This is a genomic window from Anaerostipes caccae L1-92, from assembly GCF_014467075.1.
Taxonomy (GTDB): Bacteria; Bacillota; Clostridia; order Lachnospirales; family Lachnospiraceae; genus Anaerostipes; species Anaerostipes caccae.
Genome location: NZ_AP023027.1, coordinates 85001 through 142671, shown reverse-complemented (window position 1 = coordinate 142671; position 57671 = coordinate 85001). Strand labels below are relative to the sequence as shown.

Annotated in this window: 50 protein-coding genes, 7 tRNA genes, 3 rRNA genes, 2 pseudogenes and 1 riboswitch (1 of these 63 cut by a window edge); of the genes and pseudogenes, 19 read left to right on the top strand and 43 right to left on the bottom strand. The window is 44.5% G+C overall.

Annotated features, from left to right (window positions below; all coding sequences use genetic code 11):
• Positions 1 to 221 precede the first annotated feature (221 nt).
• The 3 genes from ANCC_RS17765 to ANCC_RS00715 all read right to left on the bottom strand — a co-directional run bounded on the left by ANCC_RS17765 (position 222) and on the right by ANCC_RS00715 (position 2796).
• Positions 222 to 356: a hypothetical protein gene (locus ANCC_RS17765; RefSeq protein WP_006567928.1), complete on the bottom strand. Its 135-nt coding sequence runs from the start codon at positions 354 to 356 to the stop codon at positions 222 to 224.
• Positions 357 to 440: 84 nt separating this feature from the next.
• Positions 441 to 1820, bottom strand: coding sequence for a 23S rRNA (uracil(1939)-C(5))-methyltransferase RlmD (rlmD, locus tag ANCC_RS00720; protein WP_006567929.1), 1380 nt, complete (start codon positions 1818 to 1820; stop codon positions 441 to 443).
• Between the two features lie 34 nt (positions 1821 to 1854).
• Positions 1855 to 2796, bottom strand: coding sequence for a 3'-5' exoribonuclease YhaM family protein (locus ANCC_RS00715; protein WP_006567930.1), 942 nt, complete (start codon positions 2794 to 2796; stop codon positions 1855 to 1857).
• Between the two features lie 199 nt (positions 2797 to 2995).
• Between ANCC_RS00715 and ANCC_RS00710 the strand changes: the two genes are divergently transcribed.
• From ANCC_RS00710 to ANCC_RS00695, 4 genes are all read left to right on the top strand, one after another.
• Positions 2996 to 5395, top strand: coding sequence for an endonuclease MutS2 (locus tag ANCC_RS00710; protein WP_006567931.1), 2400 nt, complete (start codon positions 2996 to 2998; stop codon positions 5393 to 5395).
• 210 nt (positions 5396 to 5605) lie between these two features.
• Positions 5606 to 6466 carry a BglG family transcription antiterminator LicT gene (gene licT, locus ANCC_RS00705; RefSeq protein WP_006567932.1) on the top strand — a complete coding sequence of 287 codons (861 nt, stop codon included), beginning with the start codon at positions 5606 to 5608 and terminating at the stop codon, positions 6464 to 6466.
• An 80-nt stretch (positions 6467 to 6546) separates the two neighbouring features.
• The gene (locus ANCC_RS00700; RefSeq protein ID WP_006567933.1) at positions 6547 to 8421 is read left to right on the top strand and encodes a beta-glucoside-specific PTS transporter subunit IIABC; all 1875 of its coding nucleotides are present in this window, start codon (positions 6547 to 6549) and stop codon (positions 8419 to 8421) included.
• Positions 8422 to 8431: 10 nt separating this feature from the next.
• A complete protein-coding gene (locus ANCC_RS00695) occupies positions 8432 to 9481 on the top strand; it encodes an alpha/beta hydrolase (protein ID WP_039946820.1) in 1050 nt (349 codons plus the stop codon).
• Positions 9482 to 9515: 34 nt separating this feature from the next.
• On the opposite strand, the gene ANCC_RS17945 is transcribed toward ANCC_RS00695, so the two are convergent.
• Positions 9516 to 9701, bottom strand: coding sequence for a hypothetical protein (locus ANCC_RS17945; protein ID WP_039946822.1), 186 nt, complete (start codon positions 9699 to 9701; stop codon positions 9516 to 9518).
• Positions 9702 to 9849: 148 nt separating this feature from the next.
• Between ANCC_RS17945 and ANCC_RS00685 the strand changes: the two are divergent.
• From ANCC_RS00685 to ANCC_RS00660, 6 genes and pseudogenes are all read left to right on the top strand, one after another.
• Positions 9850 to 10441, top strand: a pseudogene (locus ANCC_RS00685) (UbiD family decarboxylase); the annotation flags it as partial.
• Between the two features lie 3 nt (positions 10442 to 10444).
• A complete protein-coding gene (locus ANCC_RS00680) occupies positions 10445 to 11011 on the top strand; it encodes a UbiX family flavin prenyltransferase (protein ID WP_006567938.1) in 567 nt (188 codons plus the stop codon).
• A gap of 1 nt (position 11012) precedes the next feature.
• On the top strand, positions 11013 to 11336 hold the full coding sequence (lpdD, locus tag ANCC_RS00675) for a prenylated flavin chaperone LpdD (RefSeq protein ID WP_006567939.1): 324 nt from the start codon (positions 11013 to 11015) through the stop codon (positions 11334 to 11336).
• 113 nt (positions 11337 to 11449) lie between these two features.
• A complete protein-coding gene (locus ANCC_RS00670) occupies positions 11450 to 11818 on the top strand; it encodes a hypothetical protein (RefSeq protein ID WP_039946824.1) in 369 nt (122 codons plus the stop codon).
• Complete coding sequence (locus tag ANCC_RS00665) at positions 11808 to 12977, top strand: hypothetical protein (RefSeq protein ID WP_006567941.1); 1170 nt, start codon at positions 11808 to 11810, stop codon at positions 12975 to 12977. The genes ANCC_RS00670 and ANCC_RS00665 overlap by 11 nt, the downstream gene beginning before the upstream one ends.
• Positions 12978 to 12979: 2 nt before the next feature.
• Positions 12980 to 13828 (top strand): VanZ family protein, encoded by an 849-nt coding sequence (locus ANCC_RS00660; RefSeq protein WP_050754296.1) that lies wholly within the window; start codon positions 12980 to 12982, stop codon positions 13826 to 13828.
• Positions 13829 to 13896: 68 nt separating this feature from the next.
• On the opposite strand, the gene ANCC_RS00655 is transcribed toward ANCC_RS00660, so the two are convergent.
• The 3 genes from ANCC_RS00655 to ANCC_RS00645 are packed head-to-tail and all read right to left on the bottom strand — an operon-like array spanning position 13897 to position 17046.
• On the bottom strand, positions 13897 to 14940 hold the full coding sequence (locus ANCC_RS00655; RefSeq protein ID WP_006567943.1) for a sugar-binding transcriptional regulator: 1044 nt from the start codon (positions 14938 to 14940) through the stop codon (positions 13897 to 13899).
• Positions 14933 to 15769 (bottom strand): class II fructose-bisphosphate aldolase, encoded by an 837-nt coding sequence (locus ANCC_RS00650; RefSeq protein ID WP_006567944.1) that lies wholly within the window; start codon positions 15767 to 15769, stop codon positions 14933 to 14935. Before ANCC_RS00650 ends, ANCC_RS00655 begins: the two co-directional genes overlap by 8 nt.
• An 11-nt stretch (positions 15770 to 15780) precedes the next feature.
• Positions 15781 to 17046 (bottom strand): zinc-binding dehydrogenase, encoded by a 1266-nt coding sequence (locus ANCC_RS00645; protein WP_039946862.1) that lies wholly within the window; start codon positions 17044 to 17046, stop codon positions 15781 to 15783.
• 276 nt (positions 17047 to 17322) lie between these two features.
• On the opposite strand from ANCC_RS00645, the gene ANCC_RS00640 reads away from it, so the two are divergent.
• The 3 genes from ANCC_RS00640 to srlE are packed head-to-tail and all read left to right on the top strand — an operon-like array spanning position 17323 to position 19260.
• Positions 17323 to 17721, top strand: coding sequence for a transcriptional regulator GutM (locus ANCC_RS00640; RefSeq protein WP_006567947.1), 399 nt, complete (start codon positions 17323 to 17325; stop codon positions 17719 to 17721).
• Between the two features lie 13 nt (positions 17722 to 17734).
• The gene (gene srlA, locus ANCC_RS00635; RefSeq protein ID WP_006567948.1) at positions 17735 to 18268 is read left to right on the top strand and encodes a PTS glucitol/sorbitol transporter subunit IIC; all 534 of its coding nucleotides are present in this window, start codon (positions 17735 to 17737) and stop codon (positions 18266 to 18268) included.
• Positions 18265 to 19260 (top strand): PTS glucitol/sorbitol transporter subunit IIB, encoded by a 996-nt coding sequence (gene srlE, locus ANCC_RS00630; RefSeq protein ID WP_006567949.1) that lies wholly within the window; start codon positions 18265 to 18267, stop codon positions 19258 to 19260. The genes srlA and srlE overlap by 4 nt, the downstream gene beginning before the upstream one ends.
• Before the next feature lie 72 nt (positions 19261 to 19332).
• Here srlE and ANCC_RS00625 read toward each other — a convergent pair whose 3' ends face one another.
• The 7 genes from ANCC_RS00625 to ANCC_RS00595 form a co-directional block, all read right to left on the bottom strand.
• Positions 19333 to 20391, bottom strand: a complete 1059-nt coding sequence (locus ANCC_RS00625) for a helix-turn-helix domain-containing protein (protein ID WP_006567950.1) — start codon at positions 20389 to 20391, stop codon at positions 19333 to 19335.
• A 337-nt stretch (positions 20392 to 20728) separates the two neighbouring features.
• A tRNA-Gly gene (locus ANCC_RS00620) sits at positions 20729 to 20799 on the bottom strand.
• A gap of 65 nt (positions 20800 to 20864) precedes the next feature.
• Positions 20865 to 22094 carry an MFS transporter gene (locus ANCC_RS00615; protein ID WP_006567951.1) on the bottom strand — a complete coding sequence of 410 codons (1230 nt, stop codon included), beginning with the start codon at positions 22092 to 22094 and terminating at the stop codon, positions 20865 to 20867.
• The gene (locus ANCC_RS00610) at positions 22091 to 22879 is read right to left on the bottom strand and encodes an ABC transporter ATP-binding protein (protein WP_006567952.1); all 789 of its coding nucleotides are present in this window, start codon (positions 22877 to 22879) and stop codon (positions 22091 to 22093) included. The genes ANCC_RS00615 and ANCC_RS00610 overlap by 4 nt, the downstream gene beginning before the upstream one ends.
• A 9-nt stretch (positions 22880 to 22888) precedes the next feature.
• Entirely contained in the window at positions 22889 to 23896 is a 1008-nt protein-coding gene (locus tag ANCC_RS00605) for a FecCD family ABC transporter permease (RefSeq protein ID WP_006567953.1), read from the bottom strand.
• Entirely contained in the window at positions 23893 to 24876 is a 984-nt protein-coding gene (locus tag ANCC_RS00600; protein ID WP_006567954.1) for a FecCD family ABC transporter permease, read from the bottom strand. Before ANCC_RS00600 ends, ANCC_RS00605 begins: the two co-directional genes overlap by 4 nt.
• Entirely contained in the window at positions 24869 to 25831 is a 963-nt protein-coding gene (locus ANCC_RS00595) for an ABC transporter substrate-binding protein (protein ID WP_006567955.1), read from the bottom strand. Before ANCC_RS00595 ends, ANCC_RS00600 begins: the two co-directional genes overlap by 8 nt.
• Positions 25832 to 25998: 167 nt before the next feature.
• Between ANCC_RS00595 and ANCC_RS00590 the strand changes: the two genes are divergently transcribed.
• Positions 25999 to 27000, top strand: a complete 1002-nt coding sequence (locus ANCC_RS00590; protein WP_006567956.1) for a helix-turn-helix transcriptional regulator — start codon at positions 25999 to 26001, stop codon at positions 26998 to 27000.
• Between the two features lie 92 nt (positions 27001 to 27092).
• Positions 27093 to 27548, top strand: coding sequence for a DUF805 domain-containing protein (locus ANCC_RS18030; protein WP_083774654.1), 456 nt, complete (start codon positions 27093 to 27095; stop codon positions 27546 to 27548).
• Here ANCC_RS18030 and ANCC_RS00580 read toward each other — a convergent pair.
• The 11 genes and pseudogenes from ANCC_RS00580 to metG form a co-directional block, all read right to left on the bottom strand.
• A complete protein-coding gene (locus ANCC_RS00580) occupies positions 27464 to 28201 on the bottom strand; it encodes a MurR/RpiR family transcriptional regulator (RefSeq protein WP_006567957.1) in 738 nt (245 codons plus the stop codon). The two genes, ANCC_RS18030 and ANCC_RS00580, sit on opposite strands and share 85 nt — an antisense overlap.
• A gap of 80 nt (positions 28202 to 28281) precedes the next feature.
• A pseudogene (locus ANCC_RS00575) lies at positions 28282 to 28404 on the bottom strand (transaldolase family protein); the annotation flags it as partial.
• A gap of 15 nt (positions 28405 to 28419) precedes the next feature.
• Entirely contained in the window at positions 28420 to 29196 is a 777-nt protein-coding gene (locus ANCC_RS00570) for an SDR family NAD(P)-dependent oxidoreductase (RefSeq protein ID WP_006567959.1), read from the bottom strand.
• Positions 29197 to 29221: 25 nt separating this feature from the next.
• Positions 29222 to 29896 carry a transaldolase family protein gene (locus ANCC_RS00565; RefSeq protein WP_006567960.1) on the bottom strand — a complete coding sequence of 225 codons (675 nt, stop codon included), beginning with the start codon at positions 29894 to 29896 and terminating at the stop codon, positions 29222 to 29224.
• 298 nt (positions 29897 to 30194) lie between these two features.
• Positions 30195 to 31247 (bottom strand): zinc-dependent alcohol dehydrogenase, encoded by a 1053-nt coding sequence (locus ANCC_RS00560; RefSeq protein ID WP_006567961.1) that lies wholly within the window; start codon positions 31245 to 31247, stop codon positions 30195 to 30197.
• Positions 31248 to 31257: 10 nt separating this feature from the next.
• Positions 31258 to 32088, bottom strand: a complete 831-nt coding sequence (locus ANCC_RS00555; RefSeq protein ID WP_006567962.1) for a PTS system mannose/fructose/sorbose family transporter subunit IID — start codon at positions 32086 to 32088, stop codon at positions 31258 to 31260.
• 15 nt (positions 32089 to 32103) lie between these two features.
• Complete coding sequence (locus ANCC_RS00550) at positions 32104 to 32919, bottom strand: PTS mannose/fructose/sorbose/N-acetylgalactosamine transporter subunit IIC (protein WP_006567963.1); 816 nt, start codon at positions 32917 to 32919, stop codon at positions 32104 to 32106.
• Positions 32920 to 32986: 67 nt separating this feature from the next.
• Positions 32987 to 33463, bottom strand: coding sequence for a PTS sugar transporter subunit IIB (locus ANCC_RS00545; protein ID WP_006567964.1), 477 nt, complete (start codon positions 33461 to 33463; stop codon positions 32987 to 32989).
• Positions 33464 to 33474: 11 nt separating this feature from the next.
• Complete coding sequence (locus ANCC_RS00540; protein WP_006567965.1) at positions 33475 to 33906, bottom strand: PTS sugar transporter subunit IIA; 432 nt, start codon at positions 33904 to 33906, stop codon at positions 33475 to 33477.
• Between the two features lie 499 nt (positions 33907 to 34405).
• Positions 34406 to 35143: a MurR/RpiR family transcriptional regulator gene (locus tag ANCC_RS00535; RefSeq protein ID WP_006567967.1), complete on the bottom strand. Its 738-nt coding sequence runs from the start codon at positions 35141 to 35143 to the stop codon at positions 34406 to 34408.
• 399 nt (positions 35144 to 35542) lie between these two features.
• Positions 35543 to 37489: a methionine--tRNA ligase gene (gene metG, locus ANCC_RS00530; protein WP_006567969.1), complete on the bottom strand. Its 1947-nt coding sequence runs from the start codon at positions 37487 to 37489 to the stop codon at positions 35543 to 35545.
• Between the two features lie 124 nt (positions 37490 to 37613).
• Between metG and ANCC_RS00525 the strand changes: the two genes are divergently transcribed.
• The 3 genes from ANCC_RS00525 to ANCC_RS00515 are packed head-to-tail and all read left to right on the top strand — an operon-like array spanning position 37614 to position 41589.
• The gene (locus ANCC_RS00525) at positions 37614 to 39410 is read left to right on the top strand and encodes a DUF885 domain-containing protein (protein WP_156340639.1); all 1797 of its coding nucleotides are present in this window, start codon (positions 37614 to 37616) and stop codon (positions 39408 to 39410) included.
• Between the two features lie 53 nt (positions 39411 to 39463).
• On the top strand, positions 39464 to 41131 hold the full coding sequence (locus tag ANCC_RS00520) for a phosphoenolpyruvate carboxykinase (ATP) (RefSeq protein ID WP_006567971.1): 1668 nt from the start codon (positions 39464 to 39466) through the stop codon (positions 41129 to 41131).
• A 20-nt stretch (positions 41132 to 41151) separates the two neighbouring features.
• Complete coding sequence (locus tag ANCC_RS00515; RefSeq protein WP_006567972.1) at positions 41152 to 41589, top strand: MarR family winged helix-turn-helix transcriptional regulator; 438 nt, start codon at positions 41152 to 41154, stop codon at positions 41587 to 41589.
• A 35-nt stretch (positions 41590 to 41624) separates the two neighbouring features.
• Here ANCC_RS00515 and ANCC_RS00510 read toward each other — a convergent pair whose 3' ends face one another.
• From ANCC_RS00510 to ANCC_RS00500, 3 genes are all read right to left on the bottom strand, one after another.
• The gene (locus ANCC_RS00510; RefSeq protein WP_006567973.1) at positions 41625 to 42098 is read right to left on the bottom strand and encodes a nucleoside recognition domain-containing protein; all 474 of its coding nucleotides are present in this window, start codon (positions 42096 to 42098) and stop codon (positions 41625 to 41627) included.
• Between the two features lie 196 nt (positions 42099 to 42294).
• Positions 42295 to 46374 (bottom strand): MSCRAMM family protein, encoded by a 4080-nt coding sequence (locus tag ANCC_RS00505; RefSeq protein ID WP_039946827.1) that lies wholly within the window; start codon positions 46372 to 46374, stop codon positions 42295 to 42297.
• A gap of 81 nt (positions 46375 to 46455) precedes the next feature.
• A riboswitch (cyclic di-GMP riboswitch) is annotated at positions 46456 to 46548 on the bottom strand.
• A 48-nt stretch (positions 46549 to 46596) separates the two neighbouring features.
• On the bottom strand, positions 46597 to 47178 hold the full coding sequence (locus ANCC_RS00500) for a hypothetical protein (protein WP_006567975.1): 582 nt from the start codon (positions 47176 to 47178) through the stop codon (positions 46597 to 46599).
• A 141-nt stretch (positions 47179 to 47319) separates the two neighbouring features.
• Between ANCC_RS00500 and ANCC_RS00495 the strand changes: the two genes are divergently transcribed.
• Complete coding sequence (locus ANCC_RS00495; RefSeq protein ID WP_006567976.1) at positions 47320 to 47583, top strand: AbrB/MazE/SpoVT family DNA-binding domain-containing protein; 264 nt, start codon at positions 47320 to 47322, stop codon at positions 47581 to 47583.
• Between the two features lie 60 nt (positions 47584 to 47643).
• On the opposite strand, the gene rsmI is transcribed toward ANCC_RS00495, so the two are convergent.
• From rsmI to ANCC_RS00420, 15 genes are all read right to left on the bottom strand, one after another.
• Positions 47644 to 48492, bottom strand: a complete 849-nt coding sequence (gene rsmI, locus ANCC_RS00490) for a 16S rRNA (cytidine(1402)-2'-O)-methyltransferase (protein WP_006567977.1) — start codon at positions 48490 to 48492, stop codon at positions 47644 to 47646.
• Positions 48493 to 49245 carry a tRNA1(Val) (adenine(37)-N6)-methyltransferase gene (locus ANCC_RS00485; protein ID WP_006567978.1) on the bottom strand — a complete coding sequence of 251 codons (753 nt, stop codon included), beginning with the start codon at positions 49243 to 49245 and terminating at the stop codon, positions 48493 to 48495.
• Complete coding sequence (locus tag ANCC_RS00480) at positions 49235 to 50101, bottom strand: PSP1 domain-containing protein (RefSeq protein ID WP_182483065.1); 867 nt, start codon at positions 50099 to 50101, stop codon at positions 49235 to 49237. Before ANCC_RS00480 ends, ANCC_RS00485 begins: the two co-directional genes overlap by 11 nt.
• Positions 50095 to 51087: a DNA polymerase III subunit delta' gene (gene holB / locus ANCC_RS00475; protein ID WP_039946863.1), complete on the bottom strand. Its 993-nt coding sequence runs from the start codon at positions 51085 to 51087 to the stop codon at positions 50095 to 50097. The genes ANCC_RS00480 and holB overlap by 7 nt, the downstream gene beginning before the upstream one ends.
• Before the next feature lie 38 nt (positions 51088 to 51125).
• A complete protein-coding gene (gene tmk, locus ANCC_RS00470) occupies positions 51126 to 51761 on the bottom strand; it encodes a dTMP kinase (protein ID WP_022260685.1) in 636 nt (211 codons plus the stop codon).
• A gap of 1 nt (position 51762) precedes the next feature.
• Positions 51763 to 53142 (bottom strand): aminotransferase class I/II-fold pyridoxal phosphate-dependent enzyme, encoded by a 1380-nt coding sequence (locus ANCC_RS00465; protein WP_006567982.1) that lies wholly within the window; start codon positions 53140 to 53142, stop codon positions 51763 to 51765.
• Between the two features lie 130 nt (positions 53143 to 53272).
• Positions 53273 to 53345: transfer RNA gene (locus tag ANCC_RS00460), tRNA-Phe, on the bottom strand.
• 158 nt (positions 53346 to 53503) lie between these two features.
• Positions 53504 to 53577: transfer RNA gene (locus ANCC_RS00455), tRNA-Met, on the bottom strand.
• A 6-nt stretch (positions 53578 to 53583) separates the two neighbouring features.
• A tRNA-Tyr gene (locus tag ANCC_RS00450) sits at positions 53584 to 53665 on the bottom strand.
• Between the two features lie 72 nt (positions 53666 to 53737).
• Positions 53738 to 53810 (bottom strand) — tRNA-Thr (locus ANCC_RS00445).
• A 9-nt stretch (positions 53811 to 53819) separates the two neighbouring features.
• A tRNA-Val gene (locus ANCC_RS00440) sits at positions 53820 to 53892 on the bottom strand.
• Between the two features lie 36 nt (positions 53893 to 53928).
• Positions 53929 to 54002 (bottom strand) — tRNA-Asp (locus ANCC_RS00435).
• 77 nt (positions 54003 to 54079) lie between these two features.
• Positions 54080 to 56975, bottom strand: a 23S ribosomal RNA gene (locus tag ANCC_RS00430).
• A 375-nt stretch (positions 56976 to 57350) separates the two neighbouring features.
• Positions 57351 to 57468 (bottom strand): 5S ribosomal RNA (gene rrf, locus ANCC_RS00425).
• A gap of 96 nt (positions 57469 to 57564) precedes the next feature.
• Positions 57565 to 57671 (bottom strand): 16S ribosomal RNA (locus tag ANCC_RS00420) (it continues 1427 nt past the right edge of the window).
• The 16S, 23S and 5S rRNA genes sit together here with 6 tRNA genes alongside, the layout of an rRNA operon.

Genomic DNA, 57671 nt, shown 5'->3' with positions numbered 1-57671 from the left:
GAAATATGGTCTTTTAATTCAATAAAACCATTTTTTATATAAAAATTAAAAGCGGGAACAGTTCTCTCTGTCTGTAAAAAAATATGCGTTACCTGTTTGCTTTTGGCATATTGTTCAACGGCTTGTAAAAAGTCCGTACCAATGCATGATGCTTCCCATTGAAAGGCCAATGAGTTCATCATTTTTAAACAGACCCAATGTTAAAGAATTCCTGTTTCCTATTAAATCCATAATATATTCATGCAGTTGTGCCAAGTCACTCCAATCATCATTCCAGGGCTCCTTTGTAAAATCTCTGCAAATAATGATTTGATTTCTTCTATGCTTTTAATATTTAATTCTTTTAGTTCTTTCATAATAGATTTTCTTCTCCTCTAAAACACTGGATTTCCCAGGCATGTCTACCGTCCAATGACGAATCAATTTTCTGGTGGAAACCTCTACTGCCCTTTCCTCTTCAATAGTGCCACGGTCTCCACATGCCCCGTATGCCCAAACTGATCCACAACCGCCACTTTCCGAACTTCATATCCTTCTCCCCCCAGCACCTTCAAATCCCGAGCCAATGTCCCAGGATCACAGCTGACATACACAATCCTCTCCGGCCCCATCTTCACCATAGTATCGAGCAATGCCTTATCGCACCCTTTCCGGGGCGGGTCAACAACGATCACATCCGCATAAACCCCATTCTTCTCATACTCTCGTGGCAGTACTTCCTCCGCCTTCCCCACAAAGAACTTCACATTATCCATACGGTTCATCCTGGCATTCAATCTGGCATCTTCAATGGCTTCCTTTACAATCTCAACCCCATAGACCTGCTTTGCCTTCTGTGCCAGGAACAGAGAAATCGTTCCGATCCCACAGTAAAGATCCCACACAGTTTCATCCCCGCAGAGCCCGGCATACTCCAAGGCCTTCTCATACAGAACCTTCGTCTGCCTTGGATTCACCTGAAAGAATGACAGCGGCCCGATTTGATACTTCACATTCCCAATATAGTCATAAATATAAGCAGGTCCATAAACCTCTTCTACCTTACTTCCCATAATCCGGTTTGTCCTCTCCCGGTTGCTGTTGACACAAATGCTGGTCATACCCTCAACCTCTTTTAAAGACTCCACCAGTTCAGAAAGATTCGGAAGCTCCTTCTTCCTGCCGTTCACCACGAGACATACCATGATTTCCCCTGTGACAAACCCAACTCGGGTCATGATATGGCGCACCAATCCTCTATGATTTTTTTCGTCATAAGGCTCCACATGGTTCCTCTCCATGTAATCAAGAACCTTTTTAAGAATCTCCTCATTGACCGGATGCTGAATTGAACAGTGGGTACAGTCAATAATAGAATGAGTCCGTCCCGCATAAAACCCGGTGATCAGTTTTCCAGCCTTGTTCCGTCCCACAGGAAACTGGGCTTTGTTCCGATAATAATACGGCTCGTCCATTCCATAAATCGGTTCCATGAAAGAGCCTGCATTTTCAATCCCGCCGATTCGTTCCAGACAGTTTTTTACCTTATTAAATTTATACTCCAGCTGCTTTTCATAAGACAGATGCTGGAGAGTACATCCGCCGCACGGACGTGCGGAAGGACATCTGGGCTCCACACGGTCAGGAGACGGGACAAGCAGTTTTTCTACTCTTGCAAATCCATAATTTTTCTTTATCTTGATGATGCGGGCAAGGACTTTGTCCCCCGCGACGGCATCTTTTAAAAAGAGGGCATAGCCGTCTGCATGGCCGATGCCCTCTCCTTCATTGCCCATATCATCAATTTCCACTTCCACTAATTGATTCTTTTTAAATTCCATAGGCACCTCTTATTTCATCATCCATGAATGAAAATTAAATGGATGATTCTCTGATCTTTGTGTCAAACAAACGCTGGAAACCGGACCATTCCTGGCCTTCCTGCTTCTTCTCGATCACCTCTGCAAATGTCTCCATCTTAGCATCCAGATTATCAGCCTGGCTCAGTGCAAGTGCTTCTGCCAATGCAGGTTTTTTCGGTGAACCGAATTCCAGTTCCCCGTGATGGGACAGAATACAGTGTTTCACTTCGTTGGCAAGCTTTACAGGGAATCCCGGGATCTCATCCATGAGTTTGGAAAGCTTGATCGTTCCCATGACAATATGTCCCACTAACTGGCCTTCGTCTGTATAATCATTTTCAGGAAATGCTGAGAGCTCCTCTGCCTTTCCGATATCATGGAACAGTGCCGTTGTGACGAGCAGGTCTCTGTTTAACTGCGGATACAGAACTGCATACTGTTCACATAACTTTGCCACGCTGACAGAGTGCTCCAGCAGGCCGCCGATGTATCCGTGATGTACACTTTTTGCAGCAGAATGAATCTTAAACTTCTTTACAAACTCTTTATCTTCTACGAAAACCTTCATGGCAAGTTCTTTTAAATACGGGTTCTGAATTCTCTGGATCATTGTTAAAAGCTCATCAAACATTTCATCGATATCTTTTTTTGTGGATGGCATATAATCGGAAATCTGGTATTCTCCTTCATCTGCCTTCCGGATCATTTCAATATTCAGCTGATTATTTCCCTGGAAGTTTGTGACCTTCCCTTTCACCATGATATAATCCATGGCCTCAAAATGTCCGATGGCATTGTTAAGTTCCCATACTTTTCCGTCGATCATTCCGGTTTTGTCCTGGAGCGAAAGAGAATAATAGGTCTTTCCAAATTTTGATGTGCCGGATGTCTTTGTCTTGCACAAAAATACCTCCGAAACCATATCTCCTTCATGCAGCTCACTTATATATCTCATAATTTAACCTTTCTAGGGCCGCCTTAGAGCCCGCACCTCTTTTACTTTCCCTATTATTACATAAACTGCCCCGAAAATCCACTGGAAAATTGCCGTTTGGCTCGTTTACATGCCACATATTTTATGCTACACTTTTTCTAAATCTAAAAAAGAAAACCTTCTATAAATAATGGTTTTTGAATAATCTGAGGGAAAAAATATGAATCAAAAAGTTTTAAATACATTAGAATATGACAAGGTCATCGAAAGGCTTAAAGCGTATGCCACCACAGAACTTGGAAAAGCCGCCTGTGAAAAATTAGAGCCGATGACGGATGAACCGGAAATATCCCTGGCCCAGGAACAGACACAGGATGCCCTGACCAGACTTTATAAACAGGGAAGTATTTCATTTTTTGGAGTACATGATCTGGGGGCTTCTCTGAAACGCCTGAAAATGAAAGGGACTTTGAGTGCCGGAGAACTTCTGGAGATTGCCGGTCTTTTGGAGGCAGTAAAAAATGCACTGGCCTACGGTGCACAGCGGGATGATATGGCGGATGCCGATTCTCTGGATTCTGTATTTGAGTCTCTGGTACCGATGGACGGCCTGTTAAAGGATATCAGACACTGTATTATTTCACCGGAAGAGATCAGTGATGATGCCTCCTCCGCCTTAAAAGACATCCGCAGAAATATGAAACTGACCAATCAGAAGATCCACAGCCAGCTCACGGCTATGGTCAGTTCTTCCTCCAACAAAGACATGCTTCAGGATGCCCTTGTGACCATGAGAAACGGACGCTATTGTATTCCGGTAAAACAGGAGTACCGCGGACAGTTTAAAGGAATGATACATGACCAGTCTTCCAGCGGTTCTACTCTGTTTATCGAGCCGATGGCGGTGGTGACTCTGAACAATCAGTTAAAAGAGCTGGAGGGACAGGAACAGACAGAGATCGAGCGTATATTATCGCTTTTAAGCGAACAGGCTTCCTACGATATGGATGGTCTGGCACAGAACCAAAAGCTTCTGGTTCTGCTTGATTTTATTTTTGCAAAGGCTAAATATGCCAAAGACTATAACGGCAGCAAACCGATTTTCAGAGAAGACGGCGTGATCAATATCAAACAGGGGCGCCACCCTCTGCTTGACCCTAAAAAAGTGGTTCCGATTAACGTCTCTCTCGGCGATGCATTTTCTATGCTGGTCATTACCGGGCCAAATACAGGGGGTAAAACCGTTTCATTAAAGACCGTGGGCTTATTTACACTGATGGGGCAGGCAGGCCTTCATATTCCTGCATTCCAGGGTTCCAGTCTGGGAATTTATGAAGAGGTATTCGCGGATATCGGAGATGAACAGAGTATTGAACAGAACCTGAGTACTTTCTCCTCCCACATGACCAATATTGTCTCTATCATTCAGAATGCCCATCGTCACTCTCTGGTGCTGCTGGATGAGCTGTGCGGCGGAACCGATCCGGTGGAAGGCGCTGCCCTGGCTATATCCATTCTGACGGACCTGCATGACCGGGGCGTAAAAACTATGGCGACGACTCATTACAGCGAACTGAAAATGTTTGCGCTCTCAACGGACGGAGTTGAAAATGCTTCCTGTGAATTTGATGTAGAGACATTATCCCCGACCTATCGGCTGATGATCGGCATTCCCGGAAAAAGTAATGCATTTGCGATTTCACGGAAGCTGGGACTCGATAACCATATTATTGTGCATGCATCGGATCAGATTGATGAATCAGTAAAAGATTTTGAGACCATACTGGCTGATCTGGAAAAGAGCAAGCAGACGATTGAGCAGGAACAGGAAGAAATCTTTGAATACCGGAAAGAGATCGAAAACCTGAGAAAGAGTCTGAAGGAACGCCAGGAAAATATAAAAGAAAAGCGTGAGAAACTTCTCCGCGAGGCCCGTGAGGAAGCCTACCGGATTATTTCCGAGGCAAAGGAAACTGCCGATGAGACGATCAAGGAATATAACAATTTAAAGAAGCAGTCAGGCAAAGATGCAAACAGGAAAATGGAGCATATGCGAAGTGATCTTCGCGGCAAAATGTCCAGACTGGAAAAAGATATGGCATATCGTTCTAAAAACAGAGCGTCCAAAAAACATGAACCTGGAGATTTTCAGGTTGGAGATGAGGTTTATGTGACCAGCCTTTCCCTGAGCGGCACAGTCCAGACACTTCCCAACTCCAAAGGAGACTTGTATGTACAGATGGGAATGATGCGCTCCAAAGTCAATGTCAAAGACCTGGAGATCACTAAGAGTGTGAAACAGGTGAAACGGGAAAATGCAAGAAATGAAGCCAGAAACAGTGGGCGGACTGCGATCAATAAGTCTTCCAGTATCCGTCCTGAAATCAACGTCCTTGGTATGACAGTGGATGAAGCCGTCTCCCAGCTTGATAAGTTCATTGATGATGCCTGTCTGGCAAACCTTGGACAGATTACCGTCATTCACGGAAAGGGAACAGGGGCCCTGAGAAAAGGGATCCATAACTACTTAAAGACTCTGAAAAAACAAAAACGGATCTCTGGATACCGAGACGGAGAATTCGGTGAGGGAGATATGGGTGTTACGGTTATCATGTTGTAATATCTGACCAAAGTTTGATTTTGTTTTTATCACATTTATACAAATTCTCAACATCCAGTTGACAGTTCGCAGCGGCTGTGATAAATTTGTATCAACAATTCGATAGGGATCGTGACTATTATAGAATAGGCGAGACCTGAATTATAATAAGGCATGAGTTATGTCTTATTATAATTTAGGTCTCTTTTTATATTTGGGGGAGGGATAAAAATGGAGCAGGAGTGCTTTCATGTTAAAAAGGTCTTAAACAATAATGTCATATTTTCAAAAAACCAAGAGGGACAGGACATTATTCTCACAGGCCTTGGACTGGGTTTTCAGAAGAGAAAAGGGGATCCGGTGGAGGCAGAAAAAATTGAACGAATTTTTATACTGAAAGAAGAAGCTACAGGAAACAGACTTTCGGAGCTGTTAAAACAGATTCCTATTGACTACTTTTATCTGGCGGATCAGATTAAACAGCATGCAGAACAAAAGCTTTCTAAGGAATTAAATCAGAATATCTATGTGACTCTATGTGACCATATGTATTATGCAGTAGAACGTTTTAAACAAGGACTTTTGTTCCAAAATCAGTTGATGTGGGAAATCAAACGGTTCTACCCTAAGGAATATCAGATTGCGTTGGAAGCGATCAAACTGATGAATTCCACTCTCAATGTAAAGCTTCCGGAAGATGAAGCCAGTTTTGTTGCCCTGCATATTATTAATGCAGAACTTAACGGTCATGAAATCCAGTCAGTCATCGATATGACAAGGCTGATCAAAGGAATCTGCAGCATTGTACAATATGAGTTTAAAATAGACTTTGATGAAAATTCCTTAAACTATACAAGGTTCATACTGCATTTAAAATTCTTTTCCCAGCGGCTTATGATGAATGAGCCTCCGGCAGAAGAAGCATCCTTTTTATACCCTCAGGTTCAGGAAAACATGCCGGAAGCATTTCAATGTTCCCGGAAGATCGCTTTATATATACAAAAAAGCTATAACTACACCATTACGAAAAGTGAACAGGTCTATCTGACCATTCACATTGAACGGCTGCTGTCAGAGAGCAGAAAGCTGTAAATCATAAGTTACTAAGATTGTGACTGCTTCGGGCAGGCAAGACTTAAGATAAATTATTTCAATCTTAAGGAGGAAACAACATGACAAACAGACAAATGGCAGAAGAAATTCTGCAAAAAGTAGGCGGGAAGCGGAATGTGATTTCTTATTCCCATTGCTCCACAAGGCTTCGCCTTGACCTGAAAGATTCCGGCAAAATCGACCGGGATAGTCTTGATAAGCTGGATGGTATTCTATCTGTGATGGATGTGGCAGGACAGACCCAGATTGTACTCGGTCCCCAGGTCCAGTACATTTATGAAGAACTCCAGGGGATCTTTCCGCAGAGTTTTTCTGCTTCTTCGGAGGCCGGTAGTCAGAAAAAGAAAGGGTTTTTAGGGTCAGCTCTGGAGATCATCTCCAGCCTGTTTACTCCCCTCATTGACGTTCTGATCGGCGCTGGTATTTTAAAGGGACTTTTGAGCATCCTCACTGCATCCGGTATTTTGACGGACGCCAGCGGAACCTATCAGATTTTAAATGCAGCTGCGGACAGTCTGTATTATTTTCTTCCAGTGGTGCTGGCGATCACTTGCGCCAAACGCTTTAAAACAAATATGTTTGTGTCCGTAACAATTGCCGGAGCATTATTATATCCGAATCTGACGGCTCTTTATGATGCCGGAAAGGCTATCAGCTTTTTAGGTATTCCTGTACAGCTGACCACATTTAAGAGCAGCGTATTTCCAATTATATTTGCGATCTTACTGCTCTCATATGTAGAAAAAGGCCTCGCAAAACTGCTTCCTGAGAAGATCAGAAGCCGGATTGCTCCATTTTTCTCTCTCCTAATTGTAGTTCCTGTGACGATAACCGTCTTTGGACCTCTTGGCTCTATGCTCAGTAATACGATAGCAGGATTTTACATGAACCTGTATGGATTTAACCCTATGATTGCGGGAGGTTTCATCGGCGCCATTGCTCAGGTGCTTGTTATTTTCGGAATTCATTGGGGATTATTCCCGATCATTTTCTCCAACATTGAAAAGTTTGGTTTTGATACCATCCTGGCTGTATTTGGTCCCAGCATTATCGCCCAGTCAGGCGCTGCTTTCGGTGTATGGCTGAAAACAAAAGATCAACGGCTGAAACAGATTGCGGCCCCTGCGGCTCTCATGGGATTTTTCGGAATTTCTGAACCCGCGATTTATGGAATTACATTAAAATATCGCAGAGCATTTGCGGCTGCTATCATCGGAGGAGGTATCGGTGGTGCCGTTGCAGGAGCCTGCGGTGCCAGGGCTATGGCTGTAGCCGTCGCTGCCGTTCCAACCTTCCCTGCTTACTTCGGTGCCGGATTTACCGGGTTTGTAATCGCCTATTTTGGTGCTTTCCTGATTTCCGCTGTTCTTACTTATCTTTTCGGTTTTAATGATTCTATGATACCGGAATCAGAACGGGCTGATGTAAATGTCACGGCAGATCATACAGAGCTCAGTACATCCACATCCAAAGCTGTAGCAATCAAAGTACATGCGCCTGCTGACGGTACAGTTCTCCCTTTGAACAAAGTAAAGGATCCTGCATTTTCCTCTGAGGCACTTGGAAAAGGTATTGCCGTCATTCCCGAAAATGGAAAAATTACAGCGCCTGTTGCTGGAACTGTGGCCGCCGTTTATCCGACCCTGCACGCATATGGCATTGTAAGTGAAAACCAGGAAGAATTTTTAATACATATCGGAATCGACACGGTAAAATTAGATGGGAAATACTTTAAGTCTCATGTAAAGACTGGTGATATTGTCATGCCTGGAGATTTAATTGCTGCCGCTGAAATAGATGAGATTAAAAAAGCAGGGTTTGACCCTACGGTCATCATTGTTGATACATCAGGCGGCTCCGAGAGAAAAATGACCTTACTCCGGGAGGGATCCGTCTCTTCCCAGGAAGATCTGCTGCTCATTGAATCATTATAAGGAGATCTATATGTTTAAAGAAAAAATGATCCCTCTTTATGCTGGAAGTAATGATTGCTGCAGACTGAAACAAATTCCCGGCTGTAACAGGAACCACCTCCTCGATCCTTCTGTGATCGGGAAGGTGGAAAAGTCCGGAGTTTTTCTGACAGACTATGAGAAAGCTCCCTTCACACCTTTTATGGATCTTTCTTCCCTGAGGCTTGAAATGGGATCTGAGAATCTGGACATCACACAAGAGTTGGTAGAAGAAATGCCCTTTTTGATCAGACTTTCTGACCGCTTTATCCCTGTTACCTTTTTTCGTCTTCCAAACGGGCAAATGCAGAAACCGGTGATTTTCTTCCACGGCGGAGGCTTCCTCGGAGGAAGTACGAAGGTCCTTGAACATCAATGCAGATTTCTGGCAGAACAATCTAAAGCCACTGTCATTTCTGTGGATTACCGGCTGATTCCCGAAAATCCTTTTCCCGCAGCCCTCAATGACTGCAAAGAGGTTATCTCTTGGATCTGGGACCATGCGGGAGAATGGAATTTGGACAGAAACAAAATCACTGCTGCCGGCGAAAGTGCCGGCGGCAACCTGGCTGTTTCATGCTCCCTTTCTGAAACAGGAAAAAAAGTGGCGTTGACCATGCCTGTGTACGGTGCACTGGATTTATCTTATGCCGAAGATACGGACTACTGGGACTATTATAAATATGAAGTCATCCCGGAACACTACAATCATGCAATGACAAGACTCAACCGCTTTCGGATTTTAAACAATACCATTCATGATTTGTACGCAGTGAACGGAGAAGACGTGAAGGATCCTTCGATTTCTCCGCTTTATGCAAATGATTTGTCCAACCTAAAAAAAGCAGTAATCATCGAAGCCGAATTTGACTATTTCCGCTTATCCAACGATTTATTTGCTGAAAAATTGTGGGATTCTGGTATACCGTGTGAGGTGATCCGTTACCAGGGTATGGATCACGGTTTTTATGACCGCCTGGGATTTTGCCAGCAGACAAAAGATTGTATTATGGAAATGGCACTACAGATCAGAAAACTATAAAAGAATAAAGGCAGCGGATGGTGTAATGATAGTATTATACCTCACACCCTTTGCACATATAGTCCGCAAAGATCCTCATGGCATCTGTCTGCGCCGTTCCCGCAAGCTTTGCAAAGACAACAAATAATTTCCTGGGCGGATCCAGAGGAACAACTTTCACCTGGCCGGCCTGAAAGATCCGGAAGTTGCTTTTTGCCAGCAGGCTGATACCTTCACCCACTGCAACGCCGCTGATAATGGATTCTACTCTTCCGGTCCGGACAACCTCAGGTGTGATGCCTGCGGATTGTTCTCCTGAGAAGCTTGGCTGGAAGCTGTTTGAATGTGCCGGACATCCCATAGAGCCAGTGGTGATCCATGGAAAAGCACAGTGCCGGATGATCAAGGTGACGGCTGTGACACGCCGGAAAGATCCTATTTTACAAACCTGTATCGGCCCCAGCGAAGAACATGTATCCATGGCGGGTATCCCCACAGAAGCCAGCATTATCGGAATGATCGAAAAGGCCATGCCCGGACGTCTTCAGAATGTATACTGCTGTTCTGCCGGGGGGGGGCAAATATATGGCGGTCCTGCAATTCTGCAAAAAAACAGCCATCGATGAGGGACGCCAGAGACAGGCCGCCCTTCTGGCATTTTCCGCCTTCAGCGAACTGAAGCACATATTCCTCGTTGATGAAGATGTGGACTGTTTTGATATGAATGATGTGTTATGGGCTATAAACACCAGGTTCCAGGGAGATGCGGATATCATCACCATCCCCGGTGTCCGCTGCCATCCGCTGGATCCGTCCAATGATCCTGACTTTTCACCGAGTATCCGGGATCATGGGATCGCCTGCAAGACCATTTTTGACTGTACTGTTCCTTTTTCCTTAAAAGAGCGGTTCCAGAGAGCACAGTTTTTAGACGTTGATCCCAGCCCGTGGATGTCTGTACAGAAGGAACATGAGGTGTAGAATATGAGACAAAAACGATTATTGGTGGGCATAAGCGGGGCATCCGGCATGCCGTTGGCCGTGGAAGTACTGCGGGCATTAAAGGCATCCGGAATAGAAACTCATTTAATCTGCACAGACAGTGCCGCAAGAACCCTCTCACTGGAAACCAATTTAGCCTTAGAGGATCTCCAGGGCCTTTCCCATACAGTCTATGATAACCGCAATATCGGTGCCGCTCCAGCCAGCGGCAGTTGTCCCATGGACGGTATGATCGTTGTTCCATGCAGTATGAAAACCTTAGCGGGGATTCACAGCGGGTACAGTGACAGCCTGCTTCTCCGGGCCGCCGATGTGACCTTGAAGGAACGCCGGAAGCTTGTGCTTGTGGCCAGGGAGTGTCCTCTTAGCAACATCCACCTGAGAAATATGTATGAAGTTTCCCAGGCTGGCGCCGTCATCCTGCCCCCTGTGCTGAGTTATTACAATCATCCTCAGTCTGTGGAGGATATGACAAGGCACGTGGCCGGCAAGATTTTAGATCAGTTCGGAGTAGAATTTGAAGGATTTCAGCGATGGGAAGGAAAATGAAATGATAAAGCAGACTTTGCTGAAGACAGAATTGTTTGGGTATGAAATCTGTGCCCATGTAACCCGTCTCGATGAGGGCATCCAGGTTCTTATCGCAGGCGGAAGCCGCACTCATATTGGCGCGGTGAGCTTTATGGGGTGTAATGGAAATATTCAAACCCTACAGTTTCCGGGACATAAGGACGGATATGTGAGTACACGCCGGGACAATGCCCTCTGGGAAAGCCTGCATGAACCCGTCTGTATCCAATACGGAATCCATTATGATCGTCTGGAAAACGACCAGATAAAAGAAGTCCTTAATAATAGTATTCATAAAATGTAAACAACTTAACGTTTCTTTTAGTCTTGACTAAAAGATTCATCTATAGTATAGTGTACAAAGATTATATGCATATAATGGAAACTATTAATATTTAAAGAAAAAAAGGTATTGACATGAAAAGACTTTTAATTGGTTTATTAATCACAACAACTATATTTTCCTTATCTACTTCTGCCTTCGCCATGGATAAAAGAGTCAAGGCATCAAAACATTGGGTTTCGACTAAGGAAATCACGGCTAAAGAAGCAAAAGCAAACAAGAACTGGAAAAAAGGTTATCTTAAAGGAAACGGCAAGGGGTATGTAACGGCAAACCAGAAGCATTATGTTACAGTCAAATTGTGGGCAGACTATTCAACAGGATGTTGGAAAACTTCAAAAAGAATATGGGGAAAAGGCAAAGTGGAGAATAGTACCGGATGGGCCACAAAAAATTGCTGTCTGATTGATTTGTATTCTTCAAGTGTGTATTATGGATTTTAATAACAGGCTGAAACATTATCTGGTTTTCGTGACCATTATAATCATATTTGTCTTTGGATCATCTGTCTATTCTTATGCCTTATTTGTCGAAAGAAATAATTCTTCAATTTCTCAAAATAGCAGCCAAGGAGATTGGCTGCTGGCTGACAATTACGACAGAAAAGGCTACCGTTATGAAAACTTTCTAAGAAAAAAGGATTCTTTAAAGATTTTAAAACAAGTATATCAACATCTTATGAATATAAAAAATATTGATTATTATGAAATATCAAACCAAGATTTTATTTATACAAAAAAATTTCAAGGCAGCAAAAGTTTCATTAATGGGAAAGGAAACCAAAAAATAGATGATGTGCTGATCACACCCTTGAAATCTATGCAGGTTTCAGAACTCTATGCAAAAAGACAAAATCTCGATCAAAGCATACAAACTGGAGAATTTTTTAAACGATCTGCATATAAAAAAACTTCTAATCAGATCGTTCCTGTTGTGGCGGGTGCAAATTATAAACATATTTTTAAGCTAAATTCTATTGTTGAAAACTCATATCTGGCAACTAAAAATATCCGCTGTAAAATAATAGGTTTTCTAGACAAAAAAACAAATGTCAAGGTTGATGAAGAAATTATCAATTTAGACAATTATTTAATCATGCCTAGCATTAAGCTATCCCCTCAGGATACTCTGGATTTTAAACAGATTCTTTTATCTGACAAGTGTGAAGGGTATCTACATTATGATAATAAAAATGAGTATCATCAGGTTGTCCAGCAAGTAAAAAGAATTGTGAAAGAAACCGGCTATGAATATATCATTCCGCCAGAAGAAAAACATAATCTATATAACCTGTCCATTGGACAAACTTTTCTGGTTTTTCTTTCATCTGCTTTAGCTTTTCTGTTGGTTATCAGGAAATTATACCGAGATCATATCATTAAAACAGAAAAGGGGCTGTTTTTCGTCACATTTAAGAATCTTACAGTTTATCTCGGTTGGCTGTTCTCAGCTTTTGTCATCAGTCAGGGGATTCTTTTAGCACTATACAAGAACCACCAGAATATATTTATTCGTACAAGGCTCACTACGGTGCTGTTTTTCCTGGCGGTTGGCTGTTACCTGACATTATTGTCTGTGCTCCGATGGAAGAAAGAGGATTGATCATGAGAGAAAATTTTTCTAAAGGCGCTATACTGCTTGCCCAGGCTCTGATCGCTGGATTGATTATTTATGCATTAATTGCAATCGTATTAAAAGTAATGGGTAAGACAAAAACTTTTAAAAACGGCGATTGGTTTTTGCAGTACCTCTTTACTGTATATCTTGTTTTTATTGGTATTGTCACGGGCATGTTTGCTTTTGATGCCTGGAGTCTCAATGGAGCCCATAACTATAATCTGATTCCTTTTATCGGTGAAGACCTTTCTTACATCATATTAAATATCCTGTTGTTCCTGCCCATGGGAGTATTTGTCCCCTTAATGCAGCACACTGAAAAACGAAGTCTGAAAAAAACAGTGCTATTTATATTGCTTTTGTCACTTTTCATCGAATGCATTCAGTTTTTCTTCGTGGGAAGGCTGGCAGACATTGATGATCTGATTGCAAATACCCTTGGAGGACTTTTGGGTTATACTTTTTTTAAGGTTTCAGCTTGTCTGGTCAACCGATATAATAGTGGCAGAAAATCTGGTCTTGGAACTTATTCCATTGTCCTCAGTGTCATTACTCTGTTTTTTGGTTTTACTTTTCCACCTATGACCTGTTATGGAGATATGATTCTTGCGCGATTTGGAATTCCGATCTGGTCAGGCAATCAAAATGGAATCATTTCGCTGGACGGACTGCATTATAGTTTATTTCTCTATTTGATATTAAGCCTTCTGGGACTTCTTTTAGCTATGAGACATCCCAGTGATCTTGGAGCTAAGACCGGCAAATTCATATCATACACTGCTATTCTATACTTTATAATTAAAATAATCCTAAATCTTATGCAAACCTATCTGTAATGGAATTTAAATGTAAAATAGACTGTTTGGAAAATCATTTTCGATTTTCCAAACAGTCTATTTTAAAATTAATTTTCCTTTCCCATAAGCCTTCTCCGATCCATCTCGATCAACTCTCTGGAGGAATGAACATCGGTCACCAGGCCGTCCACGATCTTATGCTTCAAAGCCGCATACAGACTTGCCGCTTTCTCTGTCCCCTCTGTCACAGCAATCACTTCCGGAATCCGTTTGATCTCTTCAATGTTTAAAGAGATGAGCTGCCTGTTCCATTTACAGTCTATCAGTTCTCCCTCTTTATCAAAATAATTATAAGAAATGTCACCGACCAGGCGTCTGCTGATGTCATCCTTCTCCCGATTGATCCCGTGCAGATAAGATTCGGTCAGCTCAAAATACTGAGGTGAACTGCCGAGTCCCACCACAGCCAGTTCCGCATTTCTGGCTTTTTCCATGACACTTTTAATAAAGTGCTGCTTTAAAAGCATTTCCTTTGCCTCATAGGAATCTAAAACAATGGGGGCATGCAACTGAAGGCTATTCCCCCCGCTGTTCTTTGCCATCCGCTCACACACCACATTGGCCTGGATCTCCCACCGTTCTTCCCCCAATCCTCCCGACATAGGTACAAATGTCACATGGTCAAAGGGCACTCCCGATGAAAAGCTCTCAGCGATCTGGCGGGTGGTAGTTCCCGCCGTCATTGCCACATACTTCACAGTGGACAGCTTTCTCGCCACATATTTTGCTGCTGCCGCACCCACTGTTTTTACCGGATTTTCACTGTTTTCCACACTGACGCACACTGCCTCTCTGATCTGAAACCGTTTCTTAAGCTCCTCCTCCAGCTTCCTGTACGGGTGAAACTCCTCGTCATGGATAATGATCTCCACAATCCCGATCTTTCTCGCTTTAGAAAGCAGCTTCGAGACCAGGGACCGGCTCATATTAAACTTTTTAGCGATCCTCTGCTGGGTCCATTCCTCCTCATAATAAAGTCTGGTGATCTCAGCAAGCATCCTGACTTCCTCTGCATCTGCCATCATTCTCCCTCCCACACTGACTGTATTCCCTCTGCTGACACGATTATAGCAGATGTGCAGGTCACTCATCCATTCCAAATATTCTCATGGCAGCCATCACATCCTGCTTCATAGCTTCCGTCGCCGCCAGTGTGAGACGGTCATAGGCCAGATGTTCTCCTGACTGTTTTACAAAGCTTTTAGCCGCGTTCCCTCCCGCTGTATTCATATATGTATAATAGTTAATCTTACAGATTCCCTCTTTTATGGCTCTGCGGTAATTGTCTCCGGATACCCCGGAGCCCCCGTGCATGACCAGGGGAATGCCGTTTTTTTCACTGATCTGAGTTACAATGGAAAGATCCAGCTTTGGCTGCTTTACATAAAGACCATGCACTGTGCCAAAGGCAACGGCCAGGCAGTCCACTCCAGTGCGCTTCACAAACTCCTCAGCCAGAGCAGGATCCGTATAAATGTTGTCCTCCCCGGGATCCTCATTGACATTTGCCACATGCCCAAGTTCTGCTTCCACAGATACTCCCACACTGTGGGCAGCTTTTACGATCTCTGCCGTCTCCATGAGATTCTGCTCAAACGGCCTGGCAGACGCGTCATACATAACAGAAGTAAACCCTGCCCGTATTGCCTCCATGCACCGTTTGAAGGTGCTTCCGTGGTCCAGATGCACTGCCACCGGCACAGAGGCACTCCTTGCATAGTGCAGCATCAGCGGGGCAATCTCATTTAAATCTATGATCGTATCATGACTCTGGGCGTGCTGGAGGATCACCGGCCTCCTAAGCTCCTCCGCTGCACCGATTATGGCACGGATTCCTTCCAATGTGGTTCCGTTGAATGCCCCAACCGCCTGTTTTTTGTTCTTAGCATCTTCTAATAATCCCTTTAAAGTAACTAACATTCCCTTCCTCCCTATCGTGTCAGATCCACATTATATTCATCCAACAAAATCTTTTCAGCCTCCGCATTCCAGCATCCGTTGTGGGCCTCACATGATACTGCCAGCTTTTCAAACAGTGGATTCTCCCTGCCAAGCTCCGCAAAATCTTCAATGGCTGTCAGCGGCAGATCGATCTGTGTATAGATCATTTTTTTCCCGCCCGGGATTTCCGGCACATGCAGAGTAGTCTCGATGGCACTGCTTAAGCCTCCGATATGTGTCACCATCACCGTAGGGCGGATCCTTTTTTGTTCCATCAGCTTCAGGGCGTCATGGAGATCCTCATTGGTGCTTCCGGTAAATCCCACCAGATGGGTGTATGAATAATGCACATTATACATATTGATCCTGGCTGAAAGCGATTGATCCACAGGGCCCGCAAAGAAATTCATGCACCCGTCTTTTCCCAGCACCCGGTCCGCCTGCTCGATCAAGGCTTCCACCGGAGCATAGACAAACACATCATCATATCCTCTGCCGCCGTTCAGGTCTTTCAGTTCCTCTGCCACATCCCGGCATTCATTTGCGTTCACAAAATACAGCTCTTTTCCGCTTTCCGGATCAGGAACCAGCATTTTTTCTGCTCTGCTAAGCCGTTCTTTGGACATATCGACGGCGACAATCTTAGAAGGCCCGTTTTCCAGCTGCAGGGCATAGTCTATACACTCCAGTCCCATGGGTCCGCACGCTCCGAAGATCACAAGACTTCCCTGGGGTTTCACTCCCATACGGTGTTCATGGTCTTCCTCCGATGTATGGTACATTCTCCGGTACCCGGCAATGATACAGGCCGTGGGCTCCGATAAGGAAGCTTCAAAAAAGGAGTCTCCATCAAATGGGATCAGACAGCCGTGCTCCATAACTTCCCGGGGAAGAATACAGTAGGTGCAGTCTCCCCCATAAGTCTCGTAGTAGTAACCTGCTGTTTTCAGCCGGCCGTTTTCAGTGACCGTGGGCAGCACCGTAAACTTCTGGCCCTCTTGGTATAGGTCTTTCCATTTCGCGCCTGTTTCTATGATGACTCCTGACATCTCATGCCCGATGACCGAAGGCCTCTCTTTAAGATCTGGCCTGGCTCTCTTGTGGGCTGCCCCCTGCTTAGACAGCTTATAAGTGGACATACAGACGCTGTCAGAAATGATTTTTACCAAAATCTCATCTTCCTTTATAGGCGGCAGTTCAAATGTATCCAGCCTCAGGTCCTCTTTTCCATAAAGTCTGATCGCTCGTGTTTGCATAGTTAGCACCTCTTTCTTATGATTCAGGTTTATATTGAAATTCAACCCCATCATAATTACCTTCCTTCACCTTCGTCAATCAAAAGTGAAGATATGGAACAAATGTTACAGAACACTCTGGTTTTTTGTATTTATTTTTGTGCAATCGTAAAATATGTTCCAAAACAATCAGATGAATTGACTTCACTTTGAGGGCAGGATAGTATCAACACATGCTAAGAGTTCACGTGAAACTTCTTGTCAATCTATTCATATCAAGGAGGTGCTAACCGCTTTATGCTTACTTATGTTCTTGGGATTTTGATGGTCACAATGGCAGCTCAGGCCGCCTTCGGCTGGTTTCAGATCAAACGAATGTACCAGTCCATTGAAGACCTGAAGAAGGCCTACCGCCATACACCGAATCTTCTGGCCATCGGAACTGCCAAATCCGGCCTGACCTTCCGCCCGGGCGTTATCGTGCTGGTCGTGGTCAATGAATCAGATGAGATTGTAGATTACTATGAAATGAAGGGACGGACTGTATTTTCCAGATTCAATCAAAAAGATGACTATATCGGATGTCCTGCCTGCTCTGTCACTGCCCTGATGAAACGCAAAAATGAGAAGGCCGCTTTTGCCTCAGCCTTAGAACAAATTGCCGGTAAACGGAAAACTGCTGTCTGTCCATGTTAAGGAGGATATATTTATGAATGTATTTGTAAAACTAGCCGAAGGATTTACCGGGATCGTATCCGCAGGAGGAGAAAACCTGATGGGCCTGATCACCGGAATTCTTCCCAATCTTCTGATCCTGCTCACCTGTATCAATGCCATCATCACTCTGGTAGGAGAGGACAGGGTCATGAATTTCTCTAAAAAACTGACCCGGTTCCGCCTGCTCCGTTACACCCTGCTGCCTGTAATCTCCCTTTTCTTTTTGACCAATCCCATGTGCTATACTATGGGACGGTTCGTGGAGGAAGACCAGAAACCTGCCTTTATCGATGCCTGTTTCTCCTTTGCGCACCCGATCACCGGCCTGTTTCCACACGGAAATGCCGGAGAACTGTTTGTCTGGACCGGTATCGCAGCCGGCATTACAAAGCTCGGCTACTCCACTATGCCTTTGGCCGTGCGTTACCTGCTGGCCGGCGTCATCGTTATCTTTATTCGTGGAAATGCCACTGAATTCCTCACGAAAAAGATCATGGCAAAAAATAAAGGAGGTGCAGCAAAATGAAACCATCTGTAACGATCACAAAAGGCTCCAGCGGATGGGGCGGGCCATTGACTGTCTATGAAACGGAAACCAGGAAAGTCGTCGCTTCTGTCACCGGAGGCTCCATTCATCCTCTGGCTGAAAAAATCGCATCGCTGCTTGGCGTCCCGGTAGTGGATGCCTTTAACAATAAAGTGGAACCCGACACCATCATCATCGCAGTGGTAGACTGCGGTGGGACACTCCGGTGCGGTGTTTATCCGAAAATGGGAGTCAAGACCATCGATATCCACCCCATCTCCCCGTCCGGGCCACTCAGCAAATATATTAAAGAAGATAATTTTGTATCCGGCACTACGCTGGACTGTATTACCCAAAGCGGCGAGGCTGCCCCTTCTGAACCTGAAGTATCCGGACAGGCTGTCCCGGATCTGGCTGAGGCTGAGGGAAAAGAATCCTCCCCCGCCCCTGGAGGAAATCAATTTTTTAACTTTATTACCAGCATGGGCCGCGGCATCGGAAGTATTGTAAACGTATTTTATCAGGCAGGCCGGGATACCCTGGACATTGTCCTGAAAAACATTTTGCCGTTCATGATCTTCGTCAGCATCATGGTTGGTATCATCAACTATACCGGCATCGGCGATCTCCTGGCAAATGCCATCAAACCATTGGCCGGAAGTCTTCCAGGCCTTCTGGGGTTGTCCGTTTTCTGTGCCATTCCGTTCCTGTCCCCGGTCCTTGGACCCGGTGCGGTGATCGCACAGGTGGTAGGTGTACTCCTCGGTGTAGAGATCGGGAAAGGAACCATTCCCATCGCTTATTCTCTTCCTGCACTGTTTGCCATCAACTCTCAGGTAGGATGTGATTTTGTACCTGTAGCGCTGACCCTGGCGGAAGCTGAGGACGATACCGTGAGCGCCGGAGTACCCGCCATGCTCTTTACGAGACTTGTCACAGGACCTGCGGCTGTACTTGTAGCCTATCTGTTGAGTTTCGGGCTTTACAGTTAATATCAGATGTTAAACGAAAAAACAATCAAACTGCGAAACCTCCTTCAGCAGTTTGATTGTTTTTAGATTCTGTTATATTTTTTCTTTCCATGCGCTGATAAGCTGCCTGAATTCCGGCTCATCCTGTAGAAAATGAAACTCCTCATTTTCAGGGTCTTCAAATTCGCTTAAGATCTTTGGAAGTATAGACTTTCCAAAATGGTCCGTGCTGGACTTACTGCCTGTGTATCTGTACAGCGGTGATTGGCCCGGCTCCCATTTTTTAAGAATCGCCGGAAACATATCTTTCAGTATGGTGATACACTGACCGGTATCTTTCCTTGCGAATGCAAGCTGAAACTGTGCTGAGTAAGACCCATAATCCCACAACCCAAACAAACGCACCACCTGCCTTGATATATCAGCGATCTCATCTGCGTCTTTGGGCCTGTTCTCTTCAAAGGCTATGGTCATCAAATCCATCAGCGCAGCTTGGATATCATTTAATTTCTTCAAAAGTCTGCTTTCCAGGACACGGCCCGCATCCTCCCACTGTTTCTGTTTCATATACAGCCTTGTCCGAATCTGGTTCTTATCCATCATGGACTCCTCCGGCAGCTCCTTAAGGAATATTTCTGCTCTGTCATATTCCTCCCGGTCTATATACTTAAAGATCAGCAGAGAACGCGCCCGGTCCCTGACCTCTGCATCAGTGCTCTGGGCTGCCCGTTCATACAGTTTTTCAATATCATTCTTTAAATCAGTACAGTCCTCCTTGTAGTAAATACCTAAAATTCCTTCCAGTGTGACCGCAACATTCAAGATCAACGGATCACAGGATGGATACTCCCGTACTTTTTCCATTCCCATATGAAATGCATGTTCCGCTCCGTTACTGGAAACATCCGCTGCCAGTTCATTGAGAAAATCTGTGATTTCCTCTTTGGTTGGTTCTTCTTTAAAGGACAGAAGGGTATTCAGGTCTGTCTCCAGTAACCGCGCCAATGCAGGAAGCAGTGTGATATCCGGATAGGACACTGCTTTTTCCCACTTGTTGACCGCAGGGGCGGAAACCCCCAGCAGAGAAGCCATCTGTTCCTGGGTTAAACCTTTTTTTATCCGCAGTTCCCGAATCATTTCATTGATCTTCATAAGCCCATCTCCTTTTCTCTTTTCATTGTATCAGCCCGATGAAACACCTACAATTGAATCCTTTTTTATTTTTCCTCAGAAGAATTTAACCAATGGTTAAAATGATGATCAATAGAACAAAGTGGGCAAGCCCGCTTCAACGCCCCAACCCCTCACTCTTTGAGGGGCTTGACAACTTTGCGTGCCAGATGCAATTTGCCGCAGGCAAATAATTTCCTTACGCATCTGTGCACAACCCGCGGAGCGTTTTTATTTCATAGGGAAGGTCATAGAACTTTCCTATGGAAGAAACAAAAAAACTGCCTGTAAAAACAGACAGTTTTTCAAAATTCTTATAAGCGGGTGATGGGAATCGAACCCACGTGATCAGCTTGGAAGGCTGGAGTTCTACCATTGAACTACACCCGCATCTTTCAGACAAGTAATAGTATAGCAAAACTAAATACAATATGCAAGAACTTTTTTAAAATTTCTTAATTCTTTTTTATTGCCTGTTTCACAAAATATGCAGTCCCAAGGCTTGCCGCTGATACAAAAAGAAACAGCACAGGAACCGAAATCCCTGATTCTAATATCTGTCCGAACAAAAACTGTCCGGGAGGTATCGTGGCTGTCGCCGCTGCCGTTGAAAATGCACTGGTCTTTCCGATCATAGATCCGGGGACTGCCTGCTGCATGTAAGTCAATGAAATCACATTGGACAGCCCAAGAGAAAGCATGACAACAAAGCCTCCTGCCCCAAAAGCACATAGATTCATCAGCGGGCTTTGGGACACAAATCCAGTCAGACACATAAAAAGAAAGGAAACCGGCATCAGGTAAAGCACTCTGTGGATCACAGCCATGGAAAAACTCTTGGGAAACACACCGATCAGTACTCCCCCCGTGATCATCCCAAGCACTGTGATCCCCTCCACAGATCCATAGACTTCTGAAGAAAAACCCAGCACATTTTTTACAAAATGCGGTGCTGCTACGGAGAAAACCGGAACAATGAACAGGTTGGACAGACCGTATGAGAAAATAATCCTTAATACGATCGTTTGACATTTTTTTAAGTACAAAAACCCTTGATACATTTCGTTCACACTGTTCAAAAAAGAGATCTTGTTTTTGGAACCGCTCTTTTTTTCCGGCAGATGCAGAAATCCTTCCATCAATGCTGAGGCAAAGAAGCTGATTGCATTTAAAACGACGATCCAACGAATCCCCAGAAAACCATACAGCATCCCCGCAATGACGGGTCCTGCAAAATTGGCAGCGGATCCGATCTGCTGTACAATGCCGTTGGCCCGGTAAAGCTGTTTTGCTGAAACAGACAGAGGGATGGAGGCTGTCACCGCCGGTGAATACACAGTACTCGCAGATGACAAAAGGATCATCGTGACAGCTATGACAGCTGGCCGGTCATGTCCTGAAAATAAAAAAACTGCATAACAGCTTATAACAATGCCGCTGAAGATGTCTGTACAGACCATGATCTTCTTTTTGCTGAAGGAATCTGTGATATTTCCAGCTACCGGCGCGAGAAGAACATATGGAAGCATAGAAATTGAAAGGATCGTTGCAAAGATACCTGGACTCCCGGTTAGCTCCAGTACATAGAGAGACATACAAAACCGCTGGATGGCACTGCCGAACAGAGAGATCATCTGCCCCGCCGCTATGATAACAAAATTTGCTTTATTCCCCCGTATGCTCATTCCAGCTCATACTCCGTGCAAACCGGATATGTGCCGTCCTCACTGAGTGTAAGCTTAGCCCGTATACCATAAAGTGTCTTTAAATTCTGTTCTGTTATCACATCCGCAGGTGTTCCCTCAAACACCATCTGCCCCTCCTTCATTCCAATGATATGATCTGCAAACCTGGATGCATGATTGATTTCATGGATCACCATGACAATGGTTGTTTGGTTCTTTTGGTTTAATTCTTTTAATAGAGAGAGTATTTCCAGCTGGTGAGACATATCCAGATAAGTGGTTGGCTCATCCAGTACAAGAATTCCCGTCTGCTGCGCGAGCGCCATGGCAATCCAGGCCCTCTGCCTCTGTCCGCCTGAAAGAGAATCTGCCCTTCGGTCTTTCAGCGATAGGATGCCTGTTGCCTCCATCGCCCATCGGATCACCTGATGGTCATGTTCTGTCAGTCCGCCTACAGGTTTCTGGTAAGGAAACCGCCCGTATGCCACCAGTTCCTTTACTAAAAGTCCCTCCGGTACCTGCGGGCTTTGGGGCAGAACTGCCATCTGTTTAGCGGTCTCCCTGGGAGCCTGTTTTTTGATCTCTGTACCATTGATAAAGATCTCGCCCTTTTTGGGCTTCAGTATCCCGGCCACAGATTTGATCAGTGTAGACTTTCCGCATCCATTGCCGCCGACTACGATGGTGATCTTCCCACCAGGGATATTCAGATTCAGCTTTGGTATGACGATGGTCTGCTCATAGGCGACAGTGATATCCCTCACTTGAATCTTTTGTTGTTCCATTTTACACCCTTACCTTTCTTTCATCAGGAGATAAACAAAATATGGCACTCCGATCAGGGAGATCATGATACCCGCTGGTATTTCCAGCGGTGAAAACAGATTCCTCGCAAGTGTATCCGCTCCCAAAACTAAAATACTGCTTAAACATGCTGCCGCAGGAATCTGTCTTTTGTGCACAGGCCCCACGAGACGTTTTGCTAAATGCGGTCCGATCAGTCCGGCAAATGCAATATTCCCGGCCACAGAAGTGGCACAGGCAGCCAGACAGACTGCGAGAACAAGGAAAATCTTTCTTTCTCTCTCCACTTGAACCCCTAATCCCATAGCCAGCTCATCACCCAGATCCATCACATCCAGCGTTCTGTTTTTGTAAAAGACAATGAGGATCAGCACAATGATAATGGGCGCAGTCATGGCAACATACATCCAGCTGCTGCCCCACAGGCTGCCGCCAATCCATGCCAGAGCCTGATTATAGTCTCCTTTTGACATGTTCAGCTGATAAAGAGTGATCAGGGCATTGATTCCTGTGTTGACACCAATACCTGCCAAGATCATTTTTACAGGCCTCACACTCCCATTATCCCTGGCCAGAAGATAAATACACAGAAAGCTTATAAAAGCACCAGCCGCTGCCGCTATGGGCATGAGCAGAACAGTGCCAAAGCCCAGTGCCGTATAATAGCTGGTGCTCTTTACAGAAATCAAAAGCACAACCGCTAGTGCCGCGCCTGCATTGATACCGATGATCCCGGGCTCTGCAAGATCATTTTTGGTGACACTCTGCAAAATACAGCCTGAGACAGATAATGCAGCTCCGGTTAGAACCGCTGTCACTGCTCTTGGGAGCCGCAGATCAAGTACAGCGATATTCTGCATGCCGTCCCCTTTGCCGAAAAGCGTCATTACAACATCTTTTGCCGTCATGGAGTAGCTTCCATACATTAAGGCTCCCACAAACACGACCAGAAACAAGAACACCACCAGGGCCACTACTGTACGCTGCCTTTTTTTCATCTGCTTTGCTCCTTTCTAATCAGCCACAGAAATACTGGCACACCTAATATAGAGGTAAACAGCCCTACCGGAGTCTCATATGGCTGGTTTGCCAGACGCGCGGCCAGGTCCGCCCATACCATCAGCACACTTCCGCCTAAGAAAGACAACGGTATCATTCTTCTGTAGTCATTGTCGAATATCTTTCTTATCATGTGGGGAATGACCAATCCAACAAAGGCGATATTTCCTGCGCTGGCCACACAGACGGCACAAACCGGAATCAGCAGAAGAATCGACCAAAGCCTGATCCTTTCAGGACGGACACCCAGTCCTGTGGCCGCCTCATCTCCAAGGCTCAGGATGTTAATGCTGCCTGCCAGAAAGAAAAACAGAATCAAAGAAATCCCTCCTGCAAATAGTAAAAGCCACACATGACCCCATGTGATAGACTTAAATCCTCCCGCTACCCAAAACGCAAGCTCCTGTGAACGATTTCCCAGAATCCCGATCAGGGAGGATAACGATAGAAAAAAAGTTCCCAGGGCTGTCCCCGCCAGCAGAAGCCTTGAGACACTTAAATTTGTCGTTCGCAGGCAAAATCCAAGCACAAGAATCCCGCCAAGAAAAGCACCTATGAGGGCCGATGCTGTCAAACCAAAAAGACCGGATACTGCCGGTATTACACTTGCAGCTGCCACAGCCAGGGACGCCCCCTGCGTCATTCCCATGATGGACGGCTCGGCCAGAGGATTCCTGGTCACTCCCTGCATCACAGCGCCCGCACTGGCAAGCATCCCTCCTGTCAAAACAGCGGCGATGGCCCTAGGCAGCCTGACTTCCCTGATCAATTTTATATCCAGTGAATCCCCTCCTTTAAAGAGCGCCGAGGCCACCGTTTCAAACGGCAGCCTCTTTGCTCCAAGGGAAACAGCCAGCAGCACTCCAGTTATCAAAAGGATAACGGAAACTGCGGCAAACACAGAAACCCTTTTACTCATTCATCTTCTCCATTAAACCATTCACTTCATCCAAAAATGAGAGACGCCCGATGGAACTGTATCCCTGATTAAAGTAAGGGCTTGCGGGAAGCTCTGCCACATGTCCCTTCTTCACGGCAGGAAGTTCTTTCCACACAGAGTTTTTCTTTAACGCTGCCATATCATCTTTGGTTCCTATGGCAAGAATATAATCTGCCTCAATGGACGCCAGCCCTTCATATGATACTACCGGAAGGCTGATATCCTTCTGCTCCGGCAGTCCTTTCGGTCTTTTTAATCCCATATCTTCATATAAAATACTTCCTATCCCGGCCTTGTCATACACAAAGATCTGGCCTCCACTGGCAAGGATGGAAAGGTAGCTTTTATTCTTTCCGTAGGATTTTTTGATTTCTTTTCCCTTTTCCCGGGCCTTTTTCTTATAGTCTGCAAGCCATGCTTCGGCTTTCTCTTTTTTCTGCATGATATCGGCTACCTTGAGCACATCTTCTTTCCAGTCTGTCTGAGCCAGCTTCAGCATTACTGTAGGAGCCGCTTTGGAAAGCTGCTGATACATTTTTTCCTGTACTGAGGAAATAATAATCAGGTCAGGCTTTAACGCAAGAATCTTCTCAACGTCCATTTTGTCCTGCATACTGTAGCCCAGGATCTCAGCCCCGGATAGCTTCTTTTCTAAATAAGACGGAAACTTTGTATAGTCATACGCATCTGAGTTGGCGGTTCCGACTACAGAATAACCGAGGATAGAGAGGATATCACTGTTTCCGCTGATATCAACGATTCTCTTTGGATCTGCAGGTATTTCAACCTTTCCTTTGGCATCTGTCACAGTGATGGTTTTTGAATCCTCTTTTTTATCTGTCTGATCTTTTTTTCCTGAGCATCCCGCCAGCAATGCTGCCAGGGCTGCCAGAACTAAAATGACTGTAATGAACTTTAATTTTTGCGTTCTCATTGTACTTTTATCCTTTCTTCCTGTATACTATCTTTAGTTAGTTTCACCTAACGACCTCGCAACGTATTGTACCTAACCCCGACCCGCTTTTCAATTGATTTTTATTTTATTCATCCATTTGAATAAATCTGACACTCAATAAAATAACTCAGAAAGGAATCCATGAAATGACCATAACCTCCAGTAAAGCTTTCCGGGAGGAAGTGCTGTACCAGCTTTCATTTCAGCCGTCCTCCCAGGGACACTGTACTTTATATCAAAATGTATCTGCACCGGAAAGCGGGTATTTTTTATTTTATTCCCGTCCTGGTTATTATGAGCTTGGAATCGCAGATTATACGATACCTAAGGATTTTCAGATCCAGTTTGACAATCCGGAATCTCTTTTGAGGTTTGGAACCGTATATAAGGGAAGTACAAAGTTCCAGCTGAAAAATCAGCAGGTATCATCCTTTACTCCTTCTTCTTTTTTTGTGGCAGAAAAAAATCTGAAAGGAAAACAGGCCTGGCATCAGGGGCAGCATTTTCACGGGACAGAGATAACCGTCCACAAAGCCTTTTTGGACGAGATTGTTTCCGTGACTTTCCCTGATTCCCTTTCCCTGAGTGACTTTAAACAAAATCATACTTACCGCTATCTGCCCCATACTGTCATTTCCGTTATCCACCAGCTCAACAGCCTGTCTGTCTCCGGCCGTCTGTCTCCTCTTTTTCTGGAGAGCAAGATCCTGGAATGTCTTGCACTTCTGACAGAGGAAGTCAAAAAGCCTAAGGATAATATGTTTCAGCACCAGCTTGATTTTGGGTTGATACAAATTGGAAAAAACCGCAGCTTCAGGCTTACGGTCTCAGATATACAGGCCATTCAGAAGGCCCACGATATTTTGACGGAGCAGGCAGTTCATCCTCCTACCATTGAAGAACTGAGCAAGAAGGTGTTTTTAAACCAGCAAAAGCTGAAGGCTGGTTTTGCGAAGCATTATCATATGACCATCGGGGAATATACAAGCAGCCTGAGAATGGCAATGGCGGCCGGCCTTCTCTCTGCCACAGATCTTTCTGTCAGTCAGATCGCAAAAAGAACAGGCTACCGGTACAGCGGAAACTTTTCTAAGAAGTTTAAAAGTTATTATGGTGTAAGCCCTCTGAAATACCGCCGGTCCCAATAAAGCTTGAAATTAATGAGGTTTATCTCTATAATATTTCAGGAAAGGAAAATTTCATCATTTATTACACAAAAGAAAAAGAGGAGGATTTAACTATGATAAACGCTTATAAAGCGTATTGGAAACGCTATTTCGATTTTAAAGGAAGGACATCCCGTTCTAATTTCTGGTGGGCAATCCTGGGACAGTTTATTGTATCAATCGTTGTTGGTTTTCTTGCAAGGATGTTAGATACAAACGCTGTTAACTCGTTGTGGTCACTGATCACTTTTATCCCCGGACTGTCATTGAATGTACGCCGTCTGCATGACGTAGACCATTCAGGTTGGTTGGTTTTGCTTGCATATATACCGATCATTTTATTTATGGTCAGCTTAACCTTGACAACCGCATCCTTGCTGATGAATGCGGAAGCTGCTTCCGGAACAAGAAAGAGAGAAAAGCTACAAAACTTTTCTCTCTTTCTCTATAATGTCAGATACTCTATGATTGTCCTTGATATAATCTGCAGCGGCAACCTGGAAGTAACAAGAAATTCCTTAATAGCATAATCATACTTCGTATATCCTACTACATACACATCTGAATATTGATTTAACTCTGATCTTGGAAGACATGTACAGCTTACCACATAGGCTTTGTTTTCTTTGGCAAACTTAGCCGCCATTCCTAACTCAGGCGTACTGTTCTTTACCGTGAAAATTATAACCAGATCATCCTCTTTAAAGATTAGATTGGATCTTTTCATATGTTCGGAATCCCGCATGATCCAGACATTATATCCCAGCAGCTGAAGCTGCATTTCAAACTCTTCCGCTACCAGGACTGTAGCTCCCCTTGCCAGGAGATAAATCTTCTTTGCTCTTTTAATTCTTTTTACCACTTCAAGAATCGTTGGTACTTTCAGATTTTCAATAGTCTTTTGACATTCCAGCATAGATTTTTGAAAAATGGCATTCACTATCATTGCCTCCTGATTAAATTCATTCCTAGCAGAAATTCTATAACGCAGTTCTGAGATGCCGTCAAACCCGCTCTTTCTTATAGTCCGGGAGACTGTAGCGGGAGATGTATAGCTTTCTTCTGCCATCTCGCTAATGGACTTTTCCGGTATCAGTTCTTCATTGTTGTTAATATATGTAATTACAGATTTTTCGGCATCCGTAAGTGTCTTCCACTGATCTTCTTCTAAACGAATTATCATAAGATTTTACCTCCTGCTACTATGTTAACACTGCAGAACCTAAGGAAGCAAAATTATTCTACAAATGCTACTCTATAATCTTCTTTAAAATCTCTTCCTTCTTTGGAAATAATGGAAGGATTGGTGGTCACTCCACAGATAATCCCCATCTCATTTGCCTCTCTGATCTCATCAACATTTGCAGTATCTAAAAAAAATCTCATTGTTTTTCCTCCTTATTAATAGGTACATGCTCCTCCGGTCAGATTTAAAGACTGCCCGGTCATATATTCAGAATCTTTCGATGCAAGAAACAAGACCAGATTGGTAACATCCTGGTAAGTACAAAGTCTTCCGAGGGGAATGTTTTCCTTGAATCTCGGCATTACTTCTTCCGGTGTTATATGCTTCTTTTTAGCATAATCGTTGACCTGTTTATCCCACATAGGAGTCAGGATAACACCGGGACAGATACAATTAACCCGTATATTTTCCTCTGCAAACTCTGCTGCTATCGACTGAGTGAGCCCCCGGATACCAAATTTGCTTGCACAGTATGCCGCGTATTGATTTGTTCCTTTTTTTCCCGACTGTGAAGAAAAATTAATAATACTTCCTCCATGCCCCAGCATTCCTTTTACCGCTGCCTGACAGCACAGAAATGTACCTTTTAAATTAACCCTCATTGTTTGATCCCACACCTGTTCACTGTCTTCTGCCAAAAATGGCTGGATTACGGAAATACCCGCACAGTTGACCCAGATATCCAAGGACCTGAAACATTTTGCCGCTTTCTCCGCTACTGCCATGACTGCTTCTTTCTCTGATATATCTGCCGCCGCCGCATCTGCCCTGCCTCCTGCTTTCCGGATTTGTTCTGCCGTCTTCTCCGCTGATGCTCCGTCCAGATCAATGGCCAGCACATTAGCTCCTTCTTGTGCCAGCCTTAAAGCGCATGCTTTTCCAATTCCGCTCCCCGCTCCAGTAACTGCGGCTGTCTTCCCTTTCAGTCTCATGGTTTTTCTCCTTCCTTCTCAATTACTAAAAATCTGTAATGTGTTTTTCTCCATAGGCTGCCTTCCAGTCAGAATCAAATGTCTCCAGACTTGTATCCGTCAGCGGATGTTTTAACATATCTTCCATAATCTGAAGAGGTACGGTAGCACTGTAGCTTCCGCTCAAAGCATTATCAAAAACCTGCTTCGTATTTTTAAAAGACGCAGCCAATATTTTGGCAGATAGATGATGTTCCCTGAAGACCTTTGTCAGATCTGCAGCCGTTTTGATCCCATCTCCCCCATGATGATCAATCCTATTTACATAAGGGGCCACAAAGTCTGCACCTGCCATAGCCGCTATGAGTCCCTGCTTAGCCGACACAACCGCTGTCGCTGTCACTTGAAATTCTCTGGATTTTAATTCCATAATCGCTTTTATTCCTTCTTTTGTTGCTGGAATTTTCACATAGAAATTTTTACCCAGCTCATCCTTCATCCGCTTTGCTTCCTCTATCATACCTTCTGCCTTATGAGCCGTTACCTGGGCATGCAGCATCTGATCTTCTCCTATAATGCTTCTGATTTTTTTTAAAGTCTCAAAAAAATCTGATTCTTCTCTGGAGATGATCGATGGATTCGTTGTCACTCCACAGATAGGATAATACCCTGCCGCTTCTTTAATTTCTGTTACATTTGCTGTATCCAATAATAGTTTCATAAACTGCCTCCTTTATTGATTATCTTGATACATTAATTATAAGAAACTGAGAAAGAAAAAGTTTTCTCAACAGTAAGCTTCAAAAATTAAACAAACAATAAAAAACAGCGAGGCTCCTGCCTTTTTGACATGGAAATCTCTCTGGAAACAGCTAAATAATATTTTCAAAATATGTATTCATACTGCTAAGTGGTTAACTTCAGTTATTAAAAATAAAGAGACAGCGAGGGCAATCGCTGTCTCCTTTTTAACATCTGTTTTTCTGTGGAGAAAAACTATCAGGTGTTTTCATATATAATTAGAATGTGAGAATATTTCGGAATTTATCCCCTTTTATTGACGATTCCAGAGCATCTTTTATATTTTCTGCCGGATAGACTCCACTGATAAACGGTTTTAAGTCAATAACTCCCCCGGATACCATCTGGGCCGCTCTCATGAAATCTCTGTCGTTGGAATTAGCTGTTCCAAGAATCTGCACAGATTTTCCATGTACCCAGTTTGGATCAAACGGAATCGGTTCTGCCGGATGAATAGAACTGTACAGCACAATTTTCCCTGCATTACTGACACACTTAAACGTATCTTCTACAACTGCCGGTATCGGTGTCGTGTCAAAGATTACCTGGGCTTTGATGCCTCCAGTCAGTTCTTTCACCTTCTGTTCTAAGTCATCCTTTGCCGGATTAATAACGGCTTTCGCTCCAAGGGATTTAGCCATTTCAAGCCTTTCTTCATTTACGTCAGATACAATGACTTTCGCACCTCTTTTTGTACAGACAGCAGTGTGCAGCAGTCCCATAATACCGCAGCCAATAACCAGCACTGTATCTCCGAGTCTTACCTGTGCTGTCTCTACACTGTGCACCACGCAGGATACAGGCTCAATGATACACGCTTCTTCCGGAGTAACGTTACTATACTTAAACAAACAGTCTGGAGAAACCAGAAGATATTCACTGAATCCGCCCATGCCTCTATAAGGAAGGCCCGGAAGATGTGCACTGTGGTCAAAATGCTCACAGCTCTGTTCATTTCCGGTCTTACAGTAATAACAGCTTCTGCAGGGAAGTGTTACCCCTACAACCACCTTATCCCCAACGCTCCATTCGTCCCGGTTGACTTCGTCTCCCATCTCTTCAATATGTCCTGCAATCTCATGTCCTCCGATGAAAGGGAACTCTACTTTGTTGACTCCTGTATAAACCCTCTGCTCCCATGTGCAGATTGCCGCTGCATCGACTTTAATCAAGACCTTATTTCCTGATGCCGAAGGCCTTTTGCACTCTTCAATTTCCACCTGCTTTTTATCCGTAAATACGGCTGTTTTCATTTTGCTGCTCACAATCATTCCTCCTGTCTTAGCCTAAGATACCTGCCAGCCCTAATACCCCGCCAATGATAACAAGAATCAGCATTACATAGGTAGATTTCAATTTTTTATTTTTTAATAAATATAAGGTCAGCAATGTGATTCCCAAAGGGATCATGCCTTTTAATAATTTATCCAGAACATCTGCCTGAAGAGCCAGCTTGGTAGCTCCAACCTTAATGTTCATATGGGATTCGGCAGTTACGTAATTTGCTGTCAAAGATCCAAGCACCGTAGCTCCCATAATGGATGCCGCTGAGATCAGCTGTTTCATTTTACCTCCGCCGAGGATTGCCTCAACTCCGGTTTTTCCTGTCTTATATCCCCTCATATACATAAAGTAAGCGATGGGAAGCATGATGCCTGCCATTAAAGCTGCAAATGCAAAAGCTCCCATAACATTTCCGCCTGAGGCAATACTGATACCTACAGCAAGAAGAATCGGCTGCAGCGTTCCCTGCCACAGTGTATCTCCTATACCGGCCATAGGCCCCATGAGGCCGGTTTTGACACTGTTGATGGCATCATCTGTAATATTGGCACCGTTGGCGCGCTCCTCTTCCATTGCCACGACCATACCATTGATAATTCCTCCAAAATGAGGCTCTGTATTATAAAATGCCATATGGCGTTCCATAAACTTCTGCTGTTCTTCCTTATTACCAGGATATAATTTCTCCGGAAGATGAGACATAGACTGAAGAACTCCGCTGGCCTGGAGACGTTCATAGTTATAATTTGCGTGTGAAAAAAAGGTCCATTTCCAGAATGCCTTCAGCACGTCTTTTTTACTTAAGTGGATTTTCTTCTCTTCTGCCATTTCTATTCCCCTCCCTTATTCAAAATCGTCATCAAACTCATCGTCAAAACCACCGGCTGTTGCTGCTGCCGTCTGCTTTTCCTCTGCCAGAGCTACTACTCCGGTATAAATATAAGCAACGATACCTGCGATGATGGCAATCGGCATAGTATCCAGATTCAAATAAACGGCAATGATAAATCCAAGCACATACCATAACAGAATTCCCGGTTTGCTGATTGCTCTCAGATTCATGGCGATACCGATGGCCGGTAGTAGCCCTCCAATGACTTCCAATGCTTGAATCGGCCGCCCGCTCAGCGCGTTGATAATGTTTGTAACCATCTCAGACCCAAAGTAACAGCCCAGGGCTACCGGTATACATCCGATAACAAAAGCAAAAACTTGAGGCGGTACAATATGCAGAAATTTAGCCTTCTTCATATTCCCTTCTTCTGCCGCTTTGTCGATCATATGTACAAAGAATACATCTACCGTCATATGGATGACCCAGATGATTGTTCCCAAAAGACCAATAGGTACTGCCAGTGCGATAGCTGCTGTCGGTTTCACTTCTGCTGCCATGGCCAGAGCCGTTCCCAGTGTACCTGCCAGACCGGGATCAGTGGGAGGTGCCCCTCCTGCTGAAATATAAGCGATGAATGGAAGCTGTATTGCCGCGCCTATGATGGCACCCTGAACCGGATCTCCGAGAATAAATCCCACTATGACACCAGATACCAGCGGCTTTTGAATGATTGTGCTTCCCAGACAAGTCAGCCACGGTGTTCCATTGATTCCAAGGTAATACACGATTCCGATGAGAACCGCCTGAACAACTGAAATACTCATAATTTTTCCACCTTTCTTTTTCTTAATATTTACGAGAGTCTTACCTCTTTTTTCAACACAGAAAATGTCATAATAACTTTGCTACATCAACTTTTGCATCTTCCGCTATAATCTGAATTTCTGTACGGCACCCGCTATCAACAATCTTCTTTAGAAACTCCCGTTCTTCTTCTGAGGCTGAAATGTTTTTATAAAATTTCTCCCGCCCGCTGCCTGCTCCCATACCGCCAATATTTAAGTGTCCAAACTGGATTCCCTGCTTGATTAACATTAAAACTGTTTTAGGATACTTGACCAGAATAATAACTTTATCATCAGGCTTAAATCCTTTTTTAAGCCTTGCCACTGCCTTCTGTACTGTAAATACTCCAAGACCTACATTTCCGGGAACAGCATTTTTTAATACAGTCTTCATGAACGGATCAGCCGCTGTTTGGTCATCAATCACCATAATTTTGTTGGCACTTGTAAAGTTCAGCCATGAAGTCATCACCTGTCCATGAATCAGTCTGTCATCAATCCTTGTCAATACAACTCCCTTCATTTCTATTCCTCCTAAATCTCATCCATTTCTGTGTCATCCAGCATTTCCTCATACTGCTTGTGCAAAAGAACCACCGGCTGATTTCCGGCCTCCTCACATATGTCAGCCAGCTCATCTAAGCCGCTTTGATCTCTCATCATCACAGCCTGTACCACCATTCCCATGCTGACTCCTGCGATCGCTTTAAAATTCTTTGTGTCCGCCATGCATTTCATCACCATATTGGATGGACTCCCGCCTAAGATATCCACAAATCCCAGCACTCCGTCCCCATCGTCCAGCTCTTTTACTGCCATCCTGATTTTTTGCTCAAGCTCATCTATTCCGTCACCGTGATACAGTCCGATGGTCTTAACCTGGTTTTGTTCTCCAGCGATCAGTTCCACCGCGTTTAACAGTCCTTCTGCAAATCCTCCATGGGCTGCAATCAAAATTCCAACCATTTCCGCTCCTCCTTTTCTTTTATAAATCCATTATAACAGGGCAGGACTGAAAATGTTTTCTTGTTAAGGCTGGCTCTGCTGATGTATATCAGTTGAAATATAGGAGAAATGAATGTTTTTGCATAAAAAAAGAGTGTGGAAACCCAGGATTTCCCTTTTCACACTCTTTTTTTGTTATCTATTTATTTACTTTTTTTACAATTTATATATACATGTCAAGAAATAAAATATATAATGAAATTGCTGTCGATTCTTTCCAGCTGAAAGGAGGTGGCACAGTGGAATACATACTTCGTTTTCTTATGTCAGTCATATCATCTATAGTGAATTACTACATCCATAAATGGCTGGATCATAGAAGAAAAGACAGTTAATAAAAACCCCCGGAGACCAGTCCTCTCCGGGGGTTTTTCTGTCACAGTGGACATACTTCTATTTTCTTACTGCTTTTATGATACCCTTTTTAGTAATTATTGTCAACAGTCATTTTAGTCCATCCTCAAAGATTCAAGTAATCAATCAGCGTTCTTGCAATGATCTGCAATGGAAGCCTGGATACGATATCAAAGTCCTCGATGGTCTTGTTTCTCTGGTTATATCCCAGGACAGACAAGTCTGAATAATCTTCTAAATCTGTCTTTGGCAGGCAGCAGCAGGTCACCACATTTGCACCTACCTTCTTCGCATTCTGGGCAGTCAACAGCAGCTCCGGCGTACTGTTCTTTATAGAAAAAATAATGATCAGGTCACCCTGCCTGAACAGTTTATCCGACTTTTTCATAACCTCTGAATCTGACAGCATATATGCATTATACCCAAGCAGCTGAAGCTGCAGTTCCACATCTTTGGCAATCCATGCGGTAGAACCTCTTGCAATGATATAAATCTTCCGCGCCGTCTTAATAAAACGTACTACCTTGAGGATCGTCTCCGCTTTCAGTATTTCGATGGTTTTCATGCACTCTGTGACAGACTTCTGAAAAATTTCGTTGACAATCTCTCCCTCCACCATATCTTCTATCTTTGCAGAAAGTTTATAGCGCAGCTCCGAGAGACCGTTATACCCACACTTCCTGACAGCCCTTGAGACAGTCGGAGGAGAGGTGAAACTCTTTTCGGCGAGTTCAGTGATCGTCAGCTTTAAAAACTGATCTTCATGTTGATTGATATACTCTATCACCTGCCGTTCGGCTTCTGTAAGCCCGCTTTCCAGTTCTTCTGTAATCTCAACTATCATAACCTATATTTCCCTTCTCACGTTGAAAAAACTGATTGTCTGTGATATAGTAAATATATAGTAAAGAGCAGCTGTCCCAATCTGGGATGGCCATTATAAAAGTACACGAAAAACCACCTTATAACGACCAGGTAATAAGGGTGGTTTTTCGCTTTTCTAAATTAATGACATATCATATATATGAATGTCAGTAATGCCAGAAGAAACATTCCAAAAGACATTAAATCTTTAAAGTCAAAATGTTTCATAGCCACCACCTCCATTCTATGTAGAATGAAGACCATCCACCCTATAGCAGCTGCTCATCTTAAATGATACAATATTTTTTGGAAATAATCAACAAACACAAAAAGAACCTTGTGAAAAATTCTACACAAGGTTCTCTATGTTTTTTAATCTCTAACAGATCTCCGCCCCTGCCGGCATATCTTTTTCAGGCACAACCAAAGCCAGTTCTCCTTTTTCATTTTCTGCACAGAGCAGCATTCCCTCAGAAAGCACTCCTGCAAGCTTAGCTGGCTTTAAGTTTACTAAGACCATGACTTTTTTGCCCACCATCTCTTCCGGCTTATAATAGGCCTTGATCCCAGAAACGATCTGCTTCACTTCGCTTCCCACACGCACCTGGGAGCAAAGCAGCTTCTTGGACTTTTTGACTTCCTCGCAGGCAATGATCTCACCTACCTGGAACTGCATCTTACCGAATTCGTCAAAGGTGATCTCCTCTTTTGGCTCTATGTCGATCACAGGACCTGCTGCCGCCTGTGCCTGCTTATTCATCAGCTCTTGCGCCTGTTTGAGCACCTCTTCTTCATCAAGCCGCGCAAAAAGGATCTCAGGCTTTTCTGTCACTTTCGTACCGCTTTTATAATGACCAAATGTAGTCAGATCCTCAAACCTTCTGGGTTCTGCATTCAGCTGTTTTAAGATCTTCTCCACAGTCTCAGGCATATACGGCTCCAGCAGGGCCGCTCCGGTTAAGATACCTTCCACCAGGTTATATAATACCGTGGCGAGACGATCTTTCTTTGCCTCGTCCTTTGCCAGCACCCACGGCATGGTTTCATCAATATACTTATTACAGCGCTTGAATACATTAAAAATCTCTGTCATGGCATCTGCCACCTTGAGCACGTCCATCTTTTTCTGGACCTTATCTCTGGCACCGGTAACCACAGCTTTCAGCTGGTCGTCAAACTCATCCTCAACACCCTTATCTTCCACGACTCCGTCAAAGTATTTGTTAGACATGGAAATGGTGCGGTTCACAAGATTGCCTAAGGTGTTAGCAAGATCAGAGTTCATACGCTCAACCATCAGCTCCCATGAGATCACACCGTCGTGTTCAAACGGCATCTCGTGGAGGACAAAGTAACGCACTGCGTCCACACTGAACATCTCGGCCAGATCATCTGCATACAGAACATTTCCTTTGGACTTACTCATCTTTCCATCACCCTGCAAAAGCCATGGGTGTCCAAAAACCTGCTTCGGAAGCGGAAGGTCAAGGGCCATCAGGATGATCGGCCAGTAAATCGTATGGAACCGGATGATATCTTTTCCGATCAGATGAAGATCAGCAGGCCAGAGCTTTTTAAACTGATCTGTGCTGTTTCCGTCACAATCGTATCCAATCCCTGTTATATAGTTGGTCAGGGCGTCCAGCCATACATATACTACATGTCCTTCATCAAAATCTACCGGGATTCCCCACTTAAAAGAAGTTCTGGACACGCACAGGTCCTGAAGTCCCGGAAGCAGGAAGTTGTTCATCATCTCATTTTTTCTGGACTCCGGCTGGATAAATTCCGGATGAGCGTTGATATAGTCAATGAGCCTGTCCGCATATTTGCTCAGTTTCAGGAAATACGCCTCTTCCTTGGCCGGCTGTACTTCCCGTCCGCAGTCCGGACATTTGCCGTCCACCAGCTGGCTTTCTGTAAAGAAGGATTCGCACGGGGTACAGTAAAGTCCCTCATAGTGTCCCTTGTAAATATCTCCCTGTTCATAGAGCCTTTTAAAAATCTTCTGTACCTGAGCTTCGTGGTCCGCGTCCGTTGTGCGGATAAACTTATCGTAAGAAGTATTCATCAGATCCCAGATCCGTTTGATTTCCCCTGCCACGTCGTCCACAAACTCTTTCGGCGTCACACCCTTCTCAGCGGCTTTTAATTCTACCTTCTGTCCGTGCTCGTCGGTTCCGGTCTGAAAAAATACGTCATAGCCTTCCATTCTTTTATATCTGGCAATACTGTCTGCCAAGATAATCTCATAAGTATTCCCGATGTGAGGCTTGCCAGATGTATAAGTAATCGCAGTTGTTATATAATATGGTTCCTTGCTCATGTTTCTCCTCCATTTTCGCATTATACTGTGTTTTATTATAGTACATCTTGCAAAGATAGTCTATTTTTTTCCTTTAAAAAATAGTATAATAGTATCTAAGAGATTCTATTCAGAAAGGATTCTTATGCATAAATATACATATCGTAAGTTTCTTGCATTTACCATGGCTGTCATGGTGGCATTCACTGGCTGTTCCAAAGGATCGGACACCGGGAATCCCTCCACAGCGAAAGAATCAGAATCCACCAAAGACAAAGCATCGGACCGGCAGAAGTTTGACTCCTATTTGAACCAGCTTTTCAAGGAACACGTCAATTCCAATACGGTCAATCTGCATTATACCCTTGCACATCCGGAACGCTACGGCATCAAAGCCAAAAAGGCCGATCTGGGCAACATCGACTTAAAAGACCTTGACCAGGCAGAAGCCCAATGTAAGAAGGAGTTAAAAAGGCTTGAGAGTTTCAACTATAAAAAACTCTCCAAGAGTCAGAAGCAGTCTTATGATTATCTCATGGACTACTTTAAGCGCCAGCAGAAACTGGCACCTTACCCCTATCTTCAGACGGTTTTAAGCCCTACTCTCGGCTCCCAGGCCCAGCTTCCCGTGACTTTGTGCGAATACCCTTTAAGAACCAGGGAAGATGTAGAAACCTACCTTTCTCTGCTCTCCAAAGTCGGTTCCTATTTCGACACGGTCATCCGCTACGAAAAGGAACAGGTCAAACGGGGATATTTCATGTCAGATGCGGATGCCGATGCCGTCTTAAAACAAATCAATGATTTTACAAGGGCCACCGACCACAATTATATGATCGAAGTGTTCAACACAAATATTGATTCGGTTTCAGACCTCAGCACCAACCAGAAGAGAAATTACCGGAAGGAAAACCGCCGCCTGATCTTAGAAGAAGTGATTCCGGCCTATGAGAATCTGTACAGTGATTTGAAGAACCTGAAAGGAAACGGAAAGAACAGGCAGGGCTATGCCCATTTCAAAAATGGGAAGTCCTATTATTCTGCTCTCGCCTCCTATAAAACCGGCTCTGACAAGACCGTGCCTCAGATGATCAAGGCCACCGAAGCACACCTTCTTTACCTTCAGACAGAGATGACAGAGATCATAAAAGAAGATCCCTCCATCTACCATGCTTTTTTAGATTTAGATCTGAATAAATATTCAAGCAAAAAACCATCGAAGATCCTGTCACAGCTGAAGCAGAAAATAAAAGATAAGTATCCTGCTGCCGCCGAAGTAGAGTGTGACATCAAATATGTCCATTCTTCTCTGGAAGAAAACTCAAGCCCGGCTTTTTACATGATTCCTGCCATCGATGACTATAAGAAAAATGTCATTTACATCAATAAGGCGCAGACCGGCCAGGAATCCCTGTATCCGACGCTGGCTCATGAGGGCTATCCGGGACATTTGTATCAAACCACTTATTTCCACAGCAAAAAAGAACATCCGATCCGTTATATTCTGGATTATCCGGGATACAGCGAAGGCTGGGCCACCTACGTGGAGATGGACTCTTACAGTTACCTCGATATGAAGCAGGAACTTGAGCCATTAAAGAAGCTTCTGCCGGACAATTATCTGTACAATATGGCCTTAAGTGCCAGAGTGGATATGGGTGTTAACTATGAAGGATGGAGTGCTGACGAGGCAGTCAAATATATGCAGCAGTACGGAACCATCAGTACCTCCAGTATGAAAGCCCTTTACCGCTATGTCATCCAGAATCCGGCCAATTACTTATGCTACTACATCGGTTATCTGGAGTTCATGGAATTAAAAGATTATTATAAAGAGAAATCTGGAAATGCTTATGATGAAAAAGTTTTTCATAAAATCATATTAGATGCCGGACCTAACAGCTTTCGTATACTCAGACAGCGCATCGACGAAAACCTGTAAATCCGGGTACGATCTTTGTACCTGCAAAACACATAAGTTTAGGAGGAAAGATTATGTCAACAAAAGCACGCTACACCCATGACGAAATTGGAAAAGGAAAACCGGGATTCTCAAAGACCCGCTCCATCATTGAGGCCGCATTTTACGGCAACAACGTCATTGAGGTTGTAAACCTGAAGCAGGCATATGAGCTTGCTAAAAATTCTCCGGGAACCATTGTTACCGACATGCCGGTCTACCGCGGAGAAGAGTTCGGCCTGAAAAAAGACACAAAAGTTCTGCTGTTCAACGACGGCTCCGTTACCGGACGCTGTGCGGCAGCCAGAAGGATCGCGGGAAGTCCGAACGTGGATACTAACGATCTGGATTTAAAAGTGATGGATGCGATCTACGATACACGCAAAAAGACCATGTACCACGCAGAAGTCTATATCGGCTTAGACCCTGAATTTATGGTTAAGGCACATCTTCTGATTCCGGAGGGAGAGGAAAACATCCTGTACTCCTGGATGCTGAACTTCCAGTATGAGTCTGATGAATACAATAAAATGTATAAAAAGTCCCGTGCCATCGGCAGCGAGTCTGATATTTATATTTTCTCTGATCCTCAATGGAGCCATCCGGAACATCCGCTTGGGCTTACTTACTTCAACACCCAGACCAACTGTGCAGCTTTGCTTGGAATGCGCTATTTTGGAGAACATAAGAAAGGTACTCTTACCATCGCCTGGGCGATTGCCAATAGAAACGGCTACGCTTCCTGCCACGGCGGACAGAAAGAATATCGTTTAAGTCCGAACCACAGTTATGTTGCATCTTTCTTTGGCCTGTCCGGTTCAGGAAAATCAACACTGACTCACGCCGTACACAATAATAAATATGATATCACCGTCCTCCACGACGATGCCTTTATCATCAACACCGAAACCGGCTCTTCCATCGCTATGGAGCCTACTTATTTTGACAAGACCTCAGACTACCCGACCGGGTGCGAAGACAACAGGTATCTCCTCACAGCACAGAACTGTTCTGCCACGAGAGATGACAAAGGAGATGTTGTCCTTGTCACTGAAGACATCCGGAACGGCAACGGCCGGGCTATCAAGTCAAAACTCTGGTCTCCAAACCGTGTAGACAAGATTGAATCTCCAGTTAACGGCATTTTCTGGATTATGAAAGATCCTACCATTCCGCCGATCATCAAAGTCAACGGTTCACATTTGGCTGCAGTCATGGGCGCTACCCTCGCCACAAAGCGTACTAACGCAGAACGCCTGGCGCCTGGAGTAGACCCGAACCGTCTGGTCGTGGAACCATATGCAAACCCGTTCCGTACTTATCCTCTTGTGGATGATTACAACAAGTTCCGTTCCCTTGTAAAGGACCGCCATGTAGAATGTTATATCTTAAATACCGGCGACTTTATGGGCAAGGATATCACTCCTGGTGTTACTTTGTCTGTATTAGAACAGATCATTGAGGGCAATGCCCAATTAAAACCTTGGGGACCGTTCAGCAACATGGAAACGATCGAAGTGGAAGGATATGTCCCTGATTTTGATGATGAGACTTATGTCAATACCCTGAAAGCAAGAATGACAGAACGTCTGAACTTCATCTTTGAAAAGGATACACAGGACGGCGGATACAATGCTCTTCCTACTGAGGCAAAAGAGGCTCTGGCTAAAGTAATCAGCGAAGCGCACAACCATGTAAAATAAAAGTGAGGTGAATTCTTACCGTGACCAAAGAGCAGCTGAATGACATTGTGGTAAACCTTTTCCATGAAATATCTTATCAGGAGGAAAAGGCGGTCATCACAGAGGAGTTCAAAGACATTTCCAACAAAGAACTGCATATCATCGACGCGATCGGAACCGGCAGTCCGAAGAATATGTCTTCCATCGCAAAGGCCCTGAACATCACGGTAGGTACGCTGACCATCGCCATAAACAGTCTTTTAAAAAAAGGCTATGTAATCCGCAGGCGCGGAGAGCAGGACCGCAGAATCGTTTATATATCCCTCTCTGACAAAGGAAAGGAAGCCTTTGACCATCACAGTCAGTTTCACCGCGCGATGCTTGAAGATGTACTTTCCCGATTAGACGAAGAGGAAGAACGCCTTCTGATACGGATCATGGAATATTTCCGGGATTACTATGAGACAAAAAACAATTAAAAACGGGGGGCTGGAAATCTTTCCAGCTCCCGTTTTTAATGCATCCCGGTGAGAAATACACTGGCCATTACTCCTGCGAAGGTTGCCAGAAGAGCACCTGCCAGGGTGTATCTGGTCTTTTTGATATGTACGGCCGAGAAATAGATAGACATTGTATAAAAACATGTCTCGGTAGAACTTAAAATAATTGATGACATGACTCCCTGAGCTGAGTCAGGGCCAAAGTTCTTAAAAATATCCAAAAGGAATCCAGTAGCTGCCGAAGATGAAAACAGCTTTGCAAAGATTACCGGAAGCACGTCCTTGGGAATCTTTAAAAGCTGTCCCACCGGACTCAATACGGATACAAGAAGATCCAGCGCTCCGGACGTCCTGAAAATCTGCACAGCTAAAAACAGTGCAATCAGGGTAGGGGCAATTTCCATGACTACCTTAAATCCATCCTGGACTCCTTCCAGAAACGGCTGATACATTTCTTTTTTTGAAATCATTCCATACAAAAGTATCATGAATAAAATTAAAGGGATAATAATGCCGGACAGCGAAACAATCACAGTCACACCCGCCTTATTACTTTATATTATAATATATACATGCATCCTCGTCCTATATGCCAAAAACAGGTAAGATTGATAGAACTCATTATAATAAAAAAGGATACCAGAAACAAATCGTGCTTTCCTGGTATCCTTAGATTATTTTTGGTTACTTCTTATATTTTTTTCTGAGAAGCAGCAGTACGGCACCTGCCGCACACACAGCCACTATGGCGTAAACAGCTGTATGTGAACTGTCTCCGGTTCTGGAAACCCTTGATTCAGTCACCGATTTGCTGGAAGCTTCAGAAGTTTTGACAGTTTCACTGTCCTCTCTGTAGTAAGAATCTTCATCCTCAGGTTCTTCATATGTTGTCGTGGTTGTTGTCTCACTTGTGCTAGATTCTTCTTCATCATCTCCACCGTAATATGGATCTTCCGGTGAAGGCTCATCATACATTTCCACAGTCTGCAGTTCTCCCCCTGCATTCACTGTAAACCTCACATCCTCTGCAAGTTCGTAGCCAAACGGTGCTTCTGTCTCCCTTAAAATATATTCTTCTCCGGGAATAAGCTTTCCTGTGACCGCGTGTGCCTCCTCTTCAGATGTCCACTCTTCAACGATCAATTCTGATCCGTCTTCCTGAATCTGAATGATCTGAAGCTCAGCTCCTGCCAGCGCTTTCTTCGTCGCTGCATCCAGCTTGATGACAGAAACTTTTGTAGGTACATTTTCAGCTTCGACAACTACCGGTGTCTCTGCTGCCTGATCGTTAATTCTGAATTCATATTTGGTCTCCGCATCCAGATTGTAGCCTTCCGGCGCTTTTGTTTCCTGGAAATAATAAGTTCCAAGCCTCAGATAGTCAAATCTGATCTGACCCTGTGCATCGGTCTTAAGTCCCTGAGCCACTAACTCTCCGTCTGCCTTGTACAGACTGAATTCTGCTCCTTCAAGAGTCCGGGCGTCTTCGCTGCTCACCTTTTTAAGGAGAACGGAACCTCGTTTTGCTTCATTTGTAATTGTAAAACCAAAGTTCAGAGTTCCATTTTCATCTAATGAGAAAGTGTAGTCTCTTCCGTCAAACTGAACCTGTACTCTGTCGGATTCTTTCTCCCCGATCACTAGTTTGTGCTCCGCTGCGTCCAGTACATAATCGTTCAGAGCCTTTGTCTCTTTCAGATAATAGGTGTTGCCGTATTTTAATCCTGCATCGAAAGCAATCCTTCCCTTGTTATCTGTTTTCATAACACTTCCAACTTCATTCTTATTATGGTCATAAAGCTGAAATTCAACATTTTCCAAGGGAGCATTATCTTCTGCATCTGTTTTGTTTAAGATAAAACGAATGTTATCACCTGTCAGGCCGCTGTTCATTCCGCTTAATATCAATGGGACACTGCCGCTGGTTACCTTGGTCTCTTTGGCACTCGCATCAAAGGTAACGGTGTTTTTAATATTTCCTGTGGCAGATGTGACATCTGTGATAAATAAGACTTTAAACTGGTGAGTTAAATCCAGTCCATCCGGGAATGTAAACACAATCTTACCTGAAACATCATCATAATCTGAATCCATTCCGGAAATCTCTTTATTGTTTGCCGTCACATCGATCAGCTTTACAGATCCCTCTCTGTAAGTCAGTCCCGGCTGAAGCTGATCTGTAATTTCGGCCTTCTGTTTCGTAATTACCGCATGGTTTTTATTTACATTTACGGTCCACTCTACATAATTTCCTTTTTTATAAGAGGTGGTTTTTTCTACATCTGGCGTATAGCTTACATTTACTTCAGCTTTTGCTGTCAGCTCTGTTTTAAACTCGTCTGCCCGTACACTCACTTCATTGACTGCACTTACCTTTTCTGGTTTTGTCTCAGCCTTTGTCTCATCGGTAACGGTACTCAGTGTCATGTCATTTTTGTCTGTCGGAAGCATTTGTTCCGGGAAGTAAATAATGATACTATCACCGCTGACCTCATAGTAAGGCTGATCTGCACTCTTCTCTGTCCCAAGAACTTTATCTCCGTATTTAAGGCTTCCCTCTACGAGTCTGTGGCCTTCCGGAAGCTTCTCTGTGACAACCATGTTATGAATGTAAATGCCCTTTGACCTGAGCCAGATCGTCCAGTTGAATTCATCTTTGCTGCTGTTATAACTTCCCTTCTTGGAAACGAAAGTCTGGATATTTACAGAACCTGTTCCCGTAATATCCTGTTTGTTACCATCCCATTCGAGAAACACATGGTTTTTAAAAGAAACAGCCGGTGAGTTCCCATTTGCATTCTGAGTGAACTGAAGGGCTCCGCCCTTAATCCTTGTTGTATATGTGATCGTGCATTTGTTTTTTCCAAGATCCTTTATAGTAAAAATTAATTCGTTTCCATTTACCTGCACATTTTTTTCATTCTTGCCCTTATAATTAGCATTAAAAGATCCGGCAATGTATTCAAGCCCTTCCGGAAGCACATCTTTAAACTGAATGTCTCCATTCACTGTTTTGGTTGGATTGTTATTGACAGTGACTGTCCATTTTATGGTATTGTCATCTTCAACTCTTGCAAAGGCTCCTGACTTTGTAAGTCCCAGCTTTCCTTTCTGATATCCGCTTCCCCAGCTGGAATCCTCATAATCAGAAATGCTTACATGGTTTCCAACCGTCATGACTGCAGTATTTCTTACACTTCCTTTTTTTACAGCCGCCTCGGTATCCAGCCAGATCTTATAATTGACATAGACAAAGTTATTGTTGTACTTTGGATCAAGTGTTACTTTAAATTCTCGTGTTGCCGTATCATACGTATATTCATTTTCACCCGGTGTACTTCCTGCTGCCTTTGTAAGTTTCACTGCATTGCCGCTGCCATATTTCACTGTGAGCTGTCCTTCTGTCTCCATCAGTGAGGTTCCTTCTGGAAGCTTATCTGTAAATGTAACCGGCAGTTCTCTGCCCGCTGTATCGTACCAACCTTTCAGCTGAAAGCCAAGATACGGCTTCTTTGCATCGTCATCATATCCTATATTATTGGATGCATTTTTATCTTTCCAAAATGCATATCTTACCACCCGGACTGAAGCATCGGCTGAAGCTTCACCTTTACTGTCCCCTGTCTTAATTGTTACAGTATTAGCTGCAATGGCAGACATATCTTTTGCACCATTGGACTTATAATCTGATTCAAAAAATTCATCCGTAAGCTTTGTTTTGTAAGTTAATGTATGGGAACCATTGCTGATCTTTCCGAACTTATAGTTCCATCCATTGTCAGTTAGTTCCGGATCGGCAGTTTTTGTTCCGTCTAACTCCACGGAACCTTTTACAAAGACTTGTTTTTTATCAAACGTATCTATCAGGGTGTATCCTTCCAGATTATTGTCTCCCTTATCCGGTGTGGCAATGACCGTCCATGTGATGGTCTGGTCTTCTCTGTTCAGCGTTCCCTTTTTCGCTACTTCAGGGCTTTTCTTTTCCACTTCCGGTTTAAAGTCAGTCTGATACTCCTGCCCGAATCCCTCAAGTTGTCCCAGATCGAAAATAATTGTCTCTTCTTTTAACTGATCTGCGTCCACGCTGCAGCTAATCTCCATGAACCCTTCAATATTAGATTGAGTCAGCGTTTTTGGAAATTTTACTGTGATGGTCGCATTGTTGTTTACGGTCCAGTTCGGAACTTCCTCTACAGCGCCTGCCTGTTGCTTATTTAATTTCTGCGCAGCGCCGCTGAGACCATCTAACTGGAACACGTTCGGCATTTTCAGAATATAAGTGGATCCTCCCTGAATGGTTTCCTTATTCGGAATTTTGAACTCATATCTGATGATCACATTGCTGTCTTTTGTGACAGGATGAGACTCCGTGAACGGATTTCCTAAATGGTCTGTAAATGCAAATTTAGTTAAGTATTTGGTGAAATTGCCGTTTGTCACCACAGGATCTGATCCCTGTTTTACGGACTTTACGGCTGTTTTTTTCTGAATTGCTGTGACAGATGCAGTGCTCTCGGCCTTTGCGGCTTCTGTATTACTCTCTGTTGCGGCCTTTTGCTCTGTTGTGACAGATTCTGTGGCCATTGCAGCTGTTTCCTCAGTTGCTAAAGAAGCCTCTGTTGTAGAAGTGATCTGTTCTGATGCAGTTTCTGTTTCCGCCTCCTGTGCATGGACATTGGTGAACGCACCATTCCCTGCGATAAATGATATCGTCAGCACAAAAGCCGCAAGAACTGCAAGACTTTTTCTTACCTTTTTACTCATTTTCATACCCCCATTTATTATTTGAAACAAAAAAGACTGAGTATCCAACGGATTCTCAATCTACACATAAATAATAATTTATGAGGCAGCTGGCTGGCACGATCATACTCCCTATACGATATAGCCCCTTTAGCTTTGCGTCACTGCCTTTCGGCAGCTTTGCCTATTTATTTTACTCTTTCTAAACCTATATTCTCATCATATACAAATTGTCTCTAAAAATCAAGTGCTTTTCTGAAATTTCTCGATGATCTTTGCAAAGAGAATTCCTACGATCGTGGAACAAAAGGTTGCAACAATGGCCGGCGCAACAATCGCGGTCGGATTCACACTTCCGTACTGGCTTCGGAATACGATGATGTTGACCGGAATCAGCTGTAAAGATGAAATGTTAAGAATCAGAAACATACACATTTCCCTGGTGGCGACACCTTTGTGCGGATTGATCCTGTCAAGGGCCTTCATTGCCTTGATCCCTGACGGTGTTGCGGCCCATCCAAGTCCCAGAAGATTAGCCACGATATTCGTGCTGATGTATTCCTTTGCCTCCTTATCCCTCAACCTCGGAAACAGAAGCTTTAAAAAGGGCGCTATGAGTCTCTCAAGCTTTTTTACAAGGCCTAAGGAGACTGCAACGTTCATAATCCCGGACCATACCCCCACGACCCCGAACATCAGGATACAGAGTTGTACAGCTTCCTTAGAAGAATCCAGAATCGTGTCTGATACGGCATTCAGATTACCGTTTATACTTCCTATTAATATACCTGCTAAGATTAAAATACTCCATATATAATTGATCAAAGGAAAACTCCTTTTTCGTTCTTAGTGTATCCTATTCTTTTCCCCATAAGAATATGCTTCAAAGCCCGGATTTGACAAGCTTTGTGAGGTATGATATTGTTAGGTATAGTAGTTTACTAATTTGCAAGGAGGGAAGCGAATATGAAGAGTACAGGTATTGTAAGAAAGCTTGATGAGCTGGGACGTATTACTTTACCAATTGAGTTAAGACGTAATCTGGATGTGAATGAGAGGGATCCCCTTGAGATCTTCGTTGACGAAGATACGATCATATTGAAAAAGTACAATCCAGCAGACATCTTTACTGGCGAAATGGATGATCTCGTTGAGTACAAAGGCAAGAAAGTGTCAAAAAGTTCTATCATTGAATTGGCGAAACTTGCTGGTTTAAATGTTGCAGAATAAAGCAGTGGGATATAGTGAAAGGACATATGCTGGATGATATGTCCTTTTTTTGATGTTATTTTATTTCTTATACCGGAGAAGCTCCTGATAAATGTCTCTTTTTCCTACTCCGCGGTCTTTGGCCACCAGTTTCATAGCCTCTTTTTGTGAGAGGCCTTTCCCTAAATAGCGTTCCATATGCTCCATCAAATCGAGTTCCTGAAACTGCTCCTGGCTCTCCTTTTTCAGTTCCTCCAATGTTCTTCCCTGAATGATCAGAACACACTCACCCTTTGCCGGATGTTCGGTATAATAGGAGATGACCTCTTCCATCTCAGAAACAAATACCGTTTCATGCTTCTTTGTCAGTTCCCTGCAGACCGTCATTTTCCTATTCCCCATCGTGCTGTAAAGTTCCTCCAAAGTCTTTAACAGCCTGTGGGGAGCCTCATACAAAATAATCGTCCGTGTTTCATCCTTCAGCTGTTCTAAGATCATGGCGCGCTCTTTTTTATCTGGCGGCAGAAATGCTTCAAAACAGAATCTTCTGGTTGGCTGTCCTGAAATAATCAGTCCATTGATCAGGGCACATGCACCCGGCAGGGACGTTACCTGAATGCCGTTTTCATGACACTGTCTCACCAGTTCTTCTCCCGGATCTGAAATGCCCGGTGTTCCTGCATCCGTAATCAGTGCAATGTTTTTTCCATCCTCCAGAAGCTTTACAAGATAACGGGCTTTTTCTACACGGTTGTACTCGTGATAGCTCGTCATCTTTGTCTTAATATCAAAGTGATTTAAAAGCTTAATGCTGTGCCGTGTGTCTTCCGCAGCGATCAAATCTACAGCTTTTAACGTTTCCAGTGTCCGGAATGTAATGTCCTCCAGATTGCCGATAGGCGTTGCACATAAATATAATTTCCCTGCCATTTAAACCTCCTCTGGTTTCCATCCATAAATTTTATAAATTTCTTCCGTATACTGTCCGGGCTTTTCATAGATGATCAAAGGCGGTTCGACCTTCATCCTGGACTTCCCTCCTTTTACTGCTTCCAGCAAAAAAATATTGGATTCTTTTTCCCTGTAAGGATAAACAAACCGGATTCTTTTGGGCTCCAGTCCGTCATTGCTCAAACAGTTAAGGATCTCAGAAAGACGATAGCTTCTGTGAACCAAAAACAAACTTCCGCTGTGTTTTAAAAGGACTCTGGCAGCACCGGAAATATCCCGGAATCTGCACAGGATCTCATGTCTTGCAATGGCTTTCGCATCATTTGGATTCCTGAAGCCATGATCATTCACCATATAAGGCGGATTTGAAGTAATGACATCAAAACTGTCATGTGAAAAAATCGCAGAAGCCTTCGTAATATCGCCTTCTACGATCTCTATCTTTTCTTCCAGCCCGTTTAATGCAGCACTTCTTGCTGCCATCCCGGCCATCTCACTCTGGATTTCCAGCCCGGTAAAATGTCTTCCGGGCGTCTTGGCTTCCATGAGGATTGGAAGAATCCCCGTTCCTGTGCCAAGATCCAGCACATTTCCGTTTTTCTTCACTTTGACAAAAGAGGACAGCAGAACCGCGTCCATTCCAAAACAGAAACCGTCTTTTTTCTGGATGATCTGATATCCCTTTATACCCAGATCATCCAATCGCTCTCCGTCTCCAAGTTTAGCTCTCATGATTCTTGTGACTGCCCTTTCCCCGTCTTTTTCTCGCATTTTTCGGATGATAATTCAAATCATCCAGCTTGTACTCCACGATTTCCTTATCGCCGTTGTCATCTTCTACGATCAGCTTCACATTTTGTCTGAGTATATTGACCCGCTGCACTTCGCCAGTGCGGCCATCCGGTGTTTTCACTGCGTCTCCGATGTTCGGCAGTTTCTTGTTCAGGTATTCGTATGTCTCCTGCTCATTTTTCAGACAGCACATCAGTCGCCCGCAGACCCCTGAAATCTTAGTGGGATTCAGAGACAGGCTCTGTTCCTTTGCCATCTTAATGGAGACCGGAATGAATTCCGACAGATAAGAACTGCAGCACAGTGCCCGTCCGCAGATTCCAATCCCGCCGAGCATCTTTGCCTCATCTCTCACACCGATCTGGCGCAGTTCGATTCTTGTTCTGAAAATAGATGCCAGGTCTTTCACCAATTCACGAAAATCCACACGGCCGTCCGCGGTAAAGTAAAACAGGACTTTATTGTTGTCAAACGTATACTCGGTAGCTACCAGTTTCATCTCCAGTTTGTGTTCCCGGATCTTCTGTGAACAGATAGAGAAAGCTTCCTTCTCTTTCTTCAGATTTTCCAGTGCTGCATCTTTATCTTCTCTGGTTGCAATCCGAAGAACCGGTTTTAACTCGTCAGAGACGGCTTCCTTGTCCACTTTCTTTTTGTCCGTTACGACTCTGCCGTATTCCACGCCGCGGGCAGTTTCCACAATCACATGGTCTCCCTGTTTTATGTCAAACTTTTTTGGATCAAAAAAATATACTTTCCCGGCAGTGCGGAACCGCACTCCAACTACTTCTACCATACCTTTCCATTCTCCTTCATCGTTAGAAGCAACATTTCCATCGTCACTTCAAAATTCACGTTCGCATTCAAGCGTACTCTGGCCTTCTGAATCTCGTCCATGATGTGGGTAAGGCCTTCAAATGTAATATAAATTTCCTGCTCTTTGAGCTGGCGGTACTTGTCCTTGAAAATCAGAAGATTCACAGATCCCGTTGTCTTGAGGATCAGCATATCCCTGTACCAGTCTGTCATAATGTCAAGAAAATCATAAATCTGTTCTTTATATTTTGTCAATGTCTTTAAATAAGAAATCATCTCATGAAGTTCAATATGATGTATATAACCAAGCATTCCCAGCGCCTCATTCAGCATCTCGTGGAACTCTTTAGTCTCAGCCACATGGACAGCCTTTCCAAGGTTGCCCAGTGAAAACGATACTGCGAAATCAATCATATCCTCATCTGCCTGCGTATGTTCCTTCAGGTAATCCCTGATCTGATCTTCGGGGACAGTTCCCAGAGACATACATACACATCTGGACAATATTGTCTCCAGCAGGCGGTCTTTGTTGTTTGTAAGAAGCAGGATCACTGCATACTCCGGCGGTTCTTCCAGCGTCTTTAACAGTGCATTCTGAGCCCCTACATTCATACGGTCTGCATCGTCCACAATATATATTTTATAATTGCTGCTGTACGGCTTAATGTCTATGGTCTCATTGATCCCCTGTCTGATCTCATCTACGCGGATCTCGTATTTTTCATGTGTTATATAGATCAGATCCGGATGGTTTCCCGTATCCGCCTGACGGCACGGCGTACATTGTCCGCACCCCTCATGTTTCTCACAGAGCAGCGCTTTTGCAAAGGCTTTTGCCAATGTCATCTTTCCTGATCCGTCTTCTCCATTCAGTAAATATGCATGTGAAATCTGTCCGGTCTGAATGGCTTCTTCAAAATGCTGTATGATCTTCTTATGTCCAACCACGTTATCAAAACTCTTCATCTCATCCTCTTCCATCCCTATGAAATCAATCCCCTGCCTTACGTCTGTTTTGTCTCTCTCGTCAGGGCATCATCAACTGCTACTTTTATCTGACGGTGAATTTCCTCAATGGAGTTTCTCCCGTCTATTTTAACCATTCTGTTTTTATCTCTTTCGGCTAACAGCCTGTATCCTTCCACCACTTTCCTGTGAAATTCCAGCTTTTCTGATTCCATACGGTCCAGCTCTGCCTGCTGTTTCTTCCTTCCGATGCCGGTCTCTGCATCCACATCAAGCAGGAGCGTTATATCCGGCATAGTATTTCCCACTGCAAAACGGTTTACTTCATATACCAGATCAACACCCAGTCCCCTTGCAATTCCCTGATATACGGCCGAAGATTCTATGAAGCGGTCACAGATGACTACTTTTCCCTGGTCCAGAGCAGGCTGTATGACTTCCTCTACTAACTGGGCCCTGGCCGCAGCGTACAAAAGAAGTTCTGTCATATGTCCCATGTTTTTATAATCCCGGTTGAGGATCACTTCACGGATCGCTTCGCTTATAACCGTGCCTCCCGGTTCCCTGCATACTATTATATCATACCCCTTCTGCAATAAGTAGACTCTTAATAAATCAATCTGTGTCGATTTTCCGGCACCGTCCGGCCCTTCCATCGTTATAAATATTCCCATCTCAAACCCTTTCATCCACTATGTAAATCCGGCCTTCTGACAGACCGATCAAATTCATCTTCTGTTCCCGGTACTCCTTCATTTTCTGCACTATTTCCTCTGAAATTCTCTCTCCCGGCACCGCCAGCGGTATACCCGGAGGATATAAAAATATAAATTCCGCACTGAGCTCTCCGACCGCTTCGTACGGAGACACCAGCTTCCTGCCCCTGATCTTTGCCTCATAAGGCGTCATAACCTGCTCAGCAGCCGGAATAACAGCCTGTCCCGGATTTGGGACATGGTACAGGCTTTCATCTGTCTCCAGAAAAGCCTCACACAATTTACCTAACGCCTCTTTTGTATCACAAATACTCGTCATAGCCGTGACATAGGATATTTCGGACATCTCCAGCTCGATCCCATATTCACTCCTCAAAATATGAAACAGCTCTTTGCCGGTAATCTTTGTATCTCCGGTCAAAACAACGATTTTCCCCGGATCATCTGTCCTTAAGAGCTTCAGATTTCTCATATGTTTAAGTCTGGCCCGGATATCCATTAGATTCTGAACATAGTCATCAAACAAGTCCGGCCTGTCTGCACATTTCCTGACACAGTAATCAATACTTGCCATCAAAATATAAGACGGACTGCTGCTCTGAAACGTAGATAAAGCCTGCTGAATCTCCCTGGTGCCTATCCTGGAACTGCATATGTGCAGAAGTCCGGTCTGAGTAAGGGAAGGCAGTGTCTTGTGCAGACTCTGGATCACTGCGTCTGCTCCCTGAGATACCGCACTCTCGGGAAATCCACTGTGAAATACAAAATGTGCTCCGTGAGCTTCATCCACGATCAGGGGAATCCCCTCTTCATGAAGAACCTCGGCAATCTGCCTGATATCAGACACGATCCCTTCATAAGTGGGAGAAACGATAACAGCGGCTTTAATGCCTTTTTCCCTGTTCAGGATGTCCTGCACCTGGCTTCTGGTAATCCCCATACAAATATTCTGCTCTATTTTGGGATATAAATAAACCGGCCTTAAACCAAGCATGGAAATTGCATGATATACGGACTTGTGACAATTCCTGCTGATAAGAATCTTATCCCCCAGCCGACAGGACGCAGTCACAGAAGCTAAAATACCTCCGGTGGTGCTGTTGATCAGAAAATAACTTTCCTTACTTCCATATATATGTTTGATATACTCCATTGATTCTTTAATCATCCCTTCCGGATGATGCAGGTCGTCATAGCCGCTGATCTCTGTAGTGTCAAGCGCAAACAGAGATCCCTCTCTCATAATGTCCTGTTTCTTCCTTTTGTGCCCAGGCATATGAAACGGATACAATCCTTCTTTATCTAATTGTCTTAATTTTTCAAAAATAGGATATTTCATAAATTATTTTTAAGCCTCATTTTATCCTATTTTATCATACACACCGTGGATATTCCAAGACATTTTAAGGAGTAGCACAGTCTTTTGTGAAAAACGAAAAAAGCCCTGATATAAATCAGAACTTTTGGGATGCCCAGAGCCGGAATCGAACCAGCGACACGAGGATTTTCAGTCCTCTGCTCTACCGACTGAGCTATCTGGGCTTGGGTATTGATCTTTGTAGTCCGTGTGCCGAACTCAGAATCAAAGATTCTTCGTTCACGGTGTTTCCGCCTATAAAATATAAAAAATAAATAATTCTGACCATAAATGCTCAGCCTTATTTATTTTTATATTTTGCACACTCAAATGCAAATGGAAGTTGCGGGGGCCGGATTTGAACCAACGACCTTCGGGTTATGAGCCCGACGAGCTACCAGACTGCTCCACCCCGCGCTAAAATGGTGGGAGAAGGATTCGAACCTTCGAAGGCGTTGCCAACAGATTTACAGTCTGCCCCCTTTGGCCACTCGGGAATCCCACCATATACATTTATATTATACCATTTCAGCATAAAACTCAAACATAAAATTACGTTTATAACGCAATTTATGAGAGCCGTTGACCGGACTTGAACCGGTAACCTGCTGATTACAAATCAGCTGCTCTGCCAATTGAGCCACAACGGCTGACAAAAATGGGACCAATAGGGCTCGAACCTATGACCCTCTGCTTGTAAGGCAGATGCTCTCCCAGCTGAGCTATGATCCCAAATTTATATTATAAATCCTTCTAAAAAGGAAAAAACGACCCGGATGGGAATCGAACCCACGACCTCCGCCGTGACAGGGCGGCGCTCTAACCGGCTGAGCCACCGGGCCAAATCTTTATAACTTAAATCTATGTACCTTCAAAACTACATACAGAACGTTCCATCAAACTTACTCTTTACCTTTCCTTGGTTAAAGCCTCGACCGATTAGTAACAGTCAGCTCCATACGTTGCCGTACTTCCACCTCTGCCCTATCTACCTCGTCGTCTTCAAGGGGTCTTACTAGATTACTCTATGGGAAATCTTATCTTTAGGGGGGCTTCACGCTTAGATGCCTTCAGCGTTTATCCCTTCCAGACTTGGCTACTCTGCTATGCATTTGGTAATACAACAGATCCACCAGTGGTCCGTCCATCCCGGTCCTCTCGTACTAAGGACAGCTCCTATCAAATTTCCTCCGCCTGCGCCGGATAGGGACCGAACTGTCTCACGACGTTCTGAACCCAGCTCGCGTACCGCTTTAATGGGCGAACAGCCCAACCCTTGGAACCTGCTACAGCTCCAGGATGCGATGAGCCGACATCGAGGTGCCAAACCACTCCGTCGATGTGAACTCTTGGGAGTGATAAGCCTGTTATCCCCAGGGTAGCTTTTATCCGTTGAGCGATGGCAATCCCACGTTATACCACCGGATCACTAAGTCCTACTTTCGTACCTGCTCCACCCGTCGGTGTCACAGTCAAGCCTTCTTCTGCCTTTGCACTCTGCGAATGGTTTCCGTCCATTCTGAGAAGACCTTTGAGCGCCTCCGATACCCTTTCGGAGGCGACCGCCCCAGTCAAACTCCCCACCTGACATTGTCCCCCAGCCGGATCACGGCTGTTGGTTAGAAATCCAATACTGCAAGGGTGGTATCCCAACAGTGACTCTAAAAGGACTGGCGTCCTTTCTTCTCAGTCTCCCACCTATCCTGTACATGCAGTACCGAATCCCAGTATCAAGCTGGAGTAAAGCTCCATGGGGTCTTTCCGTCCTGGCGCAGGTAACCAGCATCTTCACTGGTATTTCAATTTCACCGGGTGTGTTGTTGAGACAGTGCCCAAATCATTACGCCTTTCGTGCGGGTCGGAACTTACCCGACAAGGAATTTCGCTACCTTAGGACCGTTATAGTTACGGCCGCCGTTTACTGGGGCTTAAGTTCAGACCTTCGCGACGAATCGCTAAGCCCTCCCCTTAACCTTCCAGCACCGGGCAGGCGTCAGCCCATATACTTCACCTTGCGGTTTTGCATAGACCTGTGTTTTTGCTAAACAGTTGCTTGGGCCAATTCTCTGCGGCCATATCGCTATGGCACTCCTTCTCCCGAAGTTACGGAGTCATTTTGCCGAGTTCCTTAACAACACTTCTCCCGTCGGCCTTAGGATTCTCTCCTCATCCACCTGTGTCGGTTTACGGTACGGGCACATAAAAAACAATAGCGGCTTTTCTTGACAGCTGGGGGCCTGGGCTTCCCTACTTTTGTTCGGTCCGCGTAACGCCTTTGCCTTGCATGGGGGTTTTGCCTCCCATACGGCTCCTTCGCTTGCGCCAGTTTTTCCATTCCTGGCTCCCATTTCCCTTCTGTGTCCCCACAGTTCTGTTTTTATGTGGTACTGGAATTTCAACCAGTTATCCATCGACTACGGCTCTCGCCCTCGCCTTAGGTCCCGACTTACCCAGAGCAGATCAGCTTTACTCTGGAAACCTTAGATATTCGGCCGGAAGGATTCTCACCTTCCTCTCGCTACTCATTCCGGCATTCTCTCTTCTAAGCAGTCCACCACTCCTTACGGTATGGCTTCATCCCGCTTACAATGCTCCTCTACCAATGTATTACTACATTCCACAGCTTCGGTGTCGTGTTTTAGCCCCGGACATTTTCGGCGCAGGATCTCTCGACTAGTGAGCTATTACGCACTCTTTCAATGTATGGCTGCTTCTAAGCCAACGTCCTAGTTGTCTTTGAAATCCCACATCCTTTTCCACTTAACACGTACTTTGGGACCTTAGCTGGTGGTCTGGGCTGTTTCCCTTTCGACTGTCCAACTTATCTCGTACAGTCTGACTCCCATCAATCATCTGGCTGGCATTCGGAGTTTGATATGTTTTGGTAAGCTTTGACGCCCCCTAGACAATTCAGTGCTCTACCTCCAGCAGACTTTGATGAGGCTAGCCCTAAAGCTATTTCGAGGAGAACCAGCTATCTCCGGGTTCGATTGGAATTTCTCCGCTATCCACACCTCATCCCCACCCTTTTCAACGGATGTGGGTTCGGTCCTCCACTTCCTCTTACGGAAGCTTCAACCTGGACATGGATAGGTCACCCGGTTTCGGGTCTGCCCTCACTGACTAGTTTCGCGCTCTTAACGCTTGCTTTCACTTCGGCTCCGGACCTTAAGTCCTTAACCTTGCCAGTACGGGCAACTCGCCGGACCGTTCTACAAAAAGTACGCAGTTCCCCATCTAAAGGGGTTCCACAGCTTGTAAACATAGGGTTTCAGGTTCTCTTTCACTCCCCTCCCGGGGTCCTTTTCACCTTTCCTTCACAGTACTATGCGCTATCGGTCACTAAGGAGTATTTAGCCTTACGGGGTGGTCCCCGCTCATTCCCACAAGGTTTCTCGTGTCTCGTGGTACTCTGGATCCTGCTAGGGTACTTCAGACTTCGGATACGGGGCTTTCACCCTCTCTGGCCGGCCTTCCCAGGCCGCTCTCCTGTCCTACATAATCCCACATCGCAGTCCGAACCCCAGGATGCACGCATCCTGGTTTGGGCTCTTTCCATTTCGCTCGCCGCTACTTTGGAAATCGAGGTTTCTTTCTCTTCCTCCGGGTACTTAGATGTTTCAGTTCCCCGGGTTCCCCACGCATGGCTATGAATTCACCATACGCTGACAGAGGTTCACTCTGCCGGGTTTCCCCATTCAGAAATCTGTGGATCAAAGGATATTTGCTCCTCCCCGCAGCTTATCGCAGCTTATCACGTCTTTCATCGGCTCTTAGTGCCAAGGCATCCACCCTACGCTCTTTCTACTTTAACCATAGAACGGACGATAGTTGTTCTATCATCCTCATTGTCATCTAGCGTGATGACAACGGGTAATTCGTTTTGTTTGATGTCTTGTCATTTCTTATAAAAAATAACTTTTTGTTCTGTATGAAGTTTTCAAGGTACATCCGCGCAGCAAGGATTGCGTGCACAAAAAGGGAAGGATATCACGTGGAGAATTCATTCTCCTAAGCGCATATGCTTTTCTTTTTGTATAAGCGGCTCTGCCGCGATCGAAGAAGCGAAGCTTCTGAGATTCACGCGTTACCACCAACAATCTCTGTTACACTTTCTATTCTGGCTTCTTCAGCCATTCCATACAAGAACTTTGTTCTTATATCGAATCGCCAAAGAATGTTGAAATAAAATCCGGCAGCCACCTACTTTCCCAGGTCGTCTCCAACCAAGTATCATCGGCCGTATTGGTCTTAACCATCGTGTTCGGGATGGGTACGGGTGTGTCCCCAAAACGCATCGCCACCGGAAACTTTGAGTACAAAACAGGTTTCTCTCCTGCTTGATACTTTTTTGTTATCATTGATAACTAAACAATAAGACAACCTCTACTTCTTCTTCCTTAGAAAGGAGGTGATCCAGCCGCACCTTCCGATACGGCTACCTTGTTACGACTTCACCCCAGTTATCGGTCCCACCTTCGGCAGCTCCCTCCTTGCGGTTGGGTCACTGA

Bases quoted from the DNA above. Each gene is read 5' to 3' on its own strand.
- ANCC_RS17765 (WP_006567928.1), bottom strand. From the start codon at position 356: ATGAAAGAACTAAAAGAATTAAATATTAAAAGCATAGAAGAAATCAAA.
- rlmD (WP_006567929.1), bottom strand. From the start codon at position 1,820: ATGGAATTTAAAAAGAATCAATTAGTGGAAGTGGAAATTGATGATATG.
- ANCC_RS00715 (WP_006567930.1), bottom strand. From the start codon at position 2,796: ATGAGATATATAAGTGAGCTGCATGAAGGAGATATGGTTTCGGAGGTA.
- ANCC_RS00710 (WP_006567931.1), top strand. From the start codon at position 2,996: ATGAATCAAAAAGTTTTAAATACATTAGAATATGACAAGGTCATCGAA.
- licT (WP_006567932.1), top strand. From the start codon at position 5,606: ATGGAGCAGGAGTGCTTTCATGTTAAAAAGGTCTTAAACAATAATGTC.
- ANCC_RS00700 (WP_006567933.1), top strand. From the start codon at position 6,547: ATGACAAACAGACAAATGGCAGAAGAAATTCTGCAAAAAGTAGGCGGG.
- ANCC_RS00695 (WP_039946820.1), top strand. From the start codon at position 8,432: ATGTTTAAAGAAAAAATGATCCCTCTTTATGCTGGAAGTAATGATTGC.
- ANCC_RS00680 (WP_006567938.1), top strand. From the start codon at position 10,445: ATGAGACAAAAACGATTATTGGTGGGCATAAGCGGGGCATCCGGCATG.
- lpdD (WP_006567939.1), top strand. From the start codon at position 11,013: ATGATAAAGCAGACTTTGCTGAAGACAGAATTGTTTGGGTATGAAATC.
- ANCC_RS00670 (WP_039946824.1), top strand. From the start codon at position 11,450: ATGAAAAGACTTTTAATTGGTTTATTAATCACAACAACTATATTTTCC.
- ANCC_RS00665 (WP_006567941.1), top strand. From the start codon at position 11,808: ATGGATTTTAATAACAGGCTGAAACATTATCTGGTTTTCGTGACCATT.
- ANCC_RS00660 (WP_050754296.1), top strand. From the start codon at position 12,980: ATGAGAGAAAATTTTTCTAAAGGCGCTATACTGCTTGCCCAGGCTCTG.
- ANCC_RS00655 (WP_006567943.1), bottom strand. From the start codon at position 14,940: ATGAGTGACCTGCACATCTGCTATAATCGTGTCAGCAGAGGGAATACA.
- ANCC_RS00650 (WP_006567944.1), bottom strand. From the start codon at position 15,769: ATGTTAGTTACTTTAAAGGGATTATTAGAAGATGCTAAGAACAAAAAA.
- ANCC_RS00645 (WP_039946862.1), bottom strand. From the start codon at position 17,046: ATGCAAACACGAGCGATCAGACTTTATGGAAAAGAGGACCTGAGGCTG.
- ANCC_RS00640 (WP_006567947.1), top strand. From the start codon at position 17,323: ATGCTTACTTATGTTCTTGGGATTTTGATGGTCACAATGGCAGCTCAG.
- srlA (WP_006567948.1), top strand. From the start codon at position 17,735: ATGAATGTATTTGTAAAACTAGCCGAAGGATTTACCGGGATCGTATCC.
- srlE (WP_006567949.1), top strand. From the start codon at position 18,265: ATGAAACCATCTGTAACGATCACAAAAGGCTCCAGCGGATGGGGCGGG.
- ANCC_RS00625 (WP_006567950.1), bottom strand. From the start codon at position 20,391: ATGAAGATCAATGAAATGATTCGGGAACTGCGGATAAAAAAAGGTTTA.
- ANCC_RS00615 (WP_006567951.1), bottom strand. From the start codon at position 22,094: ATGAGCATACGGGGGAATAAAGCAAATTTTGTTATCATAGCGGCGGGG.
- ANCC_RS00610 (WP_006567952.1), bottom strand. From the start codon at position 22,879: ATGGAACAACAAAAGATTCAAGTGAGGGATATCACTGTCGCCTATGAG.
- ANCC_RS00605 (WP_006567953.1), bottom strand. From the start codon at position 23,896: ATGAAAAAAAGGCAGCGTACAGTAGTGGCCCTGGTGGTGTTCTTGTTT.
- ANCC_RS00600 (WP_006567954.1), bottom strand. From the start codon at position 24,876: ATGAGTAAAAGGGTTTCTGTGTTTGCCGCAGTTTCCGTTATCCTTTTG.
- ANCC_RS00595 (WP_006567955.1), bottom strand. From the start codon at position 25,831: ATGAGAACGCAAAAATTAAAGTTCATTACAGTCATTTTAGTTCTGGCA.
- ANCC_RS00590 (WP_006567956.1), top strand. From the start codon at position 25,999: ATGACCATAACCTCCAGTAAAGCTTTCCGGGAGGAAGTGCTGTACCAG.
- ANCC_RS18030 (WP_083774654.1), top strand. From the start codon at position 27,093: ATGATAAACGCTTATAAAGCGTATTGGAAACGCTATTTCGATTTTAAA.
- ANCC_RS00580 (WP_006567957.1), bottom strand. From the start codon at position 28,201: ATGATAATTCGTTTAGAAGAAGATCAGTGGAAGACACTTACGGATGCC.
- ANCC_RS00570 (WP_006567959.1), bottom strand. From the start codon at position 29,196: ATGAGACTGAAAGGGAAGACAGCCGCAGTTACTGGAGCGGGGAGCGGA.
- ANCC_RS00565 (WP_006567960.1), bottom strand. From the start codon at position 29,896: ATGAAACTATTATTGGATACAGCAAATGTAACAGAAATTAAAGAAGCG.
- ANCC_RS00560 (WP_006567961.1), bottom strand. From the start codon at position 31,247: ATGATTGTGAGCAGCAAAATGAAAACAGCCGTATTTACGGATAAAAAG.
- ANCC_RS00555 (WP_006567962.1), bottom strand. From the start codon at position 32,088: ATGGCAGAAGAGAAGAAAATCCACTTAAGTAAAAAAGACGTGCTGAAG.
- ANCC_RS00550 (WP_006567963.1), bottom strand. From the start codon at position 32,919: ATGAGTATTTCAGTTGTTCAGGCGGTTCTCATCGGAATCGTGTATTAC.
- ANCC_RS00545 (WP_006567964.1), bottom strand. From the start codon at position 33,463: ATGAAGGGAGTTGTATTGACAAGGATTGATGACAGACTGATTCATGGA.
- ANCC_RS00540 (WP_006567965.1), bottom strand. From the start codon at position 33,906: ATGGTTGGAATTTTGATTGCAGCCCATGGAGGATTTGCAGAAGGACTG.
- ANCC_RS00535 (WP_006567967.1), bottom strand. From the start codon at position 35,143: ATGATAGTTGAGATTACAGAAGAACTGGAAAGCGGGCTTACAGAAGCC.
- metG (WP_006567969.1), bottom strand. From the start codon at position 37,489: ATGAGCAAGGAACCATATTATATAACAACTGCGATTACTTATACATCT.
- ANCC_RS00525 (WP_156340639.1), top strand. From the start codon at position 37,614: ATGCATAAATATACATATCGTAAGTTTCTTGCATTTACCATGGCTGTC.
- ANCC_RS00520 (WP_006567971.1), top strand. From the start codon at position 39,464: ATGTCAACAAAAGCACGCTACACCCATGACGAAATTGGAAAAGGAAAA.
- ANCC_RS00510 (WP_006567973.1), bottom strand. From the start codon at position 42,098: ATGATACTTTTGTATGGAATGATTTCAAAAAAAGAAATGTATCAGCCG.
- ANCC_RS00505 (WP_039946827.1), bottom strand. From the start codon at position 46,374: ATGAGTAAAAAGGTAAGAAAAAGTCTTGCAGTTCTTGCGGCTTTTGTG.
- ANCC_RS00495 (WP_006567976.1), top strand. From the start codon at position 47,320: ATGAAGAGTACAGGTATTGTAAGAAAGCTTGATGAGCTGGGACGTATT.
- rsmI (WP_006567977.1), bottom strand. From the start codon at position 48,492: ATGGCAGGGAAATTATATTTATGTGCAACGCCTATCGGCAATCTGGAG.
- ANCC_RS00485 (WP_006567978.1), bottom strand. From the start codon at position 49,245: ATGAGAGCTAAACTTGGAGACGGAGAGCGATTGGATGATCTGGGTATA.
- ANCC_RS00480 (WP_182483065.1), bottom strand. From the start codon at position 50,101: ATGGTAGAAGTAGTTGGAGTGCGGTTCCGCACTGCCGGGAAAGTATAT.
- holB (WP_039946863.1), bottom strand. From the start codon at position 51,087: ATGAAGAGTTTTGATAACGTGGTTGGACATAAGAAGATCATACAGCAT.
- tmk (WP_022260685.1), bottom strand. From the start codon at position 51,761: ATGGGAATATTTATAACGATGGAAGGGCCGGACGGTGCCGGAAAATCG.
- ANCC_RS00465 (WP_006567982.1), bottom strand. From the start codon at position 53,142: ATGAAATATCCTATTTTTGAAAAATTAAGACAATTAGATAAAGAAGGA.